The sequence below is a fragment of the Klebsiella sp. CN_Kp100 genome, from assembly GCF_040065315.1.
GTDB lineage: Bacteria > Pseudomonadota > Gammaproteobacteria > Enterobacterales > Enterobacteriaceae > Klebsiella > Klebsiella oxytoca.
Map to the genome: position 1 here is coordinate 1 of NZ_JBEAIJ010000046.1, position 56,267 is coordinate 56,267.

Sequence of the window (56,267 nt, forward strand, 5' to 3'; positions counted from 1 at the left end):
CGCTGCTGTATGAAACTCTCCCGGAGGCGGCGCTTGACGCGCCTGTCCGGGCTACCAAACCGAGGAAAAGTAGCCCGGATAAGACGTTTACGTCGCAATCCGGGAAAGGCCCCAATATGCATCCCACAGCATTACTAATCCGGAATTGATATTTCCCGCTCGCCGTCAACTGTGGTTGAAATAGACCCAGGCAAAAATGCTTCCTGACGGAGGAGAAAATGAAAGTGGCGCTGTGGCAACGCATAACGGGCTGGCTGGCTTCTTTATCTGACGGTGAAGCCGGGCAGCAGGATACCCAACGCATCATGGAGGCAATATTACCGGTCGCCAGTCTCTACGGAATTGAGCTCGGCAACGTTGAAACAAGGTGGTTTCGCCATGATAAAACATACTGAGCGGCGCAGGACGCGTGAAGCCTACTGGAACGAGGTGTGCTTTGTGTAGCGCGAGGCTGTTTGCGGTTGCGGCGACGCAGGAAGCGAAGCCGCAGCCCTGAACAGCTTTATCCCCCCAGATACATCCGCTTGATTTCCGGATTCGCCAGCACCTCCTGCGCAGGACCCGAGAGCATAATCTTCCCATTCTCCAGCACATACGCGCGATCGGCGATGGTCAACGCCGCCGTGGCGTTTTGCTCCACCAGCAGCACGGTAATATTCTCCTCCCGCAGCTGCCTAATCGTGGCGAACAGCTCCCCGACAATTTTCGGCGCCAGCCCGAGACTTGGCTCATCGAGCATCAGCAGTACCGGTTCGCTCATCAGCGCTCTGGCGATAGCCAGCATCTGCTGCTCGCCGCCGCTCATGGTGCCCGCCATCTGAGCACGCCGCTCCTTGAGGCGGGGAAACAGGCTGTACATGCGATCGCGCAGGCGGGTAAAGCCGGCGAGATTATTGTAGGCCCCCATGCGCAGATTTTCTTCGATGGTCAGGTTGGTGAAGATGCGCCGTCCTTCGGGTACCAGCGCCAGCCCCTTACGCACAATCTGATGCGTCTGGCTGCGGGAGATATCCTCGTTGAGAAAATTGACCCGCCCCGTGGAGCGCACCAGGTTGACGATGCCGTTGAGGGTTGAGGTTTTCCCCGCGCCGTTGCTGCCGATAAGGGTAACGATCTCCCGGTCGTAAATATCAATATCAACGCCTTTTAGTCCCTGAATCACGCCGTAAAACACGTTTAATTCGCGCGCGCTAAGCATAACGAACGTCCCCCAGGTAAGCGGAAATCACGCCCGGATCCTCAATGGCTTCCGACATCAGGCCGCTAAACAGCGGCTTGCCGTACTCCAGCACCATCACCCGCTCGCACAGCTTGTTGACGAACGGCATATCGTGCTCGATCAGCAGTACGCTGAGCTGATAGTCGTTACGCATGCGGAAGATCAGGTCTGCCAGATCTTCCGTCTCCTTCGGGTTCATCCCGGCGGCGGGTTCGTCGAGCAGCAGTAATTTTGGCGAGGTCGCCAGCGCGCGGGCGATCTCCACCTTGCGCTGGTTGCCGTAGCTAAGGTTGGTGGCCTGCACGTCGGCGAAATGGGCGATACCGATATCGTCCAGAATCGCCATCGCTTTGGCCTTTGCCGCCCGCTCGGCGGGATAGTAGCGGCCGATATGCAGCGCCGCTTCCAGCAGCGAATAGCGGCTGGCGCTGTCGAGGCCAACCATCACGTTTTCCAGTACCGTCATCGAGTTGAACAGGCGGATATTCTGAAAGGTGCGGGCGATCCCGGCGTTAACCACCCGGTTCGGCTTCAGCCCCTTCAGCGACTTTCCCGCGAGGGTCACGCTGCCGCTGGTCGGTTTATAGTTGGCGGTGATGACGTTGAACATCGTGGTTTTGCCCGCGCCGTTGGGGCCAATCAGGCCAAAAATTTCCGCCTCGTCGACGTGGAAACTGACGCTGTCGATAGCCCGCAGGCCACCGAACTGCATGGTCACGTCCTGCACCTGTAAAATGACCTTATTTTGCGCCATCGCCGCGTCTCCTTTTGCCCACCTGCCAAATCTCTTTTTTGCCCAGCAGACCTTCGCGGGCGAACAGCATGATGATCAGCAGCAGCAGCGAGAACACCACCATCCGCAGGCCCGGATACGCGCCGAGATCGTGACCGAAGAACTGGAGCGGCTGGTCGAGAAAGCGCAGCCACTCGCCGCTGCCGACCACCAGTATGGTGCCGAGCAGCGCGCCGGTGGTGCTGCCCAGGCCGCCGAGCACGATAATAATCAGCAGCTGGAAGGTAAGCATAAAGTCGAACAGTCCCGGCGAGATGGTGGTCAGCAGCGAGGCCAGCAGGCCGCCGCCGATCCCTTCGAAGAAGGCGCTGGTGGCGAAGGCGCAGGTTTTAATGCGAAACGTGTTCACGCCCATGGCGATAGCGGCGTCTTCGTCGTCGCGCACCGCTTTCATCATTCGCCCGTACTTCGACCACACCAGCTGCAGAATCATCCCGGTCGCCAGCAGGGCGAACAGCCCGCACCAGAACAGCAGATGCGGCTGCTGCGGAATATCGTTGAGGCCAATCGCGCCGTTGGTGATCTGCGGATTGTTGATAGCGAGGATTTTAATGATAAAGCCGAAGCCGAGGGTCACAATCGCCAGGTAGTCGCCGCGCACGCGGAAGACCGGCAGGGCAAGGCAAACCGCCAGCGCCGCCGCGCACAGGCCGCTAATGAGCAGTGCGGGCAGGAATCCGGCGTGCAGCACGAGGATCCACGGGCTGGGCGCGGCCATCTCAAACATATCCAGCTTGCTGTCGCTGGGGAGGATCAGCAGGGCGGTGACGTAAGCGCCGACCGCCACAAAGCCGTTGGGCTCCAGCGACAGCTGGCCGGTCACGCCGTTGATCAGGTTATAGCTGACTGCGAGGATCATAAAGACGAAAATGGTGCTGATGACGCGAATAATGTAGTCGTTGAAGACGACGTTGATCCCGGCCAGCAGCGCGACGCAGAGAGCAATAATGACCAGGTTGCGCAGCTGCGCCCCGGCGGTAGTCGTAGCGTTGAGCATCAGAAACGGCTCCTTTCCAGACGTTCATCGCCCATAATGCCAACCGGGCGGAATAAGAGGACCAGAATCAAGAACATAAAGGCAAAGGCGTCTTTGTAGCCGCCCAGCTCGGGAAACAGGGCGACCGCCACCACCTCGGTAAAGCCGAGAATAAAGCCGCCGAGCACCGCGCCGGTGACGCTGCCGATTCCGCCGAGCACCGCGGCGGCGAAGGCCTTCAGGCCGATCAGCACGCCCATCAGCGGGTCGATAGTCGGGTAGCTGATGGAGTAGAACACCCCGCCCAGCGCCGCGAGGCTGCTGCCGAGGGCGAACACCAGCGAGATAATGCGGTTGGCGTCGATGCCCATCAGGCGGACGGTATTAACGTCGAAGGCCACCGCGCGGATCGCCATCCCGTAGCGGGTGCGGTACAGCAGCCAGAGGATCGCCAGCAGCAGCAGGACGGTGATCAGCGGCACGATCCACGCCACGTTGGTGATAATCACGTCACCAAAGGCGCGAGTGTTGTTGAAAAATTCCGGTGCGGAAAAGAAGCGCGAGCTGCCGCCAAACAGCACGTTGAACAGGTTTTCGAGGAAGAAGCTGACGCCGATGGCGGTGATCAGCATCGAGATTTTTGATGCCTGACGCAGCGGGCGATAGGCCACCCGGTCGATCAGCATGCCGAACAGGCCGCACAGCGCGAGGGTCAGGAAAACGGCTACCCCGAAGGGTAGTCCAATGGAAGAAAACAAAAACAGGGTGGTAAACGCCCCGACCATCATCACGTCCGCATGGGCGAAGTTGATCAGGCGCAGCACCCCATAAACCATCGTATAACCGATGGCAATCAGGGCGTACATGCCCCCAAGGCTCATTCCATTGACCACTTGCTGGAGAAAAATGGCACCATCCATCTGATATCTCTCTTATTTTCCCTAAATAATTCGAGTTGCAGGACAAAACGGTTAACCGTTTTGAACAGCGCTTGCGCTGGCCCCGTAGGGGCGATGCTCATGGATGAGCCGAGTAACACAGCCAGCGCACATGCAACTTGAAGTATGACGGGGTTAAGGATTAACCACGGTACGAAACGCCAGCTTGCCATCCTTCACTTCGTTGATGACCGCGCTGCGGATAGCGTCGCCGTTTTGTAACGTCAGCGTACCGGTTACGCCCTGGAAGTCCTTAGTAGCGCGAATTTTTTCGTTAACGCAAACCCGGTCGCGCGGGTCGCTGCACTGGTTCATGGCGTTGATAATGACGTTATAGGCGTCCGCCGCCATCGCGCCCCAGGTATGGGTCGGCTGCTGGTATTTGGCTTCCCAGGCTTTGATAAACACCTCGCCCGCCGGCGTTTGCTCTTTGGCGTTCGGCGAGTAGTAGTCGGTGGTCATATAGCCGTTGACCGCGTCTTTGCCGACGTCAAAAAAGACCTGATCCGCCGCCAGCCCGTCGCCGCCGACCACCGGCTTGCTCAGCCCCAGCTGCTTCGCCTGTACGGCGATCAGCGCCCCTTCGGTGTAGTAGATAGGCATATAGATCATGTCGACGTTCTTCGCCTTCACGCTGGCCAGCTGGGCCTTAAAGTCTTTGCTGCCGCCGGGAGCCTGAACTTCGATAGGAATGGTGCCGCCGTTTTTCAGGAACTGCGTGCGGAAGGCTTTCGCCAGGCCAACGGAGTAGTCGTTGCTGCTGTCGAAGACGATGGCGGCGGTTTTAGCCTTCAGATCGCGCGAGGCGAGGTTAGCGCCGACCACGCCCTGGAAGCTGTCGGAGAAGCAGACCCGACTGACGTAAGGGTGGTTGCGTGTGACGCGGTCGTTGGTGGCGGTTGAGGAGACCAGCGGCGTTTTACTGTCGTCGGCGATTTTGGTCATCGCCAGGGTATTGGAGGAGGTGACTTCGCCGATCACCGCGTCGACTTTATCGCTGGAGACCAGGCGCTGCATGGCGTTAGCGGCTTCGACCTTGTCGCTTTTATCGTCAATCACGATAAGCTTCACGGTGTCGCCATTTTTTAACGTCGGCGTAATGCTCTGGATGATATCCAGCCCTTTTTGCGAAGGTTGTCCGTAGCCGCTCAGCGCGCCGCTCAGCGGCAAGACCACGCCAATTTTAATTTCAGCCGCCTGCGCGCTGCTGGCACCGACCCACGCGGCAACCAGCGTGGCCGTTAAAGACGCTTTCCCGGAAAACTTGTTCATTTTTACCTCACCGTCGGTCGATTATTTATCTTTAACCATCAATGACTGCATAACATTGAGAAATAATTCACCTGGATATCCGGCGAATTATTGGCTGTTATATTGAATAGATAACGAGATATATTTGGTATGCAGATTTACCTTACAACGTCCGTTTCGTTTTTACTCATGCAATATTCTTATTACCTGCAGGAAAGGGCATAAGGCTGATGACAACCCTGTTTTGGGTACGGTGAACGCATTATGCCGGGGGCGGCTGACGCCTTACCCGGCCTGCAAAATCCGCAATGCCAGCGCGCACCCGAAAATAATATCCAGGTGCGCCCGGTAATATTAAAAATCTATTCTGCTGTCCGCCTGGTTTATTATTTTAGCTGGCTCAACGGTTTTATTTTTCCATGCAGTACAGGATTATCGCTTTCGTCTTTCAGGCGCACTCCGGTAAGCCGCCGCAAAAAGGCCTGCTCCAGTAGCCAGGCCAGCTTAAAAGCGGCGGCATCAAAGCTCAGCCCTTCCGGACGGATATTAGAAATACAGTTGCGCTCCGACTCCAGCCGCTGACGATGCGGCTGCCAGGTTAAATACACTCCGAGGCTGTCCGGCGAAGAGAGCCCGGGCCGTTCGCCAATCAATATCGCCACCGCTCTGGCCTTCAGCGTTTCGCCTATATCATCGCCCAGCGCGACCCGCGACTGGTGCGCCAGCACCACCGGGGCCAGGCTCAGGCCGAGGGTTTTCAGATAGGGCAGCAGGGCGCGAATCAGCGGCACTGCCTGGCGCTGCACGGCGTACGACGACAGCCCGTCGCCAATCACCAGCAGCAGGTCGGCGGGGCGCGCGCCGCTGGCGGCGAGGTCGGCGCGGCTCTCTTTGTTCAGCTGTCGCCCCAGATCCGGGCGATTCAGATAGACATGGCGATCGCTGGCGGCGCTGCGGACGGTCAGCGTCGACAGCCCCAGCTCCGCCAGCGGCTGAACAAGCTGGTCGCTGGCGAAAGGTTGGTGGATAGCATCGCGCGCCCGGGCGTGGGCGAGGCCGAAATTCAGCACTTCACGGGTCGGCAGGCTGGCGCCGCTGCGCCCCAGCGCAATCCGCGCATCGGTAAACTCACGCAGCGGGTTCCAGGCGTCGGGAGGATTCATACCGGTTCTCCTTGCGGCAGGACGGAAAGCAGCGGATGGTGGGCATCGGTCAGACGCAGCGCGCCGTGGCGGTCAATAATCTGCATCTTCGTCAGCCAGTCGGCGAACTCAGGCGCATGCTGTAAACCCAGCAGTCGGCGGGCGTAAAGGGCATCGTGGAACGAGGTGCTTTGGTAGTTGAGCATAATATCGTCTGCCCCCGGTACGCCGATCAAAAAGGTCAGCCCGGCCGCGCAAAGCAGCGTCAGCAGGGTATCCATATCGTCCTGATCCGCTTCGGCGTGATTGGTGTAGCAAACGTCGCAGCCGATGGGCAGCCCCATCAGCTTGCCGCAGAAGTGATCTTCCAGCCCGGCGCGGATAATCTGCTTACCATCGTACAGATACTCCGGGCCGATAAAGCCCACCACCGTATTGACCAGCAGCGGCTCAAAATGACGGGCGACGGCATAGGCCCGGGCTTCGCAGGTCTGCTGATCAACGCCGTGGTGGGCGTTGGCGGAAAGAGCGCTGCCCTGGCCGGTTTCAAAATACATCACGTTGTTGCCCAGCGTGCCGCGGTTCAGGCTAAGCGCCGCTTCCCGCGCTTCCTGCAGCAGCGCCAGATTAATGCCAAAACCGCTGTTGGCGGCTTCGGTACCGGCCACCGACTGGAACACCAGATCCACCGGCGCGCCGCGCTCAATCAGCTGCAGGGTGTTGGTGACGTGGGTCAAAATGCACGACTGGGTCGGAATGGCGAAGCGCTGAATGATATCGTCAAGCATATGGTTCAGCTGCGCCAGCACCGGCAGGCTGTCGCTGGCCGGATTGATGCCGATCACCGCGTCTCCTGCGCCATACAGCAGGCCGTCGAGCATGCTGGCGGCGATGCCTTTGAGGTCATCGGTCGGGTGATTGGGCTGCAGGCGCACGCTCAGGCGCCCCGGCAGGCCGATAGTGTTGCGAAAACGGGTGACGACCCGGCATTTGCTGGCGGCGAGGATCAGATCCTGATTGCGCATCAGCTTGCTGACCGCGGCGGCCATCTCCGGGGTTATCGCGCGGGCGACCTGGCGCAGCGCCGCTTCATCGGTGGCGTCGTCGAGCAGCCAGTCGCGAAAATCGCCGACCGTAAGATGGCGAATCGCCGCGAAGCCCCGGGCGTCGTGGGTATCGAGGATCAGCCGGGTCACCTCATCCTGCTCGTAGGGAATCAGCGGATTATCGAGAATCTCGGTGAGCGGAACCTCCGCCAGCGCCATTTTTGCCGCCATCCGCTCTTCGGCGGAGCCGGCGATAACGCCCGCCAGCGCGTCGCCGGAACGCGCAGGGGAGGCCTTCGCCAGTAGGGTTTTCAGGCTCTCAAAGCGCCATACCTGGCCCGATAGCGTGGTTTTATACATGTGTCGCCTCCTCAGGAGACCGTACGCAGCTGCGGATCCACCGCCGCGCGCTGGCGAGCCGCTGCGGTCTTGCGAAACCACAGGTAGCCGCCGAGCATCATGGCGGCGAAAATCAGCGCCAGCAGCGTGTTGTACCAGACCATCGCCACCAGGCAGAGCACCGCCATGGCCAGCGCGAAGGCCGGCGCCCACGGATAGAGCGGCGCGCGGAACGGTCGAATCAGCTTCGGCTCGCTGCGGCGCAGCTTAAACAGCGCCGCCATCGAGGTGATATACATAACAATAGCGCCAAATACCGACATCGTGACGATACAGGCGGTCAGCGGCATCCCGCTAATGGTGATCAGCGAATCGGAGAAAATGGCGGCGATGCCGACCACGCCCCCGGCGAGGATCGCCAGATGCGGCGTGCGGGTGCGGCGGTTCAGCGTCGCCAGCCCGGCGGGGAGATAGCCCGCGCGCGCCAGAGAGTAAATCTGCCGCGAGTAGCCCATGATAATCCCGTGGAACGAGGCCACCAGGCCAAACAGCCCCAGCCACACCAGCATATGCAGCCAGCCGCTGCTGTTGCCGACCACCATTTTCATCGCCTGCGGTAGCGGGTCGTTGATATTGGCCAGGGTTCGCCAGTCGCCGACGCCGCCGGCAAAGACCATCACGCCTATCGCCAGTACGGTCAGGGTCAGAATGCCGCCGCCCAGCGCCCGGGGAATAGTGCGTTGCGGATCTTTAGCTTCTTCGGCGGCCATCGATGCGCCTTCAATCGCCAGAAAGAACCAGATCGCGAACGGGATGGCGGCAAACATGCCCGGCAGCGCCAGGCCGCTAAAGCTTTCTGCGCCCGCCCAGCCGTTAGCGGTAAAATGGCTCCAGGAGAAGCCCGGCGCGACCACGCCCATAAACACCAGCAGTTCGAAAATCGCTAATAACGTCACCACCAGCTCAAAGGTGGCGGCAATCCCCACGCCGAGAATATTCAGCGTCATAAAGATAATATAGGCGCCGCAGGCCACCCATTTGGGGTCGAGCGCCGGAAACTGCACGTTCAGATAGGCGCCGATGGCCATAGCGATGGCGGGCGGGGCGAAGACGAATTCAATCAGGGTCGCGAAGCCGGCGATAAACCCGCCGGTGGGGCCAAAGGCGCGGTAGGCGTAGGCAAAAGGTCCGCCCGCATGCGGAATGGCGGTGGTTAGCTCGGTGAAGCTAAAAATAAAGGCGCAGTACATCGCGGCGATGGCCAGCGCGACGATCAGAAAGCCCAGCGTCCCGGCCTGGGACCAGCCGTAGCTCCAGCCAAAATACTCCCCGGAAATAACCAGCCCAACGGCGATCCCCCATAAGCGGAAACTGCCGAGCGTTCTTTTAAGCGTTGTGGTTTGCTCTGTCATGTTCGTTGCCTCGCCAGATAAAGATATCGGGAGGGTTGCAAAGAGAATGCCAGGGCATACCACCGATAAACGCGGCGGTTTAAGAACCTATCCCATTAGGGCTATCTTATTTGCCAGTTTGGCCCTGGGCAGTGCTCAGACAATACTCACAGAGTGTTGTCTGAGCACTGCCCAGGGCGGCCCGCAGGGGGAGCGTAGCGAATCATCCTCACGTACTACGTGTACGCTCCGGTTCTTGCGCGCTGTCCGTGTGCAAACTGTCTGCAACGATTACGCCTGTTGGGCCAGGCTCTACGCCAACGAGGATCAAAAAAGGGGCAGACCGCGCCCGGCGGAAGAGTCGCCGTGGTGCAGCTGCCCGCAAATGTGGCGTTACTGGTGCACGATGGCGCCAGCGTCTTGTTGAATTACCGGACCTGCTTTCACCTGCAGGTTAAGTCCTTTACTCTCCAGCTCGGCATTGCGAATGCGCAGGCCGCGGTCGGCTTCAATATTGACGTTGCTAAAATGGAAACCGCTGAGCGGCGCTTCCGGGGTACCGATAATATAGGCCGCCGCTTTGCTGTCGCCGGTGGAGGTTAAATTCTCAACGGTGATGTTACTGAAGTGCGGAGTCTTGTATTTATCGAACGGCTGTTTCGGGTCGCTGTCCGGCGGATAGATCTGCTCGCCGAGGGTAAAGCCGCCTGCCTGCAACAGCTTATCGACCTCGGCCTGCACAATCGGCGCGGCTTTGTAATAGGCGGAGAACACCAGCGGCACCTCAACGTTATGCATTCTGGTATTGCTGTAGACGATATTTTTTACCTCGCCGCCTTTGCCGCGCGGGCTTTTAATCCGAATGCCGTACATCGAACCTTCGAAGGTATTGTTTTCCACCAGCACGTTATTCACGCCGCCTGCGCTCTCGCTGCCGATGGAGATCCCGCGCCCCTGCTTCAGAGTGTTGTTGGCGATATAGATGTTATCCACCACGCCGTCCGGGAAGCGCGGGTCGGCTTTCTCCGCCTTGATGGCAATATGGTCGTCGTTACAGTCGATATAGTTGTTGGTAATACGGATATTCTGGCTATCGATAGGATCGATGGCGTCGGTGTTCGGCGCATGCCACGGCGAAAGAATACGCGTGCCGTTGATATCGACATCGTGCGCGTAGCGGGTGACCACGTGGAAGCTGGGTGAATGGGTGAGGGTCACGCCGTCGATAAGCACGTTGCTGGCGCGGGTGATATAAATCAGCCGCGGCCGGTCGGTACCGCCTTTCTTGCCGGTGGCGCGGATATTTTCCCGCCAGCGTTCCCACCACACTGCGCCCTGGCCGTCGATAGTGCCTTCACCGACGATGGCCACGTTTTGCGCGTCGGCGATGCTAATAAACGGCAGCCAGCCGTTTTCCGCTTCGGCGTATCGCGTTTTATCATCGCCGCGATAGGCAGCCACTTCGGTTGAGGCCACCAGGGTGGCGTCTTTCTCCAGCTTAAGCTGAATATTATTCTTCAGAAACAGCGGGTTGGTGAGGAAATTACCTTTCGGCACCAGCACCGTTCCCCCTCCGGCGGCGGCGCAGTCATCAATCGCTTTTTGAATGGCATCGGTGTTGAGCGCGATTTGCAGCCGATGGCCTTCTGCGCCGTAGTGGGTGATATCACAGACTTTATCGGGAAACTTCACGGAACTCGCGGCCTGAGCGGCGTGCAGCGGTAGAAGGCCGACGGCGGCAGCGGCGGCCCACAGAGGCAAAGCGCGGGGTATCATGGCATTATCCTTTTTTGGTTTGTTGTTTTGTAAAATTAGCACCAATGTTTTGATTTAATGAGGGCGGCGATCACGGTTTCTCTTTTGTCGTTATTCTGCCCATAAGTGGCGATGATGATTTGGGCGAATGCATAGATGACAGGCCCGGCGGCTTTGCAATTTGGCGACAGGCGGGGTATAAGGAACCTCTTATCTGGATGTTTAGATGTCTATACGCCCATGGGGTCAAATGCAAACAACACAACAACAACAAGGTGGGCAGCTTAAGCGCACCATGAAGACTCGCCACCTGATCATGCTGTCGCTGGGTGGCGTTATTGGCACAGGGCTATTTTTTAATACCGGCTATATCATCTCCACCACCGGAGCGGCGGGCACGCTGCTGGCCTATCTGATTGGCGCGCTGGTGGTCTGGCTGGTGATGCAGTGTCTGGGCGAACTTTCGGTGGCGATGCCGGAAACCGGGGCGTTTCACGTCTACGCCGCGCGCTATCTCGGCCCGGCGACCGGGTATACCGTCGCCTGGCTCTACTGGCTGACCTGGACCGTCGCGCTTGGCTCAAGCTTCACCGCCGCCGGATTCTGCATGCAGTACTGGTTCCCGCAGGTGCCGGTATGGGTCTGGTGCGTGGTATTCTGCGCGGTGATTTTCGCGCTCAACGTTATCTCCACCCGCTTCTTTGCCGAAGGTGAATTCTGGTTCTCGCTGGTGAAGGTGGTCACCATTATCGCCTTTATTATTCTCGGCGGGGCGGCGATCTTTGGCATCATTCCGATGCAGGATGGCTCTCCGGCGCCGGGGCTGCGCAATATCACCGCCGAAGGCTGGTTCCCGCACGGCGGTCTGCCGATCCTGATGACCATGGTGGCGGTTAACTTCGCTTTCTCCGGCACCGAGCTTATCGGCATCGCGGCGGGGGAAACGGAGAATCCGCATAAAGTCATTCCGGTGGCCATTCGTACCACCATCGCCCGGCTGATTATCTTTTTCATCGGCACCGTCTTCGTGCTGGCGGCGCTGATCCCGATGCAGCAGGCGGGAGTCGAGAAAAGCCCGTTTGTGCTGGTGTTCGAAAAGGTCGGTATTCCCTACGCGGCGGATATCTTTAACTTTGTGATCCTGACGGCGATTCTGTCGGCGGCCAACTCTGGCCTTTACGCCTCCGGGCGGATGCTGTGGTCGCTCTCCAATGAAAAAACGCTGCCGTCCTGTTTTACCAAATTGACCAGGAACGGGGTGCCGCTGACGGCGATTTCGGTCAGCATGCTCGGCGGCGTGCTGGCGCTCTTCTCCAGCGTCGTGGCCCCGGATACGGTGTTTGTCGCGCTGTCGGCGATTTCCGGTTTTGCGGTGGTGGCGGTATGGCTGAGCATCTGCGCCTCGCACTTTATGTTCCGCCGTCGCCATCTGCAGCAGGGGAAGGCGCTAAGCGAACTGCACTATCGCGCGCCGTGGTATCCGCTGGTGCCGGTGCTGGGATTTGTGCTTTGCCTGGTAGCCTGCGTGGGTCTGGCGTTTGACCCGAGTCAGAGGATTGCGCTGTGGTGCGGGATCCCGTTCGTGGCACTGTGTTATGGTGCGTATTATCTGACTCGTTCACGGAAACTCACCCAGGAGCCTCAACATGTCGCAGAATAATCCGTTAACCGCCCTCATTGACGCAAAGCCCTTTATCCTGCTGGACGGCGCGATGGCGACGGAGCTGGAAGCGCGCGGCTGCAATCTTGCCGACAGCCTGTGGTCGGCGAAAGTGCTGGTCGACAACCCGGAGCTTATCCGCGAAGTTCACCTCGACTATTTCCGCGCCGGCGCGCAGGTGGCGATCACCGCCAGCTATCAGGCCACTCCGGCAGGTTTTGCTGCCCTCGGCCTTGATGAAGCGCAGTCGAAAGCGCTGATCGGCAAAAGCGTTGAGCTGGCCCGCAAGGCGCGGGAAGCGTATCTGGCGGAAAACCCGCAGGCGGGCGCGTTGCTGGTTGCCGGTTCGGTCGGGCCGTACGGCGCCTTCCTGGCGGACGGCTCGGAGTATCGCGGCGATTATGTCCGCAGCGATGAGGAATTTCAGGCATTTCATCGTCCGCGCGTGGAAGCGCTGCTCGACGCCGGGGCCGATCTGCTGGCCTGTGAAACGATGCCGAATTTCGCCGAGATGAAGGCGCTGGCGGAGCTGCTGACTGCCTATCCGCGCGCGCGGGCATGGTTCTCGTTTACCCTGCGCGATGCGCAGCATCTCAGCGACGGCACGCCGCTGCGGGAAGTGGTTGCCGTGCTGGCAAACTATCCGCAGGTGGTGGCGCTGGGCATTAACTGTATCGCGCTGGAAAACACCACCGCCGCGCTGGCGCATCTGCATAGCCTGACGGCGCTGCCGCTGGTGGTTTATCCTAACTCCGGGGAGCACTATGACGCGGTATCCAAGACCTGGCATCGCCACGGCGAAGCCTGTGCAACGCTGGCGGAATATTTACCCCAGTGGCTGGCGGCGGGGGCGAAGCTGATTGGCGGCTGCTGCCGCACGACGCCGAAGGATATTGCCGAACTGAACGCGCGGCGTTGAGTTTGCGCCGGGTGGCGGCTGATGCCTTACCCGGCCTACAACGTGCACGAATCGTAGGCCGGGTAAGCGTAAGCGCTACCCGGCATCAATCACTTGGCATCCGCTAACACAAACATCCCGTACGGGTGGATTTCGAGATAATAGTGCTCGCCGACATCCGGCTGCAGCCGCGTCGCGTTCACCTGCAGCAAAATTTCCTGCTCGTGCCACTCTACCGTCACCTCGTACTGCGGTCCCATATAGGCCACGTGGCGAATCGTGCAGCGCTGGCTCTCCTCGCCGCGATCGCTCAGGGTGATCGCCTCCGGGCGCACGCCGACGCTGCCCTCGCCCTGGGCGGCAAAATGCGGCGGCCTCGGCAGCCGATAGCCATAAATATCGACAAAATCCTCGCTAAAGGCGGCCGGGAACAGGTTGGCATCGCCCATAAAGCTCGCCATAAAGCGCGATGCGGGCTGGCGGTAAAGATCCTGCGGCGAGCCGATCTGCATGATATGTCCCTTATTCATCACCAGCACGGTATCGGAAACCGCAAAGGCTTCGCTCTGATCGTGGGTCACATACAGCGAGGTGATATCAAACTGCTTCTGTAACTCGCGGATCTTATCGCGCATGCTGCGCCGCAGGTTGGCGTCGAGGTTGCTTAAGGGCTCATCAAACAGCAGCACCTTTGGCTTGAGGATCAGGGCGCGCGCCAGCGCCACGCGCTGCTGCTGACCGCCGGAGATCTGATCGACATAGCGATCTTCGAATCCTTCCAGATCCACCATCGCCAGCGCCTCCTTCACCCGCGCTTTCACGTCGCTGCGCGACACGCCGAGCATCTTCAGACCGTAGCCGACGTTGTCCCCCAGCGACATATGCGGAAACAGGGCGTAAGACTGAAATACCATACAGATGTCGCGCTGCTGAATGGAGCGATGAGTAACGTCTTCGCCATCGATGAAAATCTGTCCTTCGCTCGGTTTTTCCAGCCCGGCGACCAGGCGCAGAATGGTGGTCTTGCCGCAGCCGGACGGGCCGAGCAGGGTCACCATTTGTCCCTGGGGGATGGTGAGATTGATATTGTCGATAACCGTGTTGCTGCCGAATCGCTTGGTGACGTTGCGCAGCTCAACAAAATTTTTCTGACTCATAGTGCGCTCCATTACGCCTGGTTTTTGGCTTTTGACCGGGAGATACGCGCTTCCCCGATCAGCCAGTCAAAGATAAAAATAATCGCCAGCATCACGACGATCAGAATCGATCCGTAGGCGATCGCCACGCCGTATTCGCCGTCTTCCACCCGGTTGAGGATATAGGCGGTAGCGACGCGGGTGTCCGGCGTCACGAGGAACACAATGGCGCTGACGGTGGTAATGGCGCGCACAAAGCTGTAGATCAGCGCCGAGAGGATCGCCGGGCGCAGCAGCGGCAGCAGGATATGCGTAATGGTGCGCAGGGAACCCGCGCGCAGGCTGAGCGACGCTTCGTCCAGCGATTTGTCGATCTGGCCTAAACCGGCAATACCTGCCCGAATGCCCACCGGCACGTTACGCATGACCATCGAGATAATCACAATCGCCGCCGTTCCGGTGAGGTACACCGGCGCGCTGTTAAAGGCGAGAATATAGGAGACGCCCGCCACGGTGCCCGGCACCGCGAAGCACAGCATGGTGGTGAACTCGATGGTCTTTTTGCCTTTAAACTGCTGTCGCACTACGATCCAGGCGATCAGCAGGCCGAAAGCGGCGGTGATGGGCGCGGCGATCCCGGCGTAAAGCAGAGTATCGAGCAGCGAAGGCCAGGCGCCGTCGCTCATCCCCTGGCCGAACAGCTTGATAAAGTTATCCAGCGTCAGGGTGTAGTCCACGCCCCAGTTAACGGTAAAGCTGCCGTAGAAAATACTGCCGTAGAGCAGGGCGTTGAAGGCGATCCACACCGCCAGAATGGCGATCACGCTCCACACCAGGGTCACCGGCAGCGGCTGCACGTCGCCACGGTAGGACTTGCCGGAAACCGTGACGTAAGAGCGCTTGCCGATCCACATATACTGAATGCAGAACACCAGCAGCGAGAACAGCAGCAGGAATGCGCCGAGAGTACTGGCGGCCTGATAATCGAGCTGCGAACCGGTGATATAGAAGTAGATTTGCGTCGCCAGTACGTCGAAGTTGCCGCCGAGCACCAGCGGGTTGCTGAAGTCGGCCAGCGACTGAACGATGACGATTAAAAACGCGTTCGCCAGCGCCGGTTTCAGCAGCGGGACGAAGACGCCGTTGAAGGTCTGCCAGCGGCTGGCGCGCAGGGTGTACGACGCCTCCTCCAGCGACGGATGAATGGTCTTAATCGCGCCGTCGAGGATCATAAACGCCATCGGGGTGAACGCCAGCACCTGCGCCAGCCAGATGCCGGTAAATCCGTACAGCCAGTTGGTGTTGGTTAAGCCAAACCAGTCGACCATCAGTTCGGTGACGTAGCCGGAACGGCCCATCATCAGGGTAACGCCGAGACCGACGACAAACGGCGGGGTGACGATCGGCAGAATCGAGAAAATGCGGCCAATAATCGCGCTGCGCTGGGCGATACGGGTGGTGTAAATCGCCAGCACCAGACCAAAGAAAGTGCAGCCGATGCCTACCGCAATCGACAGGGCGATGGAGTTGAGGATCACCTGGACAATATGCGCCTGCGACAGCACGGCCATAAACGCCAGCGGGGCAAACTCGCCGGCGTCGTTAGTGAACATCGGGATGAAAATAGCGATGCTCGGCCAGACGATAAAGACGCCGATTAACGCCACGATGGTGACCAGCGAACCAATGACAAAGCGGTCGCCCCCCAGCCATTCCAGGCGGGTGAGCGCCAGGGTCATGATGGCCCCCAGCGCGACAAACAGCACGATGGTGGCGTAGCCTAATCCGCGGCCTTCCACGGTGGCGCTGACGACGATAAACGCCATACAGCAGAACGCCCAGCCAGCATCGAGATAGTGGCGGCTGCGCTGCTCCCGCCTGGCTTCCTGAAAGGGACGAATCAGCAGCAGGCTCGGTAACAGATACCACAGCCAGCTGATATTGAACTGTGACCAGCCGTAGGCCGCGAGAATTTCATCGCTCGTGGACTCCAGCAGACCGTAATCCAGGCTCCAGCTCGGCAGCAGGGCAAACGCCAGCCAGCCGAATAAAACCCAAAGGAATATCGCATCCCGCTTTTTCACGGGATGGAGTGCAAGTGTGTGTGACATAAGTTTTCCGGTGTCGTAGGCCGGGTAGGGCAGTGATGCCGCCACCCGGCAAATGAACGCAATGCGGGCTTATTTACCCATCTTCACTTCGCTAACCCATTTATTGATTAGCGCTTTACGCACGTCCGTTGAGCCGTATTTATCCATGTCATAGTTGATGAGCTTCAGGTCGTCGAGCTTCAGCGAGTTCGGCGAGGTGTCGGCGGTAGTGTTGGTCAGGATCTGATAAGACTTGCCTTTCTTCCACGCCAGCTCCTGGGCATCTTTCGACAGCACCCAGTCGACAAACAGTTTGGCGTTGTCGAGGTTGCGCGCGCCCTTCAGGATACTGACGCCGCCAATTTCATAGCCGGTGCCTTCGCACGGCGAGATCAGCTCCAGCGGCGCGCCCTGTTCTTTTTCCAGCGAATAGTCGTGCAGGAAGCCGATGCCGATGGCCGTTTCACCGCGGGCGGCGTTGCGGGCCGGGGCGATACCGGACTTCGTGTACTGGGAGACGTTAGCGTTAAGCTGTTTGAGATAATCGAAAGCCTGATCGTCCCCCCACAGCTGGGCGAAGGTCGCCAGCGCGGTGTAGGCGGTGCCGGAACTCTGCGGGTCGGCAATCTGAATTTCGCCTTTATATTCCGGTTTAGTCAGATCTTTCCAGCATTTCGGCACCGGCAGATTTTTCTCTTTCAGGCGCTGGGTGTTCACGCCGAAGCCGAGTATGCCAACGTACACCGCCGAGGAGTAGTTGCCTTTCAGCTTCGCCGGATCGCGGAACTGCTCCATCACCTGCGCAAGATTGGGCGATTTATAGGGCTGCAGCAGGCCCATTTCACCGGCCTGGGACTGCGGGTCGAGGGTGCCGCCGTACCAGACATCCGCCTGCGGGTTTTTCTTCTCGGCATCGACCTTCGCCAGCGTGCTGCCGGAACCGTTGCGAATAAATGAGGTTTTTACGTCATATTTTTCGCCGAAGGCTTTGGTTTCCGCCTCACACATTTCGTTGGTGGCGCTGCAATAGACCACCAGACGACCTTTGGCGTGCGCCGCGCCGCTTAACGTCGCCAGCGCAATGCCGGAAGCAATCAGGGTAGTGACCAGCGTTTTTTTCATTATTTTATCCTTTGAGCAGCAGAGGTAGTAATGCTCGCCATCAGCAGCGGCATCAGCAATAAACCCATCAGAACTGCGGCGACCGAGAGTAAACTGAACATGCCCGACCAGCCGTAGCGTTCAATGACCAGCGACAGAGGCCAGCCCGCCAGCGCTGCCCCCAGATAGGCGAACAGGCCGAGAAATCCGGTAATTGAACCCGCCGCCGCTTTGTGTCCGCACTCCACCGCCGCGAGGCCAATCAGCATTTGTGGGCCAAAAACGAAGAAGCCCACCGTAAAGAAACACACCGCCAGCAGCGCGTAGTGATGGACCGGCGCCAGCCAAAGCGCGGCGACGGAGACCATCAACCCCAGCGTGAACAGTAAAATCATCGGCGCCCGCTGGCCGCTGAACAGCAGATCCGAGCCCCATCCGGCGAACAACGCCCCGAGCAGACCACCCGCTTCAAACAGCATCACCGTGGCGTTGGCGCTGAGCAGATTGACGCCGTGGCTCTCCGTCAGCCAGATGTTGCCCCAGTCGTTGAGCGCGATGCGGATCAGATAGACCAGCACGTAAGAGACGCCCAGCAGCCAGATCATTGGATTCTTCAGCATCGTGGTGCGCAGCATCTGCCATAGCCCCATCGGCGGGCTTTGCTGCTCCTGGCGCAGCTCCAGCGGGTCGTTACGCCAGCGGCCTACTGACGGCAATCCCTCTTCGCGGGGCGTTCCTTTCAGGTGCAGCGTTAACCAGATGCCTGATGCCATGCTGATCGTTCCCGGTGCCAGCATCGCCGCCTGCCAGCCCCACCAGTGGGCGGCAAAGGCGCTAATCAGCGGGATAATCGCTCCGCCGATATTGATCGACATATTCCAGCAGCCCCACCAGAAGCCGCGTTCGTTGCGCGAGTACCAGTGGGTCAGCAGGCGGGCGCAGGGAGGCCAGCCCCAGCCCTGAAAAAATCCGTTCAGCGTCCAGACCGCCAGCAGCAGCGTCAGCGATTCGCCGAAGGCGAACACCACGTTCAGCAGACCGGTGGCGAACAGGCCCACGCCCATAAACCAGCGCTGCCCGTGGCTGTCGTGCCACAGTCCGGCGGTAAACTTCGACAGACCGTAGGTCAGGTAAAACAGCGATCCCAGCAGGCCGATATCGCCTTTATCCAGACCCAGATCCGTTTGCAGCGCCGGCAATACGTAGTTGACGCTTTTGCGCGTCAGGTAAAACGCCGCATATCCGATGACCATGTACATCAGCAGCTGCGGACGCAGCGTCCGGTAATGTTGATTAATGTCGGTTGCTGAGCGCATCGCCGTCTCCGTTTTGCTGACTATATGAAAGTGAAATCGAAAGGGGATGAGAGAAAGTCCGGAGTGACTAAGACTTTTTCCTGGTTAGCCGGCTGTTTGTTGCAAATTTGTGGGCAAGTTAACAATTACCCGCGTCCCATGCTGCGACTCCAGGGTCAGCTCTCCGCCCAGGGCGCTGACCCGTTCACGCATGCCCTGAATGCCGAAGCCGGCCATTTTGTCGGGGCTGATACCGATACCGTTGTCCTTGACCTCCAGGCGCAGCAGCGTCCCCTGCTGATACAGAGCAATGGCAACCTCGCTGGCGTCGGCGTGTTTACAGACGTTGTTAAGCAGCTCCTGTAGCAGCCGATAGAGGGTAAAACGTACCGTTTCGCTCTCCGGCGTGGCGGTGAGCCGGTAGTCAAAGCGGCAGCGGATACCGCGCTCGGCAAAGGCAAACTCATTGAGCAAATGGTGCAGCGCCTCTTTAAACGACAGTTCATCAAGGGCCGGGGGGCGTAGCTGGCGCAGCAGCTGGCGGGTAGAGTGGTGAATACGCCGGGCGAGATCGTTAATCTGGCTGGCGGCGGCCTGGGTTTGCGCCGGATCGCGCGCTCGCTTCACCAGCTGCGACTGGATCTGAATGGCGGTAATATTCTGGCCGATTTCGTCGTGCAGCTCGCGCGCCAGGCTTTTGCGCGTATCCTCTTCGGTATGGATCAGCTTTTCGGTTAGCGCCCGCCGCGCCGCCAGCTCCGCCTCCAGCCGCTGGCGATAGTGGTGCAGGTTTTGCGCCAGGTGCTGCTGGCGACTGATGGCAATCCCCAGCCCGATACCGAGCAGCGCCTGGGTCGCCAGAAAAATCTCCAGCTCCACCAGGTTGCTGAATCCGACGCCAACCTGACGGGCGATGGTGATCATCATGCTGCCCAGCAGACCGGAGAGAACGCCGCCCTGCCAGCCGAACTTCCACGCCATCACCACGTTGGGCAGAAACACCACAATTAACAGCAGACGCTCGATTTCCGGCGACAGAACCATTTGGGTGCCGATGCCAATAATAAAGAACAGGCTGCACCAGATGATCAATGAGGTGCGCAGCGGCGGATTATTGGTATCCAGCCCCAGCAGGTGGTAGCGGTGCTGCTGGCGCAGGAATTCAAAAATCAGATAGACAAACGGCGTCAGCAGCACCCCGCCGGTAAACGAGGCCAGACCGAGCATCATCGCCGGACTTTTCACAAACGGCGAGAGCAGGGCGGTGTTGAGTAATGCGCTGGCGGTGACCGTGGCCAGCAGCAGCGTCAGCCGCTGCCAGTAAAGGGGGAAGCGGTGCCAGAACTGTTGGGCGATGCCGGCGGGAAGCAGGCCGATCAACGGCGCGGCCAGCAGAATATAGCCGTTCAGCAGCTGTTCGCCGTGCAGCCAGAACAGCATCAGCACGGGAGGCAGCACCAGCGCGGGCCAGTAGCGGCGCGAAAGCAGGATCAGCAGCGCCAGATAGACGCCGTGAGGCAGGAACAGCGCCGCCTGCTGGCCGTTATGGGTCAGGTAAAACCCGAGCGTCCACAGCATCAGCCAGCCGCTTCCCCAGGCCAGCACGATGAACAGCGAGATGACGCTGTGGCGAAGGCTGCGCGACATTAATGACCCGCCAGCAGCTGGTGGTCGAGGGCGAAATGGACGAGATCAATGGTGCTGTGGCACTGCAGTTTGCCCAGCACGTTGGCGCGATGAACGTGCACCGTCTTGTGGCTGAGATCGAGCTTGAAGGCGATTTCCTTGACGCTGTCGCCTTTAACGAGCAAATCAAACACTTCGCGTTCACGCGGGGTGAGCACCTCGAGCACCTGCGCCGGTTGCTCTACGCCGCGCAGCGCCCGCAGGGCATCGGCGCACAGGTAGTGTCCACCCATACCGACGGAACGCACCGCCTGCACGAGCTCTTCCGGGCCGCAGCGTTTGGTCAGATAGCCGCTGGCGCCGGCATCAAGGGCGCTCTGCACGAAGGCCGGGGTGTCGTAAATGCTGAGAATAATGGCGCGAAACTGCGGCTTTTGCGCGCGCAGGCGCTTTAGCAGGCTCATGCCGTTCTCATCCGGCATGGCGATATCCATGACCGCCACGTTGACGTCGTCGCGCAATAATGCCGGCCACGCTTCCGCCGCGCTGCTGAACTGGCCAACCACCTCGAGATCCTCTTCGAGGCTGAGTAACTGCGCAAAGCCTGAACGCACCACCACATGGTCATCGACCAGCACCACTCGAATCATGTTTCTTCTCTCTTAGCGCATCATGGTTCTATGATGCCTGCCGCCGCTGCGCTGGCAATCAATCAGGCGCAGTTATGCAATGAATGTAACAAAATCGCAATACACTTCATCCTTCAAGCTGCCTCTTTGTTGGCTTCGTTTGCCCGCCCCGATCACTGACTTATGTCAGCTCCCGGGGACGAACAACCTTGCCGCCTCGATGCAGCATGAATGATTTTGTGTATAAGCATTGCCGATTTTTTTCTAAAAACGCTTTGTTCTTAGCAAGAATTTTTAATTACTTCATCAAACGCATCGCGCCGGAAATACTGCACCCATAACAACTATGGGAAGCAGACACTATGGCACTATCATCGCGTATCACACTCATTGCCGCGCTGGCGCTGGCGGCATTCCAGGCCCAGGCGGTGAACGTCACCGTGGCGTATCAGACCTCCGCCGAACCGGCGAAAGTCGCCCAGGCGGACAACACCTTCGCCAAAGCGAGCGGGGCGACCGTCGACTGGCGCAAGTTTGACAGCGGCGCGAGCATCGTGCGGGCGCTGGCTTCCGGCGACGTGCAGATCGGTAACCTTGGCTCCAGCCCGCTGGCGGTCGCCGCCACCCAGCAGGTGCCGATTGAAGTCTTTCTGCTGGCCTCAAAGCTCGGTAACTCCGAAGCGCTGGTAGTGAAGAAGAGCATCACCAAACCGCAGGACCTGATCGGCAAACGCATCGCCGTGCCATTTATTTCTACGACTCACTACAGCCTGCTGTCGGCGCTGAAGCACTGGGGGATTAAACCGGGGCAGGTGCAGATCCTCAACCTGCAGCCGCCGGCGATTATTGCCGCCTGGCAGCGCGGCGACATTGACGGCGCCTACGTCTGGGCGCCGGCGGTCAACGCGCTGGAAAAAGACGGCACGGTTCTCACCGACTCGTCGCAGGTGGGGGAGTGGGGCGCGCCGACGCTGGACGTGTGGGTGGTACGCAAAGACTTTGCCGAAAAGCATCCTGATATTGTCAAAGCCTTCGCCAAAAGCGCCATTGACGCGCAGCAGCCCTATATCGCCAACCCGGATGAGTGGCTGAAGCAGCCGGAAAACATCAGCAAGCTGGCGCGCCTGAGCGGCGTACCGGAAGCCGACGTGCCGGGGCTGGTGAAAGGCAATACCTATCTGACCGCTGCCCAACAGGCGCAGGAGCTGAACGGGCCGGTGAATAAAGCCATCATCGACACCGCTAAATTCCTGAAAGAGCAGGGTAAAGTCCCCGCAGCGGGAAGCGACTACAGCCAGTACGTTACCGACCGTTTTGTGAAGTAAAGGAGGTCATGATGCTGCAAATCTCGCATCTTTCCGCCGACTACGGCGGTAAACCAGCGCTGGCGGATATCAACCTGACGCTGGACAGCGGTGAACTGCTGGTGGTCCTCGGGCCTTCCGGCTGCGGTAAAACCACGCTGCTGAACCTGATTGCCGGATTCGTGCCTTATCAGCACGGCAGCATCACTCTTGAAGGCAGGCGGGTTGAAGGGCCGGGAGCCGATCGCGGCGTGGTCTTTCAGAATGAAGGGCTGCTGCCGTGGCGCAACGTGCAGGATAACGTCGCGCTCGGGCTACAGCTGGCGGGCGTCGACAAAACGCAGCGCCGGGCAACCGCCGCGCGGATGCTGAAAAAAGTCGGCCTCGAAGGGGCGGAAAAGCGCTTTATCTGGCAGCTTTCCGGCGGCCAGCGTCAGCGGGTGGGCATTGCCCGCGCGCTGGCGGCCAATCCGCAGCTGCTGCTTCTCGACGAGCCGTTTGGTGCGCTGGATGCCTTTACCCGCGAGCAGATGCAAACCCTGCTGCTCAGCCTGTGGCATGAGACCGGCAAGAAGGTACTGCTGATCACCCACGATATCGAAGAGGCGGTGTTTATGGCCACCGAGCTGATACTGCTTTCGCCGGGGCCGGGCCGGGTGCTCGAACGGCTGCCGCTCGATTTTGGCCGCCGCTTTGTGGCCGGCGAATCCTGCCGCAGCATTAAATCGGACCCGCGGTTTATCGAACAGCGCGAGTACGTCCTCAGCCGGGTATTTGAACAACGGGAGGCTTTCTCATGAGCGTGGTCATCAATGATAAACCGCGTCAGCGTAGGCTGAAGTGGCGCTGGCCGTTCTCGCGTCAGCTCACTCTCAGCGCGGCGACCCTGGCGGTACTGCTGGCTATCTGGTGGGCCGTTGCCGCCCTGCAGCTGATTAGCCCGCTGTTTCTACCGCCGCCGGGGCAGGTATTGCAGAAACTTATCACTATTGCCGGTCCGCAGGGTTTTATGGACGCCACCCTCTGGCAGCACCTGGCGGCGAGCCTGACGCGTATCGTTATCGCGCTGCTGGCGGCGGTACTGCTCGGCGTGCCGGTCGGAATCGCCATGGGGCTGAGCCCCACGGTACGCGGGATCCTCGACCCGCTGATCGAGCTATATCGCCCGGTGCCGCCGCTGGCCTATTTACCGCTGATGGTGATCTGGTTCGGCATCGGCGAGACCTCGAAGATCCTGTTGATCTACCTGGCGATATTCGCGCCGGTGGCGATGTCGGCGCTGGCGGGCGTAAAGAGCGCCCAGCAGGTGCGCATTCGCGCCGCGCAATCTTTAGGGGCCAGCCGGGCGCAGGTGCTGTGGCTGGTGATCCTGCCCGGCGCGCTGCCGGAGATCCTCACCGGCCTGCGCATTGGGCTCGGCGTGGGTTGGTCGACGCTAGTGGCCGCGGAGCTGATTGCCGCCACCCGCGGGTTAGGTTTTATGGTGCAGTCCGCCGGTGAGTTCCTCGCCACCGACGTGGTGCTGGCCGGGATCGCGGTGATTGCCATCATCGCCTTTTTACTGGAACTGGGGCTGCGCGCGCTGCAGCGTCGACTGACGCCCTGGCATGGAGAAGTACAATGAGCGAACGTTTAAGCATTACCCCGCTGGGGCCGTATATTGGCGCGCAGGTATCCGGCGTCGATATTACCCGCCCGCTGAGCGACAACCAGTTTGAGCAGCTGTATCACGCGGTGCTGCGTCACCAGGTGGTGTTCCTGCGCGAGCAGAATATCACTCCCGAACAGCAGCGGGATCTCGCCCTGCGCTTTGGCGACCTGCATATTCATCCGGTCTATCCGCACGCGCCCGGCGTCGATGAGATTATCGTGCTTGATACCCACGACGATAACCCGCCGGATAACGATAACTGGCACACCGATGTCACCTTCATTGAGACGCCGCCCGCCGGGGCGATCCTCGCGGCAAAAGAGCTGCCGTCAACCGGCGGCGACACCCTGTGGACCAGCGGCATTGCGGCCTATGAGGCGCTCTCCGGGCCTTTACGCCAGCTGTTAAGCGGCCTGCACGCGGAGCATGATTTTCGCAAATCGTTTCAGGAGTATAAATATCGTAAAAGCGAAGAGGAGCATCAGCGCTGGCTGGAGGCGGTCGCGAAAAATCCGCCGCTGCTACATCCGGTAGTGCGCACCCATCCGGTGACCGGTAAACAGGCGCTGTTTGTCAATGAGGGCTTTACCACCCGCATCGTTGACGTCACGGAGAAAGAGAGCGAGGCGCTGCTCGGCTTCCTGTTTGCTCACGTCACTAAACCGGACTTTCAGGTGCGCTGGCGCTGGCAGCCGAACGACGTGGCGATTTGGGATAACCGCGTCACCCAGCACTACGCCAACGCCGATTACCTGCCGCAGCGGCGCATTATGCACCGGGCGACGATTCTCGGGGACAAGCCGTATTACCGGGCTGGTTAATTTCTATAGCCCGGCTAAGGCGCAATGTGCCATAAGCCGGGAAACAACCTACGATAAACGCACCGCAGCATAGTACGCGTGTAGCGCGTGTAGCCCGGACAGGCGCAACGCGCCGCCTCCGGGAAAAGGCTTTTATGCCGATTTTTGCGCGTCCAGATGTACCCCAATATAGCGCTGATAGCGGTTGGCCTTCAGATAGGTCAAATCTACCAGCACCAGCCCATCCACGCAGTTGTTGAAATCCGGGTCGCTGCCGAAATCGATAAACTGCACGCCGCCTGGCTCGCAGACTTCCGAGTACTGCTTATACAGCGGCGGGATCGCGCAACCGAGGTTGCCGAGCAGGGACTTTAGCTGCGCCAGGTCGTCGTTGTAATCTTCTCCGCCAAACTGGGCCAGAACATCGGGCAGCGAGGCCGGATAAGGACGCCGCGACTCTGCCAGCGGATGCGTCGCCGGGAACCACAGCCGATAAAAAGCCACCAGCAGATCGCGCGCCGACGGCGGCAACCCGCCGGAAATCGACACCGGGCCGAACAGATAGCGATAGTGCGGATAGCGCGCCAGATACGCGCCAATGCCGGACCACAGGTAGTCCAGCCCGCGGCGGCCCCAGTAACGCGGCTGGATAAAACTGCGACCCAGTTCAATGCCGTGTTGCAGAATATCGTCCATGCGCGCGTCGTAATGAAACAGGCTGTAGCTGTAGATGCCGTTCAGGCCGCGCTTTTCCAGCTGTATTGCGGTTGGCATAAAACGGTAAGCGCCGACGATCTCAAGATCTTCCTCATCCCACAGAATCAGCTGCAGATAGTCGTCGTCATAAACGTCAACGTCGCGACGTTTGCCGCTGCCTTCCCCCACCGCGCGAAAGGCGATTTCCCGCAGACGGCCCAGCTCGCGCAGTATCGGCGCATCTTCCTGGCCGCGGCGCTGCCAGAGATAGATGACTTTACCATCCGCCGTGCGTCCCAGCGTTTCAGCCTTCCCCAGCTCGCGCTTGAGCAGGGCGCGGTCTTCGGGACGGGCGATAGCGCTTTCGGTTTTGAATATACCCGGCAGCCCTTTGCCGAGTAGCTCCAGGTGGCGATAGCAGCGCTCGGTCAGTTCCCGAGAAGAGCTTTGCGGATTGAACCAGTTTGACCAGGCTATCTGTTGACCAATATTCACCGGCAGGCTGCTGTTGCGGCGACGGAACATTTGCTGCATCAGCAGCAGTAACGGCAGATTATCGGACATCAGGGTACTGGCGTAAAACAGTGCGCTGTTGCGCGCGCGGATCCACGCAGGCAGCAGCGGGGCGCGGTATTTCGCCGCCAGCTTAATAAATCCGGAGTGCCATTTTTTATCACGAATACCGCGCCGGGTGAGGCGTGAAACTTCGCCGGCCGGGAAGAAAATCAGCACGCCGCCGTTTTGCAACTGCTGGTCCATCTGCTGCAACGCCGCTTTGGCGGTGCGGCCATTGATATTATCGACCGGAATAAACAGCGAGCTCAGCGGTTCAAGGTGAGTCAGCATGCGGTTGGTGACCACTTTGACGTCGCGGCGCACGCGGGACACCGCGTAGAGCAGGGCCAGGCCGTCAAGCGTACCGGTGGGGTGGTTGGCGATGATGACCAGCGGACCATGTTCGGGGATTTGTTCGAGATCGTGCGCCGGGATAGCGCAGCGGATATTAAGATGTTCGAGCACCTGTTCGACCGTATCCAGTCCTTTCAGGTGATGATGACGCGCGGCAAACTGCTGAAACTCTTCCTCATGCAGGAGCTTTTTCAGCACCTTTTTCTGCCAGAGCGCTGGCTTTGCCTGAGGCCACAGGTCATCGATGACATTGTCGAGACTAAACATAGCGGCACCTCCTCCGTCCTGCCCAGACAGTAGAAGGCGCAGATGTCGCTCAGATTACAGTTGAGTGAAGATTTGGGATTGGCGGGAGCGGGTAGCCCGGACAGGCGCGCAGCGCCGCCTCCGGGAAGGCCACAGGTGAAAAGTTGCGAGCGCTTTTCCAGATTGATCTCCGGTTTCTTGCCTTTCGGTCTCCCCCTCTTTTAACCTGGGGAACAGGCAAATATCTTCAGCAGGGAGCATCCGATGGTCGATTATCGTCGTTATTACCTCAAGGGTGGGAGCTGGTTTTTCACCGTCAATTTACGCGACAGAGAGAGTCGATTTCTGGTTCAGCATATTGATGCGTTACGACAGGCGGTGGCAATAGTCCACAAACAGAAACCTTTTCATATTGATGCCTGGGTGGTGCTCCCCGAACACCTTCATTGCATCTGGACCTTACCTGACAACGACAGCGATTTTCCATCGCGCTGGAGAGCAATTAAAAAGCATTTTTCAGGTTTAACAGGCGCGCATAACGTGTGGCAACCGAGATATTGGGAACACGCCATTCGCAACCAGAAGGATTACCGAAGCCATGTTGATTATATTTATATCAATCCGATTAAGCACGGGTGGGTAAGGCAGGTACGGGATTGGCCCTATTCAACCTTTCATCGCGATGTAAGCCGTAGTTTGTATCCTGTTGATTGGGGTGGGGAAGTGAAGGAATTATTGTGCGGCGAGCGTTATTAAAATGACTTCCCGGAGGCGGCGCGCTGCGCCTGTCCGGGCTACCAACCCACAGATAGCTGTGAGCCTGTAGCCCGGTCGTACAGCCGCCACTGGGGAGGCAGTAATAGCCGAATTAACGCAGGATTTTCTTTTCGGCCAGATCGAGGGCGAAATAGCTGAAGATCAGATCTGCGCCGGCGCGCTTGATTGCGCCGAGACTTTCCAGCACCACTTTCTCTTCATCGATAGCGCCAGCCTGGGCGGCGAACTTAATCATCGCGTATTCACCGCTCACCTGGTACGCGCCGATCGGCAGGTTGGTGCGCTCGCGCAGATCGCGCAGGATATCAAGATAGGGACCCGCCGGTTTGACCATCAGGCAGTCGGCGCCCTGGGCTTCGTCCAGCAGCGATTCACGAATCGCTTCGCGGCGGTTCATCGGGCTCATCTGATAGGTTTTACGATCGCCTTTCAGCGCGGTACCTGCGGCTTCGCGGAACGGGCCATAGAACGATGAAGCGAATTTGGTGGAGTAGGACATAATCGCCGTATCGGTAAATCCGGCGGCGTCCAGCGCCTGGCGAATAGCCTGCACCTGGCCATCCATCGCGGCGGAAGGCGCGATAAAATCCGCGCCTGCGGCAGCGGCGACCACCGCCTGCTTGCCGAGATTCTCAAGAGTTTTGTCGTTATCCACGCCGTGATCGCACAGCACGCCGCAGTGGCCGTGGGAGGTGTATTCGCAGAAACAGGTGTCGGACATGACGATCATCTCCGGCACCGCCTCTTTACAGATGCGGGACATGCGCGCCACCAGGCCGTTTTCGTTCCAGGTATCGCTGCCAACGGCATCGGTGTGATGGGAAATGCCGAAGGTCATCACCGAACGGATGCCGGCGTTGGCAATGCGCTCGATTTCGCGCGCCAGGTGTTTTTCCGGAATACGCATCACGCCGGGCATGGCTTCAATGGCCGTGTAATCATCGATTTCTTCTTCAACAAAGATCGGCAACACCAGGTCGTTCAAACTCAGTGTTGTCTCTTCAAACATGGCACGTAGCGAAGCGGACTTGCGCAGGCGGCGTGGGCGAGTGATTAAATCTGTCATGGTTTGCCTGATTTTGTGAAATGAAAAAAGTGAGTTTACCTCAATTGGCGGCGGGATGTTTCGCCAAAACGATCCTTATCAATCGTCGGCAAAACATCCCCACAGGTTACTGGCTGGCGGTCTCAATCCCGGTGCGGACGCCGCTTAATTCACTGACCAGCTCGTTGATCCCGTCGCTCATGTTGTTGAAACGCGTCAATGAAGAACGGGTGACCACCACGAAGGCGCCGACGTTGGCCTGCGGGTTCATCGCCATGTAGGTAATAAAGCCGCCGCCGCCGCCGGTCTTCTGAATAATGCCCGGCTGGCCGTTTTTCGGCTTCATGTAGACCCAGCCGAGGCCCAGCGCATCGGCTTTACCCGGCACGTCCATACCGATCACCTTCGTCAGCTGGCTGCGTTGATAAATCAGCGTTTGCATCCGGTCCGCCTGCTGCCCACGGGCGAAGAAATCGGAAGAGAGGAACTGCTGCATCCAGCGCATCATATCGCCCGGCGTGGAATAGACGCCGCCGCTGCCGATAGCCGCCAGCGTATTGTTGCACGGGCTGGCTCCTTTCTCGGGAATCATCAGGCGCCGGCACTGATCCGGCGAAGGCGTAAAGGTGGTGTCTTTCATCCCCAGCGGACGGGTGATCTGCTCTTCAAACAGCTGCGGATAAGGCTTGCCCGCAGCGGTAGAGAGCGCATCGGCGAGTAAATCGAATGCCAGATTGGAGTAGGCGGCCTGGGTGCCGGGAGCGGTTTTCAGCGTTGCGGTGGATAACCAGTTCCAGCGCTGCTGGCGAGTTGGCCAGACAAATACCGGCCGGTGCGCCGCGCCGCCGGGCTGCTCGCGCGGCAGGGCGCTGGTATGGGTCGCCAGATTCACCAGCGTGATAGGCGCCCCCTGGTAAGTCGGCACCCGCGCACCCGGCGGAGCATATTTGCTTAGCGGATCGTTGAGCTTAACCACGCCCTGATCGAGAAGTTTGACCAGCATTTCGCTGGTCATCAATTTGCTGATAGAGGCAATGCGGATCACCGAATCGAGCTGCGGGTGCTCATTATTGCCCGGGCGCGTCTCGCCGAAGCTGCGGAATACGCGCTGGTTTCCGTCGATAACCACCAGCGCCATACCGACTGCGCCGCTGCCGTAGTAGATATGGTTAGCGTAACGATCGACCACATCAGCGGCGAATTCCGGGTCGACGCTCGGCTGTGCGGCCTGGACCGATGTCAACGACGCCGCGCACAGCGCAGCAAAAATGAGCAGACTACGTTTCAACGGGAGCATCCATCATGATGAAGAAAAAAGATAGAGCGTATTTATACTACGAAGCGCCGCCGTGCAAAGCGCTAATAGCACGATTCTGTGCGGAAAAACGTAACCTGGCGTAAAAAATCCTTTTTTTGCTTTCGGATAGCGGCATTCACCTGCGGGCGCGTATGATGATCGTTTTGGCTAAAGAGGGGGGGCAAGAGAAGATGGCGGCGAAACGGGTAGTGATGGTAGTGGATATGCAAAACGGCGTTTTCGCGACGCCGCGAGTTGAGCGCGAGCGCTGCGCGGCGCAAATTAACCGCCTGATTAACGCTGCGGACACCGTAATTTTCATTCAGCACTGCGAAGCGGGCGGCCTCGAAGAGGGGAGCGAAGGTTTTTCTTTGCTCCCCGAGCTGATCCAACCCGCAGGCTCGCTGTACGTGACTAAGACCGCCTGCGACGCCTTTTACCGTACCCGTCTGGAAGAGGTGCTGCGCGAACATCACATCACGCAGTTTGTGATTTGCGGCTGCGCCACCGACTACTGCGTGGATACCACCATCAAAAACGGCGCCAGCCGGGGCTACGCGATTACCGTCGCGGAAGATGCCCACACTACCGCCAACCGTCCAGCGGCGCCGGCCGTCACGCTGATCGCCCACTACAACGATGTGTGGCGTTCACTGACCGTTCCCGGCAATCCTTTACAGGTGAAACCGACAGAAACAATTCTTAGCGGATGGCAGGCGAACTAAGCTGCTGATATCCGGTCTCATCATCCGCCCACTTTGCTTCGCTGCGACGGCTTTGCGGCGGGCGCTTTTGTGGTACACAGCACAGCAAAACGAAAAAGAAGTTAGCAGGAGAGCAAGATGTTTAAATCCTTTTTCCCCAAACCGGGGCCGTTTTTTATTTCTGCCTTTATCTGGTCGCTGCTGGCGGTGATCTTTTGGCAGGCGGGCGGCGGCGACTGGCTGCTGCGGGTCACCGGCGCATCGCAGGATGTGGCGATTAGCGCGGCGCGCTTCTGGTCCCTCAACTACCTGGTGTTCTACGCCTTCTACGTATTCTGCGTGGGCGTTTTCGCCCTTTTCTGGTTTATTTACAGCCCGCACCGCTGGCAGTACTGGTCGATCCTCGGTACCTCGCTGATTATTTTCGTTACCTGGTTTCTGGTCGAGGTTGGGGTGGCCATTAACGCCTGGTATGCTCCGTTCTACGATCTCATCCAGGCCGCGCTGGCAACGCCGCACAAGGTCAGCATTAACCAGTTCTATCATGAAATTGGCATCTTCCTCGGCATTGCGCTAATCGCGGTGGTGATCGGCGTGATGAACAACTTCTTCGTCAGCCACTACGTCTTCCGCTGGCGTACCGCGATGAACGAACACTATATGGCGCACTGGCAGCATTTGCGCCATATCGAAGGCGCCGCGCAGCGCGTGCAGGAAGATACCATGCGCTTTGCTTCCACGCTGGAGAGCATGGGCGTCAGCTTCCTTAACGCGGTGATGACCCTTATCGCCTTCCTGCCGGTGCTGGTAACGCTCTCCGCGCACGTCCCGGATTTACCGATTGTCGGTCATCTGCCTTACGGCCTGGTGATTGCCGCCATCGTCTGGTCGTTAATGGGTACCGGCCTGCTGGCGGTCGTTGGGATCAAGCTGCCCGGCCTGGAGTTCAAAAACCAGCGCGTTGAGGCCGCCTATCGTAAAGAGCTGGTTTACGGCGAAGATGACGCTAACCGCGCGACGCCGCCGACGGTGCGTGAACTCTTTGGCGCCGTGCGCCGCAACTATTTCCGCCTCTATTTCCACTATATGTATTTCAATATCGCCCGTATTCTTTATCTGCAGGTGGATAACGTTTTCGGTTTGTTCCTGCTGTTTCCGTCGATTGTTGCCGGTACGATTACGCTGGGCCTGATGACTCAGATAACCAACGTCTTTGGCCAGGTTCGCGGTTCGTTCCAGTACCTGATCAGCTCATGGACTACACTGGTTGAGCTGATGTCTATCTACAAACGTCTGCGCAGCTTCGAGCGCGAGCTGGATGGCAAAGAGCTGCAGACCGTGACGCAAACATTAAGTTAATCAACGCAAGGATGAACCATGCCGGTAGCGCAATCCAGAATCACTTCTCTCACCCTGACGCTACTGGCAGGGATTGTCCTCAGCGCCTGCTCCAGCAAACCGGAGCCGGAGCTGAAAAAGGGCGAAAAGGCGATTGATGTCGCCGCGGTAGTGCGGCAGAAAATGCCCGCCAGCGTGAAGGATCGCGAAGCCTGGGCGCAGGCCATCGCCAAAACCTTTGCCAGTCAGAAGCTGGCGCCGACGGAAGAGAACGTCTGTTCGGTGCTGGCGGTGGCGCAGCAGGAATCCAACTATCAATCTGACCCGGCGGTGCCGGGGCTGAATAAAATCGCCTGGCAGGAGATAGACCGCCGGGCGGAAAAAATGCACATCCCGGTTTTTCTGGTACATACCGCGCTGAAAATCAAATCACCCAACGGCAAAAGCTATAGCGAACGTCTGGATAGCGTGAAAACCGAAAAGCAGCTGAGCGCGATTTTCGATGATTTTATCGGCATGGTGCCGATGGGACAGAAGCTGTTCGGCTCGTTGAACCCGGTACATACCGGCGGCCCGATGCAGGTCAGCATTGCTTTCGCCGAGCAGCACACCGACGGCTATCCGTGGAAAATCGACGGTACCGTGCGCCAGGAGGTGTTCAGCCTGCGCGGCGGTCTGTGGTTTGGCACCTATCATCTGCTGAACTATCCGGCGAACTACAGCGTACCGCTGTACCGTTTTGCTGATTTTAACGCCGGATGGTACGCCAGCCGCAATGCCGCCTTCCAGAATGCCGTCTCTAAAGCAACGGGCGTGAAGCTGGCGCTGGATGGCGACTTAATTCGCTACGACAGCGACGAGGCGGGAACCACCGAACTGGCGGTGCGCCGCTTATCCTCCCAGCTGGCGATGAGCGACGACGAGATCCATCGTCAGTTAAAGAAAGGCGACACGCTGGCGTTTGAAGAGAGCGATCTTTATAAACAGGTATTTCGCATCGCCGATAAGAAAGCCGGTAAAACGCTTCCGCGGGAAGTCCTGCCGGGTATACAGCTTGAGAGCCCCAAAATCACCCGTAATCTGACCACCGCCTGGTTTGCCAAACGCGTTGACGACCGACGGGCCAGCTGTATGGCGCGCCGCTAACGGCGGCTGCGCCAGCGAAAAATCAGCCCTGATATGCCAATTAACAGGCTGGCCGCCACGAAGGGAATCAGGCCAAACAGGGTGCCGACCAGCAGGCCAATTTCGACCCGGGGGCGGCTACTGTCCTGCATCTGAATCAAGTGCTCAAGAACGCCCGGCGCGTGGATTAGCATGCTCAGCATTTGCGCGCCGGCCCAGAAGCAAAACAGCACAAACAGAGCATAGGCGATGTTGCTGCTGGTAATAGCGCTCCTCTTTTTGCCGCCGTTGACGGTCTTTGCAAAGGTGAACTCAGCCATATTGACCTCCGGACTTCGCTTTCTTGCCGATTTTTACTCCGGCTACATACGAGACATTCTGGCAACCCCGGGGGGATTCCAGTATCAGATTGCTGGTAATTTCCGCCCAGGAATATTCCTGATTTCATCGGCTTGTGAGTTTGCTACAAATTTGTGAAATTTAGACCGCTATCGCAATGTGCGACAATTCTCCACGCGGCTGCAGACCGGCGGTGATGGCTATGCGAAGATGCTTTTTTTGTTGTCGGAGTGGTTATGAAACTCACTGAAAAAATCCGCCGCGACTGGCACTACTATGCGGTTGCCCTGGGGTTAATTTTTATTATGAATGGCGTAGTCGGGCTGCTGGGGTATGAAACCGAAGGCTGGCGTTCATATGCTGTTGGGCTGGTGACGTGGGTGATTAGCTTCTGGATCGCCGGTTTTATTATTCGCCGCCGTCCGCCAGAGGAAGCGTAAAGCGGAGGTGGTGAACCCGTAGCCCGGGCAGGCGCTTGCGCCGCCCCCGGGGAGATAACCTGAAGCCGTGTTGGATGTGGTTTCCCGGAGGCGATGCTGCGCATCTGTCCGGGCTACCGGCCCGGTAAGGCACCAGCCGCCACCGGGCGATACCTTGATTAATTCATCGATGTTTTCAGCGCCCGATCGGCGGCGTGACGCTCCAGCGCCAGTTCAATCAGGCGGCTAATCAGGCTGGTGTAATCCAGGCCGCTGGCCTGCCACAGCTTCGGATACATGCTGATGTTGGTGAAGCCCGGCAGGGTGTTGATTTCGTTAATCACCACGTCGTTATCAGCGGTCAGGAACACATCGACGCGCGCCATGCCGCTGCAGCCGAGGGTCTGGTAGGCGCGAACGGCGATATCGCGAATTTTATCGTTTACATCGCTGTCGATGGCCGCCGGAACCACCACCTTCGCCCCTTGATCGTCAATGTACTTGGTGTCATAGGCGTAGAATTCGCTATTAAGAACGATTTCGCCGCAGGTACTGGCCTGCGGATTATCGTTGCCGAGCACCGCGCACTCGATCTCACGCCCTTTAATCCCCTGTTCAACCACCACTTTATGGTCAAATTCGAAGGCCAGGGCGACGGCCTGCTGATACTGCTCTTCGCTGTTGACCTTGCTGACGCCCACCGAGGAGCCCTGGTTCGCCGGTTTGACGAACAGCGGCAGGCCCAGCTTCGCCTGCACCTCGGCAAAGCTTACCTGATTCCTGTTAGCGCGGGTCAGGGTAATAAAAGGGGCAATCGACAGCCCGGCATCGCGCAGCAGACGCTTGGTCACGTCTTTGTCCATGCAGGCGGCGGAGCCGAGGACGTCGGAGCCGACGAAGGGCAGGTTAGCCATCCGCAGCATACCCTGCAGAGAACCATCTTCGCCAAGAGTGCCGTGAACGATCGGGAAGATGACGTCGATGGCCGCCAGCGGCTGGCCGCTATCGGCGTTAATCAGCTGCTGCGCCTCGCGTCCGGGAATCTGCGCCAGCGTAATATCGGACGGGCGCAGGGCAATATGGGCAGGATCCTGCGGATTGAGCAGATAGTTACTGGCGTCGTTAATATGCCATTGCCCCTGCTTATCAATCCCCAGCAAAACTACGTCGAAGCGCGTTTTATCGATCGCTTCCACGATATTTTTCGCTGACTGAAGCGACACTTCATGTTCTGCCGACTTACCGCCGAAAACGATCCCAACCCTCATCTTAGCCATTTCAACTTCCATCATGATTACATCAAAGGGCATAACATAGCATGTGAAAGAGCCCCCTGGCTGCCATAATATTCACCGGGTAAAGCATTGGGAGGCGGCGCGTGAAAGGAAAAGGTCTTATCGTTCTGTTGGCGCTGCTGGCGGCCGGATATTACGGCTATCGTTATCTTCCCGCACAGTACAATCCATTCGCGCCGCTGCGCCTGGAAGACCCCCCGGGACTCCTCAGCCACTATAAACTGCGGCGATTAACGCCCGCCGAGTGCGCTGGCCTGCTTGAGGAGGCCAACCGGCGGAAGCTCATTTCCAGCCAGCCGGTGGCCGATAGCGGAGGAGCGTGTCCTCTGCAGAATGTGGTTCGGGTGCGTGATTTTGGCACGGTGAAGCTCAGCAGCAGCTTTCTTGCCAGTTGTCCGCTGGCGTTGAGCAGCGCGCTATATCTGCAACAGCAGGCGAAACCGTTGACTCGCCGGATGCTGGGGCAAGAGCTCCGCCAGATTGACCATTTTGGCAGCTATGCCTGCCGTAATATTTACCATCGCCAGAACGCGCGGCGTAGTGAGCATGCTACCGCGGAGGCGCTGGATGTCAGCGGCTTTCGTCTGTCCGATGGCCGACGCGTCAGCGTGCTGAAAGGGTGGCCCGATGCGCAGTATCACCCCTGGCTGCAGGCGTTACTGGCCGGCGGTTGCCGCTATTACGGCAACGCTTTAGGGCCGGACTATAACGCGGCCCATGCCAACCATTTTCACTTCGGGATGCGCGGCCAGGGTTTCTGTTTCTAAGCATAACTCACTGTACACCACGATTTTCACCACGAAATCATTCACAACAGGGCTATATGGTGTCATAAAACACTAAACTCACCTCTGGCGCATCTCTGGTAGTACGGCGGATCGGGGAAATTGCTAAGCTAGGTAATAATTGCCAAAAAATTAATGAATACGCGTAGTTATGGAATCCTGGAAGGTTAATCTTATCTCCGTCTGGTTTGGCTGTTTTTTTACCGGACTGGCTATCAGCCAAATTCTCCCCTTTTTGCCGCTGTACGTTTCTCAACTCGGCGTAACCTCGCACGAAGCGTTATCCATGTGGTCTGGGCTGACCTTCAGCGTCACCTTTCTGGTGTCAGCGATCGTCTCGCCTATGTGGGGCAGCCTGGCCGACCGCAAAGGGCGCAAGCTAATGCTGCTGCGCGCCTCGCTGGGGATGGCCATCGCCATTTTACTCCAGGCCTTTGCCACCAACGTCTGGCAACTGTTTATCCTGCGTGCGGTGATGGGGCTGACCTCCGGCTATATTCCTAACGCTATGGCGCTGGTGGCGTCTCAGGTTCCGCGCGAGCGTAGCGGCTGGGCGCTGAGTACGCTTTCAACGGCGCAAATCAGCGGCGTGATCGGTGGGCCGCTGCTCGGCGGTTTCCTGGCTGACCATGTCGGTTTGCGCGCGGTCTTTATCATCACTGCTGTTTTACTGACCGTGAGTTTCCTGGTGACGCTGTTTCTGATCAAAGAGGGCGTCCGCCCGCAGATGAGTAAGGCGGAGCGGCTGAGCGGTAAGGCGGTGTTTGCCTCGCTGCCTTATCCGGGTCTGGTAATCAGCCTGTTTTTCACCACCCTGGTGATCCAACTGTGCAATGGTTCAATTGGCCCGATTCTGGCGCTCTTTATTAAGTCGATGGCGCCGGATAGCAATAACATCGCCTTTCTTGCCGGCATGATCGCCGCCGTACCGGGCGTGTCGGCGCTGATTTCGGCTCCCCGTCTGGGGAAACTGGGCGACAGGATCGGCACCTCGCGGATCCTGCTGGCGACGCTATGCTGCGCGGTGGTGATGTTCTTTGCCATGTCGTTCGTCACAACCCCATTCCAGCTTGGTGTGCTGCGTTTTCTGCTCGGTTTTGCCGATGGGGCAATGCTGCCGGCGGTGCAAACGCTTCTGCTGAAATACTGCAGCGACAGCGTGACCGGGCGGATTTTTGGTTATAACCAGTCGTTTATGTATCTTGGCAACGTGGCCGGTCCGTTAATCGGCGCATCGGTCTCGGCCATGGCCGGCTTCCGCTGGGTGTTTATCGCGACGGCGGTTATTGTCCTGATCAATATCTGGCAGCTGGCCATCATGCTGCGTCGCAGCCGTCGTACAACGGCTTAATCCCTTCTGTTCTCCTTCGCCGGTATTGACATCACAGCGTCAATGCCGGTCGCCGACCGCCTTCAGCTTCAAATGTATCACCGATCACAAAACGATCATTTTCCCCTCTCATCCTCTTCTATTATTAACTGTTACGCGTATACAGTTACGCGTAACAGTTATCTTAAAAAGAGGTTTTATGCGAAATTTATTCGATTTGACAGGGAAGCGCGCGCTGATCACCGGGTCTGCTCAGGGGATAGGCAATTTGCTGGCCGGCGGCCTTGCGGAGTATGGGGCAGAAATCATCATCAACGATCGGACTCAGGCTCGTGCGGACCAGGCGGCGCAGGCGCTGGTGGCGCAGGGCTTCCGCGCGGTAGGGTACGCATTTGATGTCACTCAGGCGACGCAGGTCGAGCAGGCGATAGCCCGCATCGAAGCGGAGGTCGGCGCCATTGATATTTTAATTAATAACGCCGGGATTCAACGACGTTTCCCTTTTACCGAGTTTCCGGAGGAGGAGTGGGATAACGTTATTGAGGTCAACCAGAAGGGCGTTTTCCTGGTTTCGCAGCAGGTGGCGAAATATATGATCGGCCGCCGCGCCGGGAAGATAATTAATATTTGCTCAATGCAGAGCGAGCTGGGGCGTAAAACCATTACGCCTTATGCGGCCTCGAAAGGGGCAGTTAAAATGCTGACCCGCGGCATGTGCGTTGAGCTGGCGGAATACAATATTCAGGTTAACGGTATCGCACCGGGATATTTTGCCACCGAGATGACCACCGCCCTGGTCAACGATGAGGCGTTTTCCGCCTGGCTGTATCAGCGCACCCCGGCGGCACGCTGGGGCAAACCGGAAGAACTGATTGGCGCCGCGGTGTATCTGGCTTCTTCAGCGGCAAACTTTGTTAACGGTCATTTGTTATTCGTGGATGGCGGGATGCTTGCCGCCGTCTGAATCACTTCACGTCCTTCGAACCGCATGCGCGCACGCACTGCCTGAAGGACGGATTATTAAACCCGTGTGATGGTATTCAACACCTGAGGATGGCTTATGCAAATGCTCGCGAAATTACCCGTGCGTCGCTGGTGGTATTTAATGCCGATTATATTTATTACCTATAGTCTGGCCTACCTTGACCGCGCAAATTATGGTTTTGCCGCTGCGGCGGGAATTGAAAGTGATTTAGGGATTACGAAAGGAACGGCATCGCTTATTGGCGCACTATTTTTTCTCGGCTATTTCTTTTTCCAGGTGCCCGGTGCGATATATGCGGTAAAACGCAGCGTGCGAAAAATGATTTTCTTCAGTCTTATTTTATGGGGATTTTGCGCGGCGGCGACCGGGTTCGTCAGCAATATTCCGATGCTGATGGCGATTCGCTTTACGCTGGGGGTGGTCGAGGCGGCGGTGATGCCGGCAATGCTGATTTATATCAGTAACTGGTTTACCAAAACCGAACGTTCACGCGCCAATACTTTCCTGATCCTCGGAAATCCGGTGACGGTGCTGTGGATGTCGATCGTTTCGGGCTACCTCATTCAGGCGTGGGGCTGGCGCGAGATGTTTATTATCGAAGGCATTCCGGCGGTGCTGTGGGCGGTATGCTGGTGGATTCTGGTGCGCGATAAACCGTCCGAGGTTTCCTGGCTGAATGAGCAGGAAAAAGAGACCCTGCAGAAGGTGATGGACAGCGAGCAGAGTCATATCAAGCCAGTGCGCAACTACGGTGAAGCGCTGCGCTCGCGCAATGTCATTATGCTCTGCGCGGTCCATGCGCTGTGGAGCATCGGCGTGTACGGCTTCATGATGTGGATGCCGTCAATTCTGAAAAACGCCGCGCAGATGGATATCGTGGCGGTGGGCTGGCTGGCGGCGGTGCCGTACCTGGCGGCAATCATCCTGATGCTGACGGTTTCCTGGCTGTCGGATAAGTTTCAGAATCGAAAGCTGTTTATTTGGCCATTATTACTGATTGCCGCTATCGCTTTCTTTGGTTCGTGGATGGTGGGCAACCAGGCGTTCTGGCTCTCTTACCTGCTGCTGGTGATTGCCGCGGCGTGCATGTACGCGCCCTATGGCCCGTTCTTCGCGCTCATTCCTGAACTGTTGCCGCGTAACGTCTCCGGGGTATCGATGGGCCTGATCAACAGCTTCGGCGCGCTCGGCGCTTTCCTCGGCGCGTGGCTGGTGGGGTATCTGAACGGTATTACCGGCGGACCGGGGGTATCCTATACCTTTATGGCTATCGCGCTGTTGTCCTCCGTCGTGCTGATGTACAACGTGCGCGCTAACCCACAACCCGCCACCTCCTCGGTGACGGCAAAAAAGGTCGCCGGTTAACATAAACCGCCGCTGCTGTGGTAAGGTTCTCTGCAAGGACATAAGTCGTTTGTCGTAGAGAACCTGATGAAAAACAACCGGATGACATTGCAGGATATCGCCAACCTGGCGGGGTTGAATAAAATGACGGTCAGTCGTTATTTACGCGACCCCGGTCAGGTTTCCCAGCGCAGCCGTGAGCTGATTTCGAAGGTCATGGAAGAGAACAACTATATTCCTAATCGGGCGCCGGAAATCCTGCTTAATGCCCGCAGCAAAACGATTGGCGTGCTCATTCCCTCTTTTCGCAATCAGATTTTTGCCGATGTGCTGGCCGGAATCGAATCCGTCACTTCCGCTCACCAGTACCAGACCCTGATTGCCAACTACGAATACGATCCGCAGCGTGAAGAGCGCGAGGTGCTTAACCTGCTCTCTTATAACATTGACGGGCTGATTTTGACCGGAAAACAGCATAGCGATCGCATGGTGCAATACGTCCGCGCCAGCGGTATTCCTGTTGCTGAACTGATGGATTTTGGCGGTCAGCAACTGGATATCCAGGTAGGTTTCGATAACGAAAAGGCGGCGTGGGACATGACGAACGCCTTTCTTGAGAGCGGTAAACGGGCGATCGCCTTTTTTGGTTCAATGGACGATCCCCGCGATTTAAGCCGCTTTCACGGAACCGAACTGGCGCTGGCGGCCCACGGTTTGAAGCCCTATCATATGGCGCCGCGCACCATCTCCTCGGTTGCGCTTGGCCGGCAGATGTTTCTGCAAATGCAGCAGGTGCGGCCGGATATCGATGCAATCTTTTGTACCAACGACGATCTGGCGGTAGGCGTGCTGCTGGAGTGCCAGGCTCAGGGAAAAACCGTCCCGCAGGAGATGGCGATTGCCGGTTTTCACGGGCTGGAAATTGGCCGCGCCCGGCTGCAAAAAATCGCCAGCGTCATTACCCCACGTTATGAAATCGGTAAAACTGCGAGCGAAATACTTATTGCACGTCTGGCCGGAAAAGACGCGCCGGACAGCGTTAATCTGGCCTACCAGATATATTATGGCGATACGTTATAGTTATCGATAGAATAGCGATATTCCATTTTATTCTTATTTGTTAAATTTGGTTATGTCGCTTATTAATCCGTCATTGAGTCATTTCCTGGATGGCGGGGTGTAAAGAGCAAAACGTTTCGCTTGTTATTCATGGGTGAGCCGATTCATTTTAAAAAAATAATTGTGGCAACCGACGGCTAATGTATGACATAAATAGCAGACTACGGACCTCGCATAAGGATAAAGCGCTGTGAAGAATCTCATTGCTGAGCTACTGGTAAAACTCGCCCAAAAGGAAGAAGAATCGAAGGAACTGACGGCCCAGGTCGAGGCGCTGGAAGTGGTGGTCACTGCTCTGTTGCGCCATATGGCGCAGGACGCCCAGCAGGCGCTCATCAGCGATATCGAGCAGGCGATCGACGAGGCCAGCCCCGGCCCGCTGGTCGATGACCGCGATACCCAGCTACTGCAGCAATATATAAAAAAGCTGTTACGGCATCCTCGTAGTTAGTTTCGTGACAAGGTATGGATGCTGTCATTTTACTGTCACATCGCTTTTATACAGTCTCCCTCGTTTTGTTTTTTAAAGTATTTTTTACATGGAGACGATAAAAGTGAAATTAAGCGCCCTGTTTATTGCCCTGCTACCTCTGCTGGGCTCCCCGATTATTCACGCAGAAACAACAACCGCACCGGTTCTGGAAAATCGCGCCGCCCAGGGCGATATCACCACGCCGGGCGGCGCGCGTCGTTTAAGCGGCGATCGGACCGAGGCGCTGCGCGCTTCGTTAATCAATAAACCGGCTAAAAATATTATTTTGCTGATTGGCGACGGGATGGGGGATTCTGAAATTACCGCCGCGCGAAATTATGCAGAAGGGGCGGGCGGATTTTTTAAAGGGATTGACGCGCTGCCGCTGACTGGCCAGTACACCCACTATTCGCTGGATAAGAAAACCGGCAAGCCGAATTATGTGACCGACTCCGCCGCTTCCGCTACCGCATGGACCACCGGCGTAAAAAGCTATAACGGCGCGCTGGGCGTCGATATCCATGAAAAAGATCATCAGACTATCCTTGAGCTGGCGAAAGCGGCGGGTTTAGCCACCGGTAACGTCTCAACGGCGGAACTGCAGGACGCGACGCCGGCTGCGCTGGTGGCGCACGTCACTTCGCGTAAATGCTACGGCCCGAGCGTGACCAGCGAAAAATGTGCCAGCAATGCGCTGGAAAAGGGCGGGAAAGGTTCCATTACCGAACAACTGCTGAACGCGCGTCCCGATGTGACGCTGGGCGGCGGAGCGAAAACCTTCGCTGAAAGCGCGACGGCCGGCGAATGGCAGGGCAAAACGCTGCACGAGCAGGCGGTGGCCCGCGGCTACCAGATCGTTACCGATGCCAGCTCATTGGCCGCCATTAGCCAGGCAAATCAGGATAAACCGCTGCTCGGTCTCTTCGCGGAAGGCAATATGCCGGTGCGTTGGGAAGGCCCAAAGGCGTCTTATCACGGCAATATCGATAAGGCGGCAGTAACCTGTACTCCGAACCCGAAACGCGATGCATCGGTGCCGACGCTGGCGCAGATGACTGAAAAAGCCATCGATCTGCTGAGCAGCAATGAGAAAGGCTTCTTCCTGCAGGTGGAAGGCGCTTCCATCGATAAACAGGATCATGCGGCGAATCCGTGCGGCCAGATTGGCGAGACCGTCGATCTGGATGAAGCGGTACAGAAGGCGCTGGAATTTGCCAAAAAAGAGGGCAACACCCTGGTTATCGTCACCGCCGACCACGCTCACGCCAGCCAGATTATCCCCGCCGATACCAAAGCGCCGGGCCTGACGCAGGCGCTGAACACCAAAGATGGCTCGGTGATGGTGATGAGCTACGGCAACTCTGAAGAAGAGTCGATGGAGCATACCGGTACTCAGCTGCGTATCGCCGCCTATGGCCCGCATGCGGCTAACGTGGTGGGCTTAACCGATCAGACCGACCTGTTTTACACCATGAAAGCCGCACTTAATCTGAAATAACCGGACGCCGGTGATGAATTTTCGTTACCGGCTGGTTTTTTCTCCATCAGCGACCAGACTTACAGTGTTCCACTCATAGAGGATGGTGCGATGAAAATAACATTACTTGTGACCCTACTTTTTGGCCTGGTATTTATGACAGCGGTGAGTGCCGCGGAAAAAGAGTTGACCCCCCAGCAGCAAAAGATGAGCGTCTGCAATAAAGAAGCATCAGCGAAGTCGCTAAAAGGGGATGAGCGTAAAACGTTTATGAGCAGCTGCCTGAAGAAAGAGGGCGCGGCCCAGAACGGTAAGGGGTTAACGCCTCAGCAGCTAAAAATGCGCGAGTGCAACGGTCAGGCGACCCAGCAGTCGCTGAAAGGTGACGATCGCAGCAAATTTATGAGCGCGTGCCTGAAAAAACAGGTGTAGAAAATGAGCGGGTGAGGGATACCCCACCCGCTGTCCGATGTGGATATCAGGAACGGCTCAGCTGCTCTGATTTTTCCATGCATTTCGCCATGGCTTCGATAACGGCGGAACGGAAACCCTTCTCTTCCAGCACGCGCACGGCCTCGATCGTCGTGCCGCCCGGCGAGCACACCATATCCTTCAGCGCGCCCGGATGTTCCCCGCTTTCGAGCACCATTTTGGCCGAGCCCATCACCGCCTGGGCTGCGAATTTATATGCCTGAGCGCGCGGCATTCCGCCGAGTACGGCGGCATCAGCCATTGCTTCGATAAACATAAAGACGTAAGCCGGCGCGGAGCCGCTGACGCCTACCACCGGGTGGATCATCGGCTCAGCAATAATTTCCGCCTGGCCAAAGCAACGGAAGATGGTCAGGATATCCGCGGTCTCTTCGGCGCTAACCAGCGCGTTTGGCGTAACCGACGTCATGCCCGCATTAACCAGCGAAGGCGTATTGGGCATCGCGCGGACTATTTTACGATCGTGGCCCAGAGCGCGCGCCAGCTGGTCGAGGGTGACGCCAGCGGCAATGGAAACCACCAGAGAGTCTTTATTCAGGCTGGAGGCAACGTCGCTGAGAACTTTCACCATCACGCCCGGCTTAACGGCGCCAAAGATAATATCCGCTACCTGAGCCACTTCCTGCGCGCTTTGCGCCGCATTTATGCCGTACTGGTCGTGCAGGGCCGCCACTTTATCCGGCGACGGGGTGTAGACCCAGATTTGTCCCGGCTGAACCTGTCCGCTGGCGATCAGGCCGCCGAGAATGGCCTTGCCCATGTTGCCGCAGCCGATAAAGCCGATTTTCTTCTCCATCACCAATCCCCTTGTTTGTTTTATCGTTAGCGACATAGCTTATCATCTTGTTGCTTTCGCGGAAGGCCAAAGCAGGCGACAATACGTTATCTCTTTTTCATCGACAGGAGCCGCAATGGCTATTTGGGTTGATGCGGACGCGTGTCCGAACGTCATTAAAGATATTTTGTTCCGCGCCGCCGAGCGTACGCAAATCTCGCTGACGCTGGTCGCTAACCAGCCGCTGCGCGTCCCGCCGTCGCGCTTTATTCGCACGCTGCGCGTGGCGCAGGGTTTTGACGTGGCGGATAACGAAATCGTACGTTTATGTGAACCGGGGGATCTGGTGATTACCGCCGATATCCCGCTGGCGGCGGAAGTGCTGGCGAAGGGTGGGGCGGCGCTGAACCCGCGCGGCGAACGCTACAGTGAGGCGACGATACGCGAACGCCTCACGATGCGCGATTTTATGGAAACGATGCGGGCCAGCGGCGTGCAGACCGGCGGCCCGGATAGCTTATCCCAGCGCGATCGACAGCAGTTTGCCGCCGCGCTGGAGAAATGGCTGCTGGACGTCAAGCGCCAGCAGGGTTAAACCCAGCTGTCGTCGTCGCTGCCGAAATCATCGTTGCCAAAACCGGCGTCGAAGTCGGCATCATAGTCGTTGTTGTCGGCAAGGAACTGACTGTCATCCTGGCGGAAGGTATCGTCAGCGACGCTATTGTCCTGCGCCTGGCTGAGATCCGGCTGCGGTTTCTCTTCGATGATATTAACGATCTCCTGCGGATGCGAGCCGCTAAACATATTGGTGAGCATGTTTCCCAGCACCACCCCGCCCGCAACGCCCGCCGCCGTTTGCAGCGCACCGGCCATAAAACCGCCGCCGCTGCGGGCGCCCTGAGGCGCATAGCTCTGCTGTTGCGTCTGCGGAGCATACTGAGGCTGGACGCTGGCCTGAGGGCGACCATACTGCTCGGCCCCAGGAATGGGATCGGAACCGCGAGACTGACCGCCGCCAAACAGACCAGAGAGAAAGCCACCGCTGCTCGGCTTCGCGGCCTGCAGCTGGCTGACCTGACTTTCCAGCGCCTGGATCCGCTCGTTGAGCTGCTTGATTGCCGCTTCCTGAATCAGAATCGTTTGCGCCATATAGTAAGGGGCGAACGGTTGTTCTTTAATGTGCCCGGCAATCCGCTCCTCGGCGCTGGAATCGCGCGATGCGCTGCGGCTCTCGGCCTCTTTTAACCGGGAAAACAGTCCATCGATAAGGCGTTGCTCTTCAGATTGCATACTACATACCTCTGTCATACTGATTGATTAGCCTCAGATTCGCTCCGAAGCACGGATGTTGTAAATATGTGGCTGCGTAAAGCTGTGCAGAAATGTGTTACTGTTTACGCCAGACTGCGAACAAAAAATAACTTTTGTACAAAAGTAAAGCTGGCATAACACCACGTGCAATGATAAGTTTACATTTAAAGTCCTTTCTATTACTAAGGTGAAAGGGTTTGCAGATGGTGTGTAACGTTTATTTTACGGTTATCGTCGGGTAAGTTTGCGGTACCATTGTTTCTCTTTTCGCTTTCATTTATCCGCAAAACGCGGAACCAAGGGGTCTTCGGTAATGACACAGCTAATTTTTCTTGTCGGGCCTCGCGGCTGCGGTAAAACGACGATCGGTCATGCGCTGGCGGAAGCTCGCGGTTTCCAGTTCGCCGATACGGATCATGAGCTTCAGGAGCATGAACAACGCAGCGTGGCGACTATCGTTCAGCAGGAAGGCTGGGAACGCTTTCGCGCTCTGGAAACGCAGGCGCTGGAACGCGTCGCTCAACCCGCAACGATCATCGCTACCGGCGGCGGCATTATTCTCAGCGAATACAATCGTCAGTTTATGCGGGAAAATGGCGTCGTGATCTATCTTGAGGCCACGGTTTCTGCCCTGATTGGTCGTCTTGAAGCCTATCCGAAGGCGGAACAGCGCCCTACGCTGACCGGAAAGCCGATCCGCGATGAAGTGGGGGAGGTGCTGGCACAGAGGGAAGCGCTGTATCGGGCCGCCGCGCATCATATTATCAACGCGACCGTCCCGCCGGATGAAGTCGTTGAACAGATTATGACGACCGTCTGCGGTGAGACCTATACCAGTTAAGACTTTACCTGGGGTAAACGGATCGGCAGCGCCTATACTTTAAATCTCTTAAGGTAAAAAAAGGAAATGCTATGCCGACCAGACCTCCATATCCAAGGGAAGCGCGCGTTGTCGCCGTTGAGAAAGGCCCCGAGGGGCAAACGGTGACCTGGTACGAACTGCGCGCTGACCATCCGACGCCTGACTCGCTTATCAGTGAGCACCCTACAGAACAGGAAGCGCTGGACGCTAAACGGCGTTACGAAGATCCTGATAAGTCATAATTCCCCAATAAATGTCCGGGATTCGCTCTGAAAAAGTCGTAACCGGGCATATATCACATTTTTAATTAATTAACAGTACTAATGATTAACTAAGATACGGATTTTCAGGAGCGTTTTAAGCGCTTCTGGAATCTTTACATTCCATATTAGCCGTAACCTGCTACGCTTCACGACGGTTGATTTTGGTCACCAGGGGGCAGAAGTCGTAAATAGAAGCCTGTTTTGAAACAGCGGTTGTGACAAAGGTAAATGATATGAGTAGTGCATCGATGGCAATTTTGACCATTGGGGTGGTACCGGTGGCGGAGATGTTGCCGCTTTTAACTGAACATATCAGGGAAGAACAGATCAATCACATTAGCCTGTTAGGCAAAATGGCGCGCGAAGAGGTTATGCGCGATTACTGCGTGGGACCCGGCGATGAAGCGCTGTTAACCTTGCTCAATGATAATCAAATCGCGCAAGTCTCGCGGCAGAAAGTTGAACGTGATTTACATAGCGTCATTGCGATGCTCGATAAACAAAATTACGACCTTATTTTACTGATGAGTACCCATCCTTTTAGCGGATTTAAAGCAAATAATGCAATCCTGCTCGAGCCGCAAAGGATCATTCCGCCGCTGGTCGCGTCGATTGTTGACGGCCATCAGGTGGGAGTAATTGTTCCGGTGGAAGAGATGCTGCCGCTGCAGCGGGATAAATGGCAGGTGTTAACGCATACTCCTTTTTATGCTATCTGCAGTCCGGTTAACGGTAGTAAAGAACAGCTGCTGGCCGCGGGCAGGGAGTTAATTGAACAAGGCGCTGACGTATTAATGCTGGATTGTCTTTGTTACCACCAGCAGCATCGCGATATATTACAAAAAGCGCTGGATATTCCGGTTTTATTGTCAAATATACTGATTTCACGGCTGGCGGCAGAACTATTAGTTTAACCTGTTGTAACACGTTAATTTTACGTGACAGGGGCAAGGAGCGCCCCCTATATTGTGCCTTCAACACAAGATCATAAGGGCGAGTTTATGCTTCAAAGCAATGAATACTTTGACGGAAAAGTAAAATCCATTGGCTTCACCAGCAGCAGCACCGGTCGTGCGAGCGTGGGCGTTATGGCGGAAGGGGAATACACCTTCGGGACCGCGCAGCCGGAAGAGATGACCGTAGTCAGCGGCGCGCTGAACGTTCTTCTGCCGGGAGAAACCGAGTGGAAAGTCTATGCCGCCGGGGAAGTATTCAACGTTCCGGGGAATAGCGAGTTTAATCTGCAGGTGGCTGAGCCGACCTCTTATCTGTGCCGCTATCTGTAACGTTCGTTTCCTTCCTGCGCAGGCAGGAAGGAATTTACCCGATTAGCGCTGCGCTTCGCCGCCTAACCCTTCTACCAGATTCTGAATCAGCGCGGCCAGTTCGCCGGTCATCAGAATAAAGTCCGCGTCAAAGCGCTGAGCGAAATCTTCCCGGTCGATATCTTCATTCTGGTCCCGCAGCTCGTCGCAGAACTTCAGACGTTTAATCGAACCATCATCGCACATTAAGAACTGAATGCGCTGTTGCCAGTCGAGCGCCAGCTTGGTCACCACCTTACCAGCCTCAATGTGCACAGCGATCTCATCGCTGACCAGATCCTGTTTTTTCGCGCGGATCACGCCGCCATCTTCCAGCATCGCTTTCAGCTCGGCTTCATCCAGCAGCTGGAAACCCTGAGCCACGGTACCGGAACGCACCCACTCGGTCAGCGTGAGTTCGATCGGGGTTTCCAGCGCCAGCGGAACAACCGGCAGCGAGCCCAGGGTTTTACGCAGCAGCGCCAGCGTATCTTCCGCTTTTTTGGCGCTGGCGCAGTCCACCATGATCAACCCGTTGACGGTATCGATCCACATCATGGTCTGGCTGAAGCGGCTAAAGGCGCGCGGCAGCAGGGAATGAAGCACTTCATCCTTCAGCGAATCTTTTTCCGTTTTTTTCAGCTTACGGCCCTGTTCGGCTTCCAGCTTGAAGATCTTTGCTTCCAGCGCCTGTTTGATCACCGGAGACGGCAGGATCTTCTCTTCTTTACGTGCGCAGATAACTATCTGGCCATTTGCCGTATGGGTCAGCGCATCACTGTGTGAGCCCATCGGCGGAACCCAACCGGTTTTGGCCATATCCTGGCTGCCGCAAGGGGTAAATGTCAGCTCGGCCAGCTGTTTTTCCATCTCCTCGGCGCGCAGGGAAATGTCGCGGCTGAGACGATAAACCATTAAATTTTTGAACCACAGCATGATAATTTCCACGGCTTTGTCGTTAAATCCAGCGGGCATGATAGCGAATTGTCGCTATGCTTGCATTGTTAATCGGGAGAGGAATTCACAGTGCGCATTGGGATTGATTTAGGCGGGACCAAAACGGAAGTCATCGCGCTGAGCGACCAGGGAGAGCAGCTATTTCGCCACCGCCTGCCTACGCCAGGGGGGGATTATCGCCAGACGATAGAGACGATAGCCTCGCTGGTCGAGATGGCCGAGCAGGCTACCGGGCAGAGCGGCACGGTCGGCATCGGCATCCCCGGTTCGATTTCGCCTTATACCGGCGTAGTTAAAAATGCCAACTCAACGTGGCTCAACGGCCAGCCGTTTGATAAAGACCTTTGCCAGCGCCTGCAACGTGAAGTGCGTCTGGCCAACGATGCCAACTGCCTCGCGGTGTCGGAAGCGGTCGACGGCGCGGCGGCCGGGGTGCAAACGGTATTTGCAGTCATCATTGGCACCGGCTGCGGTTCAGGCGTGGCGCTTAACGGACGCGCCCATATTGGCGGCAACGGCACGGCGGGCGAGTGGGGACACAATCCGCTGCCGTGGATGGATGAGGATGAACTGCGCTATCGCGCTGAAGTACCGTGCTACTGCGGTAAACAGGGCTGTATCGAAACCTTTATTTCCGGCACCGGCTTTGCTATCGATTACAAGCGGTTAAGCGGCCACCAGCTAAAGGGCAGCGAGATTATGCAGCGCGTCAGCGAGCAGGATCCGGTGGCGGAACTGGCGCTGAGCCGCTACGAGATGCGGCTGGCGAAGTCGTTGGCTCACGTGGTCAACATTCTCGATCCGGACGTCATTGTGCTTGGCGGGGGAATGAGCAACGTTGATCGTCTCTATCAAACGGTGCCGAATCTGCTAAAACCATGGGTATTCGGCGGTGAATGCGAGACGCCGATTCGCCGGGCGGTGCACGGGGACTCCAGCGGCGTGCGCGGCGCGGCCTGGCTGTGGCCGCTGTAATCTTCAACCCGCTGCGCGGCCTGAACGGTGCAGCGGGTACCCTGCGGATTATCGGTCCGGGATCTCCTCCAGGCTGTAATAAATCGACAGCCCCATTTTTTTGCCTTCCTCAATATCCAGATCCGCGCCGCGAGATTCGCCCGGCAGGCGTAAAATAGCGTCACAGCGGCTAATTAAGCGGTGAGCGACGGGGTAGAGATATTCCTCGCTAATCGCATCGCCAATTTCCGTGGAGCCCGCGGCTTTGGCAATGGGGAGAGCCAGCCATTCGCCGACCACGGGGATATGTCCTTTCTGATAAACGCGTAGCGCAACCTGGGCCATATTGTTCAGGTTAGCGTCGATTAGTTCCGCGCGATTGTGAGTGCCGCTGCGTACCGGGCCGGCAATCAAAATTAGTAAATTTTTCATGGTTAAGACCTTCTTAATGGGCCAGAGGGGATGGGACGATGCTGCCGGAGGCCGCAGTTCGCCCGTCAGAAAAGTTATCGATGCACGTTTTTGCACGAAATGATGCGATGACGATAATGAACGCGTTTTCATGCATGAATTAGCCTGATTTTCATCATTAAAGCAATTTAATTGAACTTATCATGCGTGTTCGTGCGATATCAAGATGTATCGTGAATTTCTGACCCGGACAACGGAGCGACCTCTCCCGTGGGAGAGGTCTTGAAGGCAGGTGCGGAGGGAGAACATTACTCGACGGCGAAGGTTTTATCCAGGCGGCTATAGCCCAGCCCGTTGATCTTTTTAACTTTAATTTGCACCGGAATGCGCTCTTTCATCGCCTCGACGTGGCTGATGACGCCGATAACCTTGCCGCTGGCGTTGAGCGCGTCCAGCGCATCCAGCGCGGTATCGAGGGTTTCGCTATCCAGCGTGCCGAAGCCCTCATCAAGAAACAACGAGTCTATTCGCGTCTTATGGCTCACCAGGTCGGAGAGCGCCAGCGCCAGCGCGAGGCTTACGAGGAAACTCTCGCCGCCGGAGAGGGTCCGGGTGTCGCGCACCGCGTCCGCTTGCCAGGTGTCGACCACTTCAAGCTCCAGGGCATCGCTGGCTTTACGTTGCAGCAGATAGCGACCGTGCAGGCGATTAAGCTGATGGTTGGCCAGCCACACCAGATTATCCAGCGTCAGGCCCTGGGCAAATTTACGGAATTTATCGCCCTCCCTGGAGCCGATAAGCGAGTTCAGCCATCCCCAGTCTTCCACTTCCTGCGCGGTGCGCTCCATCTGCTGGCGTAAAGCGTGCTGACGCTGCTGGTTTTCTGCATTCTGTTTCAGCTGCTGGCGAATCTCTCCCTGACGGGCGCTGTTTTCCCGCAGCAGCGTCGTTAGCTGCTGAAGCTGTTCCTGCACCTGCTCAAGAGACTGACTGAAGTCCATTTCCGCCGGCGGCTGCCGGCTGTGGTTATCGAGCGCTTCGCGAGCCCGTAGCGCCAGCGCCTGATTCTGCTGTAGCCTGCTCTCCAGCGTCTGTTTCAGGTTTTCGAGACGCTGGCGCGTTTCCTCATCAAGCAGCGCGGCGAGAAATGCCTGCCGGTCCGCGAAGGGGCTGGCGGCCAGCGCTGCGCTGAACTGCGCTTCGCTCTCTTTCAACTGAACCTGCTGCTGGCTCTCCTGCTGCCCCAGAGTTTGCCACTGGCTCTGGAGCGCGAGGCAGTCATCGTGCACCTGACGCCAGCCGTCGAGCGGCGCGGGTTCTGCCGCTAAGTCCGTTTCCGGTAAGGCCTCCAGCAGCGGGGTCAGCTGCTGGAGCTGTTCCTGCAGGGCGAGCAGTTCATTCTGTTTGGCCTGCCAGCTGCGGGTCTCTTCTTCCCGCAGCGCCAGCCAGCTCGCGGTCTGCTCTGCAGCCGGTAGGCTCAGGCTAAAGGCGCTCAGTTCGGCCGCCAGCGCGGCGCTGCGCTGCTCTTGTTCCTGCTGTAGCTGCTGAAGCTGCTGCTGGCACTCCTGCTGCTGAGCCTGCCAGGCCAGACGCTGCTGATGCTGATAGAGCCGCTGTTCATGCTCCTGCTGCGCATTTATCCAGCCCGGAATATCATCCTTTGGCGTCAGGTCGATATTTAATCCGCCGATCGTCTCCTGCCAGCGTGATGTAAGCGCTTGCTCCTGCTGCAGAAGCGATGCTTTCTCAGCCGCCTCTTTTTGCTGGTGCTTAATCAGGGCGTCCAGCTCGCCGCGCACCAGGGCGCCAGCCTCCGCCAGCTGTTTAACTTCGCGCTCCAGCGCATCGCGCCGCGCCTGATTAACGCCGGGAACCAGCGCCTGATATTCGGCGACGGCCGGATGCTGCGCGGAACCGCAGAGCGGACATGGGGTACCGGGCTGCAGGCGAGCACGCTCGGCCTCAAGACCGGCAATGCGCGCTTCCATTTCGCACAGGGCTTTCACATCGCTCAGCTGCTGATTCTTCTCTTTATAAGCCTGACGGCGCTGAGCCAGCATCGCTTCCAGTTTTTCCTGCTCCTGCCTGGTGGCCTGCCCGGCGGCGTTGAGCTGCATCAGGCGCTGGCCCAGAGGCTGAAGTTGACTATGTAGCGCTGAGAGCTGCTGGCGCAGAGCGCGAGCCGCGGCGTGCTGCGCCAGCCCGGCGCTGACCTGTTCGGCATCCAGCGTCAGCCCGGCGGGCGGCAGGTCTGCCAGTCTGCGACGGGTTTCCGCCAGACGTTGCTGCAGGGCGGCTTGCTGCTGGGTATCGCGAGTCTGCTGCTGGAAAGCCGCCCGCCAGCCCGCCAGCGCATTGCCCCACCGCTGAAAACGGTCATGCTCTTTTAGCCATGCGGAGAGCGTTTGCTGGTGGCTCTGCAGGCGTTCAGACTGCTGGCGGGCGGCGAGGCGAATCCCCGCTCGCCGTCGCAGCCTTTCATGTAAGCGAGTATTTACTTCTTCTCTCAGGCGACGGGTTTGCGCCAGCGCGGTGGTTTGTTCCTGCTGACGCGTCCACTGTGGACGTAAGTGCTCTGCAGGCTGGGCATTCAGCAGCACGGTCAGCTGCGGCTGCGCCTGCTCCAGCGCAGATTGGGCTTCGCGTAGCGCGCTCTGCGCCTGCAGATCTTCTGCTGTCAGCTCTGCGCGGCGTACCAGCCACTGACGGGCATTTTGCAGACGGCTTTGTTCGCTAACCTTCTGTTTTTCTTCATCAGTAAGCGCTTGCAAACTTTGCTGTAGCGCCTGCTGCTGGTCGTCGCTTAGCAGCAGGACGCCGGAAGCCTGAGCCTGGATTTTCTCCAGCTCGACGCGGGCCTGCTTATGCTTTTCAAAGACCTGCGCGGAAATCTGGCCGTAAATTTCGGTACCGGTCAGCTCTTCCAGCAGCTCGGCGCGCTCTTTCGGTTTAGCATTCAGGAAGGCGGCGAACTGCCCCTGCGATAGCAGCATCGAGCGGGTGAAGCGGCCATAGTCCAGGCCGGTGAGCGAGGCGGTCATTTCCAGCTTGTCTTTGATCTTATCGGCGAGGATTTTGCCATCCTCGCAGCGCGCCAGCTCGACGCGCGGCACCTGCAGGTTGCCGTCCGGCTGGTTTCGCGCCCGGTTCTGACTCCAGAAGGCGCGATAGGCGATGCCTTTGACTTCGAACTCCACTTCCGCCAGACATTCGGCGGTGTCGCGAGTCATCAGATCGTTTTGTGATTGCGACACGCTGCTCAGGCGCGGGGTTTCGTGATAGAGCGCGAGGCAGATAGCATCCAGCAGCGTGGTTTTTCCGGCGCCGGTCGGCCCGGTAATCGCGAACAGACCGTTGCTGGCGAACGGCTCAGCGGTGAAATCAATTTTCCATTCACCTTTCAGTGAATTGAGGTTTTTCAGGCGTAAGCTGAGTATTTTCACAGGCGATCCTCACCGTTCAGGCTATGCAGCGTTTCATTAAAAAGCTGTTCCAGGCGCTGCTGCTGCGCGGCTTCCAGCGTTTCCAGCGCCAGACGGCGGGCGAAGACATCCTCCACCTGCAGTTCGCTGAGGGTCTCTCGCTGAGCGCCGGCCAGAATGCGGTTGCGCTGGGCGCGACTGCGGCGCACCAGCAGGACTTCCACCGGCAGCGTTTCGGTCTGCGCCTGAATTTTACGCTGGATATCATGCATATATTCGTCGCTGGTGATTTCGATATCCAGCCACACTGCGGGCTGCAGGGCGCTATCCTGCCATTGGTTTAGCTGCTCGCTAATGCTGGCGAAATCGCCCTTTAGCACCGCCAGCGGCTGGGTGACGGGAACGATAAGCGGCGTGACATCCGCCAGACGCCCGTGGGTAAAAGTGACCAGATTGACGCTTTTATTTTTCCCTGTTTCATCAAAGCTCAGCGGGATGGGGGAGCCGCTGTAGCGGATATGCTCGCAGCCGCCCACCACCTGCGCACGGTGAATATGGCCGAGCGCAATATAGTCGGCAGGCGGAAAACGGCTCGCCGGAAAGGCGTCCAGCGTACCGATATAGATTTCGCGCACCGCGTCGCTTTTGCTGGCGCCGACGGTGGTTAAATGGCCGCTGGCGATAATCGGTAGCGCCCGGTCGCCGCGCAGTTCGCAGGCCTGCTGGTACTGCTGCTGGTAATAGTCGCTGATGGCGCTCAGGAGCTGCTGCTGCTTTTCGCCGCTGGAGTGCCCGGCCTGGCTGGTTACCAGTTCACGCGGGCGCAGGAACGGCACCGGGCAAAAAATCGCCCCCGGCGAACCGTCGCGCAGCGGCAGAATAAAGGGGGCGTGGCCGGCATTGGCCACGACCGTGGTTTTAAGGAACGCAAGAATGTCTCGCGACTCGTTGAGGGTGGCGACCGAATCATGGTTGCCCGCCAGCACCACCAGCCGACAGCCGGTTTGCTGCAGCTGAACGACAAACCGGTTATACAGCTCGCGCGCGTAGCTCGGCGGGGAGCCGGTATCAAAAATATCGCCCGCGACAATAATGGCATCGACGTCATGTTCCTGCGCGCTGGCCAGCAGCCAGTCGAGAAACGCCTGATGTTCGGCGGCGCGACTTTTGCTGTAAAAATTTTGCCCAAGATGCCAGTCAGAGGTATGAAGGATGCGCATAGTTGTTCCATAGCGTAAAAGCGAAAGCGGCATTATATACCCGTCATCCTTCAAGTTGCTTATGCGTTGGCTACCCGCGCCCACCCAGTCGCATCGTTATCTCTTTTTTGGGACTTACGCCCTTGCTGCCTTTAAGCAAGCCGAATTATTACGGGGATAAGACTGCTCTCAGGCGCGATAAGTCCGTGTCACAATTCGAAATCCGCGTTCATCCGGCGGTCATTTTTTTCATAAATCTGTCATAAATCTGACGCATAATGGCCGCGCACTTCTATACTGATGGCTAAAAAATACAGGGTAAATAATGGCGAGAAGAATTCTGGTCGTTGAAGATGAAGCTCCAATCCGCGAGATGGTTTGCTTTGTTCTGGAGCAAAACGGCTTTCAGCCCGTCGAGGCGGAAGATTTTGACAGCGCGGTTAATCAGCTCAATGAACCCTGGCCGGATTTGATCCTCCTCGACTGGATGCTGCCGGGTGGGTCGGGTCTGCAGTTTATTAAACAGCTCAAGCGTGAAGCGATGACCCGCGATATTCCCGTGGTGATGCTCACCGCCCGCGGCGAAGAGGAAGATCGCGTCCGCGGTCTGGAGACCGGTGCCGATGACTACATCACTAAGCCGTTTTCCCCGAAAGAGCTGGTGGCGCGAATTAAAGCCGTGATGCGGCGCATTTCGCCGATGGCGGTGGAAGAGGTGATTGAAATGCAGGGGCTGAGCCTCGACCCCTCTTCGCATCGGGTCATGACCGGTGAAAATCCGCTGGATATGGGGCCGACGGAGTTTAAACTATTACACTTCTTTATGACCCACCCGGAACGGGTTTATAGCCGCGAACAGCTGCTGAATCACGTCTGGGGAACCAACGTTTATGTCGAAGACAGAACGGTAGACGTGCATATTCGCCGTCTGCGCAAAGCGCTGGAACATAGCGGCCATGACCGGATGGTACAAACGGTTCGCGGTACGGGATATCGTTTCTCCGCCCGATTCTGAATGTTGACAGGAGTGTGAACCGTGCTGGAACGGCTGTCATGGAAAAGGCTGGCGCTTGAGCTTTTCTTGTGTTGTATCCCGGCCCTGATCCTTGGGGCGTTTTTAGGTCATCTGCCGTGGTTTTTATTGGCGGCAGTGACCGGTCTTCTTATCTGGCATTTCTGGAATCTGATGCGCCTGTCATGGTGGCTGTGGGTTGACCGCAGCATGACGCCTCCGCCGGGTAGTGGCAGCTGGGAGCCGCTGCTGTACGGACTGCATCAAATGCAGATGCGTAATAAAAAGCGTCGCCGTGAGCTGGGCAACCTGATTAAGCGCTTTCGCAGCGGGGCGGAGTCTCTGCCGGATGCGGTAGTGCTGACCACCGAAGAAGGCGCGATGTTCTGGTGTAACGGCCTGGCGCAGCAGATCCTGAATCTGCGCTGGCCTGACGATAACGGGCAGAACATCCTTAACCTCTTGCGCTATCCTGAATTTGCCAATTACCTGAAATACAGGGATTTTTCTAAACCGCTCAACCTGGTATTGAATAACGGTCGCCATCTGGAGATTCGCGTGAT

At 57.7% G+C, this 56,267-nt stretch carries 55 protein-coding genes (1 of these 55 running past the window's edge); 29 read left to right on the forward strand and 26 right to left on the reverse strand.

Going from position 1 to position 56,267, the window contains the following annotated elements:
- Positions 1-218 precede the first annotated feature (218 nt).
- On the forward strand, positions 219-395 hold the full coding sequence (locus ABLV12_RS20935) for a hypothetical protein (protein ID WP_004099329.1): 177 nt from the start codon (positions 219-221) through the stop codon (positions 393-395).
- Positions 396-502: 107 nt separating this feature from the next.
- Here ABLV12_RS20935 and ABLV12_RS20940 read toward each other — a convergent pair whose 3' ends face one another.
- The 5 genes from ABLV12_RS20940 to ABLV12_RS20960 all read right to left on the reverse strand — a co-directional run bounded on the left by ABLV12_RS20940 (position 503) and on the right by ABLV12_RS20960 (position 5,198).
- Positions 503-1,198 carry an ABC transporter ATP-binding protein gene (locus tag ABLV12_RS20940; RefSeq protein ID WP_004099330.1) on the reverse strand — a complete coding sequence of 232 codons (696 nt, stop codon included), beginning with the start codon at positions 1,196-1,198 and terminating at the stop codon, positions 503-505.
- Complete coding sequence (locus ABLV12_RS20945; protein ID WP_004099331.1) at positions 1,191-1,973, reverse strand: ABC transporter ATP-binding protein; 783 nt, start codon at positions 1,971-1,973, stop codon at positions 1,191-1,193. The genes ABLV12_RS20940 and ABLV12_RS20945 overlap by 8 nt, the downstream gene beginning before the upstream one ends.
- Positions 1,960-3,009, reverse strand: coding sequence for a branched-chain amino acid ABC transporter permease (locus ABLV12_RS20950; RefSeq protein ID WP_017146540.1), 1,050 nt, complete (start codon positions 3,007-3,009; stop codon positions 1,960-1,962). The genes ABLV12_RS20945 and ABLV12_RS20950 overlap by 14 nt, the downstream gene beginning before the upstream one ends.
- On the reverse strand, positions 3,009-3,908 hold the full coding sequence (locus ABLV12_RS20955) for a branched-chain amino acid ABC transporter permease (protein ID WP_004099333.1): 900 nt from the start codon (positions 3,906-3,908) through the stop codon (positions 3,009-3,011). Before ABLV12_RS20955 ends, ABLV12_RS20950 begins: the two co-directional genes overlap by 1 nt.
- 153 nt (positions 3,909-4,061) lie before the next feature.
- Positions 4,062-5,198 carry an ABC transporter substrate-binding protein gene (locus ABLV12_RS20960; protein ID WP_348867304.1) on the reverse strand — a complete coding sequence of 379 codons (1,137 nt, stop codon included), beginning with the start codon at positions 5,196-5,198 and terminating at the stop codon, positions 4,062-4,064.
- Here ABLV12_RS20960 and ABLV12_RS20965 point away from each other — a divergent pair.
- Positions 5,161-5,304: a hypothetical protein gene (locus ABLV12_RS20965; protein ID WP_348867305.1), complete on the forward strand. Its 144-nt coding sequence runs from the start codon at positions 5,161-5,163 to the stop codon at positions 5,302-5,304. The two genes, ABLV12_RS20960 and ABLV12_RS20965, sit on opposite strands and share 38 nt — an antisense overlap.
- 259 nt (positions 5,305-5,563) lie before the next feature.
- Here the strand turns inward: ABLV12_RS20965 and eutC are convergent, their stop codons facing one another.
- The 4 genes from eutC to ABLV12_RS20985 form a co-directional block, all read right to left on the reverse strand.
- A complete protein-coding gene (eutC, locus tag ABLV12_RS20970; RefSeq protein ID WP_160885660.1) occupies positions 5,564-6,340 on the reverse strand; it encodes an ethanolamine ammonia-lyase subunit EutC in 777 nt (258 codons plus the stop codon).
- Positions 6,337-7,725, reverse strand: a complete 1,389-nt coding sequence (locus ABLV12_RS20975) for an ethanolamine ammonia-lyase subunit EutB (RefSeq protein WP_064398689.1) — start codon at positions 7,723-7,725, stop codon at positions 6,337-6,339. The genes eutC and ABLV12_RS20975 overlap by 4 nt, the downstream gene beginning before the upstream one ends.
- Before the next feature lie 11 nt (positions 7,726-7,736).
- Complete coding sequence (eat, locus tag ABLV12_RS20980; protein WP_004099338.1) at positions 7,737-9,116, reverse strand: ethanolamine permease; 1,380 nt, start codon at positions 9,114-9,116, stop codon at positions 7,737-7,739.
- 372 nt (positions 9,117-9,488) lie between these two features.
- Positions 9,489-10,871: a glycosyl hydrolase family 28 protein gene (locus ABLV12_RS20985; protein WP_004099339.1), complete on the reverse strand. Its 1,383-nt coding sequence runs from the start codon at positions 10,869-10,871 to the stop codon at positions 9,489-9,491.
- A gap of 229 nt (positions 10,872-11,100) precedes the next feature.
- On the opposite strand from ABLV12_RS20985, the gene mmuP reads away from it, so the two are divergent.
- Positions 11,101-12,510, forward strand: a complete 1,410-nt coding sequence (mmuP, locus tag ABLV12_RS20990; RefSeq protein WP_032704611.1) for an S-methylmethionine permease — start codon at positions 11,101-11,103, stop codon at positions 12,508-12,510.
- Positions 12,497-13,429 (forward strand): homocysteine S-methyltransferase, encoded by a 933-nt coding sequence (mmuM, locus tag ABLV12_RS20995; RefSeq protein WP_004110935.1) that lies wholly within the window; start codon positions 12,497-12,499, stop codon positions 13,427-13,429. The genes mmuP and mmuM overlap by 14 nt, the downstream gene beginning before the upstream one ends.
- An 89-nt stretch (positions 13,430-13,518) precedes the next feature.
- Here mmuM and fbpC read toward each other — a convergent pair whose 3' ends face one another.
- The 6 genes from fbpC to ABLV12_RS21025 all read right to left on the reverse strand — a co-directional run bounded on the left by fbpC (position 13,519) and on the right by ABLV12_RS21025 (position 21,306).
- Positions 13,519-14,565, reverse strand: coding sequence for a ferric ABC transporter ATP-binding protein (gene fbpC / locus ABLV12_RS21000; protein WP_004110936.1), 1,047 nt, complete (start codon positions 14,563-14,565; stop codon positions 13,519-13,521).
- 11 nt (positions 14,566-14,576) lie between these two features.
- On the reverse strand, positions 14,577-16,655 hold the full coding sequence (locus ABLV12_RS21005; RefSeq protein ID WP_004099344.1) for an iron ABC transporter permease: 2,079 nt from the start codon (positions 16,653-16,655) through the stop codon (positions 14,577-14,579).
- Between the two features lie 69 nt (positions 16,656-16,724).
- Positions 16,725-17,756 (reverse strand): ABC transporter substrate-binding protein, encoded by a 1,032-nt coding sequence (locus ABLV12_RS21010; protein WP_004099345.1) that lies wholly within the window; start codon positions 17,754-17,756, stop codon positions 16,725-16,727.
- Positions 17,756-19,075 (reverse strand): MFS transporter family glucose-6-phosphate receptor UhpC, encoded by a 1,320-nt coding sequence (uhpC, locus tag ABLV12_RS21015; RefSeq protein WP_224226429.1) that lies wholly within the window; start codon positions 19,073-19,075, stop codon positions 17,756-17,758. The genes ABLV12_RS21010 and uhpC overlap by 1 nt, the downstream gene beginning before the upstream one ends.
- 60 nt (positions 19,076-19,135) lie before the next feature.
- Positions 19,136-20,677 carry an MASE1 domain-containing protein gene (locus tag ABLV12_RS21020; protein ID WP_004099347.1) on the reverse strand — a complete coding sequence of 514 codons (1,542 nt, stop codon included), beginning with the start codon at positions 20,675-20,677 and terminating at the stop codon, positions 19,136-19,138.
- On the reverse strand, positions 20,677-21,306 hold the full coding sequence (locus ABLV12_RS21025; protein ID WP_335269496.1) for a response regulator transcription factor: 630 nt from the start codon (positions 21,304-21,306) through the stop codon (positions 20,677-20,679). The genes ABLV12_RS21020 and ABLV12_RS21025 overlap by 1 nt, the downstream gene beginning before the upstream one ends.
- 341 nt (positions 21,307-21,647) lie before the next feature.
- On the opposite strand from ABLV12_RS21025, the gene tauA reads away from it, so the two are divergent.
- Genes tauA through tauD form a run of 4 tightly spaced genes read left to right on the forward strand, consistent with a single transcriptional unit; the run spans position 21,648 to position 25,061 of the window.
- Positions 21,648-22,610: a taurine ABC transporter substrate-binding protein gene (gene tauA, locus ABLV12_RS21030; protein ID WP_004099349.1), complete on the forward strand. Its 963-nt coding sequence runs from the start codon at positions 21,648-21,650 to the stop codon at positions 22,608-22,610.
- An 11-nt stretch (positions 22,611-22,621) separates the two neighbouring features.
- Complete coding sequence (gene tauB, locus ABLV12_RS21035; protein WP_016808629.1) at positions 22,622-23,389, forward strand: taurine ABC transporter ATP-binding subunit; 768 nt, start codon at positions 22,622-22,624, stop codon at positions 23,387-23,389.
- The gene (tauC, locus tag ABLV12_RS21040) at positions 23,386-24,213 is read left to right on the forward strand and encodes a taurine ABC transporter permease TauC (RefSeq protein WP_004099351.1); all 828 of its coding nucleotides are present in this window, start codon (positions 23,386-23,388) and stop codon (positions 24,211-24,213) included. The genes tauB and tauC overlap by 4 nt, the downstream gene beginning before the upstream one ends.
- Positions 24,210-25,061 (forward strand): taurine dioxygenase, encoded by an 852-nt coding sequence (gene tauD, locus ABLV12_RS21045; RefSeq protein ID WP_004099353.1) that lies wholly within the window; start codon positions 24,210-24,212, stop codon positions 25,059-25,061. Before tauC ends, tauD begins: the two co-directional genes overlap by 4 nt.
- Before the next feature lie 132 nt (positions 25,062-25,193).
- On the opposite strand, the gene ABLV12_RS21050 is transcribed toward tauD, so the two are convergent.
- Positions 25,194-26,912 carry a lysophospholipid acyltransferase family protein gene (locus tag ABLV12_RS21050; RefSeq protein ID WP_324176405.1) on the reverse strand — a complete coding sequence of 573 codons (1,719 nt, stop codon included), beginning with the start codon at positions 26,910-26,912 and terminating at the stop codon, positions 25,194-25,196.
- Between the two features lie 243 nt (positions 26,913-27,155).
- On the opposite strand from ABLV12_RS21050, the gene ABLV12_RS21055 reads away from it, so the two are divergent.
- Positions 27,156-27,647, forward strand: a complete 492-nt coding sequence (locus ABLV12_RS21055; RefSeq protein WP_004099357.1) for a transposase — start codon at positions 27,156-27,158, stop codon at positions 27,645-27,647.
- 112 nt (positions 27,648-27,759) lie between these two features.
- Here the strand turns inward: ABLV12_RS21055 and hemB are convergent, their stop codons facing one another.
- Positions 27,760-28,734: a porphobilinogen synthase gene (hemB, locus tag ABLV12_RS21060; protein ID WP_004099358.1), complete on the reverse strand. Its 975-nt coding sequence runs from the start codon at positions 28,732-28,734 to the stop codon at positions 27,760-27,762.
- A gap of 106 nt (positions 28,735-28,840) precedes the next feature.
- A complete protein-coding gene (ampH, locus tag ABLV12_RS21065; RefSeq protein ID WP_016808633.1) occupies positions 28,841-30,001 on the reverse strand; it encodes a D-alanyl-D-alanine-carboxypeptidase/endopeptidase AmpH in 1,161 nt (386 codons plus the stop codon).
- A 221-nt stretch (positions 30,002-30,222) separates the two neighbouring features.
- Here ampH and ABLV12_RS21070 point away from each other — a divergent pair, with 221 nt between their 5' ends.
- From ABLV12_RS21070 to ABLV12_RS21080, 3 genes are all read left to right on the forward strand, one after another.
- Positions 30,223-30,735 carry an isochorismatase family protein gene (locus tag ABLV12_RS21070; protein WP_187416180.1) on the forward strand — a complete coding sequence of 171 codons (513 nt, stop codon included), beginning with the start codon at positions 30,223-30,225 and terminating at the stop codon, positions 30,733-30,735.
- Between the two features lie 117 nt (positions 30,736-30,852).
- On the forward strand, positions 30,853-32,073 hold the full coding sequence (gene sbmA, locus ABLV12_RS21075; RefSeq protein ID WP_032727867.1) for a peptide antibiotic transporter SbmA: 1,221 nt from the start codon (positions 30,853-30,855) through the stop codon (positions 32,071-32,073).
- An 18-nt stretch (positions 32,074-32,091) separates the two neighbouring features.
- A complete protein-coding gene (locus ABLV12_RS21080; protein ID WP_004099373.1) occupies positions 32,092-33,198 on the forward strand; it encodes a DUF1615 domain-containing protein in 1,107 nt (368 codons plus the stop codon).
- On the opposite strand, the gene ABLV12_RS21085 is transcribed toward ABLV12_RS21080, so the two are convergent.
- A complete protein-coding gene (locus ABLV12_RS21085; RefSeq protein ID WP_004099375.1) occupies positions 33,195-33,497 on the reverse strand; it encodes a DUF2755 family protein in 303 nt (100 codons plus the stop codon). The two genes, ABLV12_RS21080 and ABLV12_RS21085, sit on opposite strands and share 4 nt — an antisense overlap.
- Before the next feature lie 255 nt (positions 33,498-33,752).
- Between ABLV12_RS21085 and ABLV12_RS21090 the strand changes: the two genes are divergently transcribed.
- Positions 33,753-33,956 (forward strand): DUF2754 family protein, encoded by a 204-nt coding sequence (locus ABLV12_RS21090; protein ID WP_004099377.1) that lies wholly within the window; start codon positions 33,753-33,755, stop codon positions 33,954-33,956.
- Between the two features lie 158 nt (positions 33,957-34,114).
- On the opposite strand, the gene ddlA is transcribed toward ABLV12_RS21090, so the two are convergent.
- Complete coding sequence (gene ddlA / locus ABLV12_RS21095; RefSeq protein WP_049128219.1) at positions 34,115-35,212, reverse strand: D-alanine--D-alanine ligase; 1,098 nt, start codon at positions 35,210-35,212, stop codon at positions 34,115-34,117.
- 101 nt (positions 35,213-35,313) lie between these two features.
- Here ddlA and ABLV12_RS21100 point away from each other — a divergent pair, with 101 nt between their 5' ends.
- The 8 genes from ABLV12_RS21100 to psiF all read left to right on the forward strand — a co-directional run bounded on the left by ABLV12_RS21100 (position 35,314) and on the right by psiF (position 43,174).
- Positions 35,314-35,997 (forward strand): extensin family protein, encoded by a 684-nt coding sequence (locus tag ABLV12_RS21100; RefSeq protein ID WP_004099380.1) that lies wholly within the window; start codon positions 35,314-35,316, stop codon positions 35,995-35,997.
- 169 nt (positions 35,998-36,166) lie between these two features.
- Positions 36,167-37,366: a multidrug efflux MFS transporter gene (locus tag ABLV12_RS21105; RefSeq protein ID WP_004099381.1), complete on the forward strand. Its 1,200-nt coding sequence runs from the start codon at positions 36,167-36,169 to the stop codon at positions 37,364-37,366.
- A 178-nt stretch (positions 37,367-37,544) separates the two neighbouring features.
- Positions 37,545-38,309: a gluconate 5-dehydrogenase gene (gene idnO, locus ABLV12_RS21110; protein ID WP_004099382.1), complete on the forward strand. Its 765-nt coding sequence runs from the start codon at positions 37,545-37,547 to the stop codon at positions 38,307-38,309.
- 96 nt (positions 38,310-38,405) lie between these two features.
- On the forward strand, positions 38,406-39,695 hold the full coding sequence (locus ABLV12_RS21115) for an MFS transporter (RefSeq protein WP_004110963.1): 1,290 nt from the start codon (positions 38,406-38,408) through the stop codon (positions 39,693-39,695).
- A 66-nt stretch (positions 39,696-39,761) separates the two neighbouring features.
- Positions 39,762-40,754 carry a substrate-binding domain-containing protein gene (locus tag ABLV12_RS21120; protein WP_004099384.1) on the forward strand — a complete coding sequence of 331 codons (993 nt, stop codon included), beginning with the start codon at positions 39,762-39,764 and terminating at the stop codon, positions 40,752-40,754.
- A gap of 229 nt (positions 40,755-40,983) precedes the next feature.
- On the forward strand, positions 40,984-41,244 hold the full coding sequence (gene iraP, locus ABLV12_RS21125; protein ID WP_004099385.1) for an anti-adapter protein IraP: 261 nt from the start codon (positions 40,984-40,986) through the stop codon (positions 41,242-41,244).
- An 88-nt stretch (positions 41,245-41,332) separates the two neighbouring features.
- Positions 41,333-42,763 (forward strand): alkaline phosphatase, encoded by a 1,431-nt coding sequence (gene phoA, locus ABLV12_RS21130; RefSeq protein ID WP_024273826.1) that lies wholly within the window; start codon positions 41,333-41,335, stop codon positions 42,761-42,763.
- A 90-nt stretch (positions 42,764-42,853) separates the two neighbouring features.
- Positions 42,854-43,174: a phosphate starvation-inducible protein PsiF gene (gene psiF / locus ABLV12_RS21135; protein ID WP_023329349.1), complete on the forward strand. Its 321-nt coding sequence runs from the start codon at positions 42,854-42,856 to the stop codon at positions 43,172-43,174.
- A gap of 46 nt (positions 43,175-43,220) precedes the next feature.
- On the opposite strand, the gene proC is transcribed toward psiF, so the two are convergent.
- Complete coding sequence (proC, locus tag ABLV12_RS21140; RefSeq protein WP_004099389.1) at positions 43,221-44,030, reverse strand: pyrroline-5-carboxylate reductase; 810 nt, start codon at positions 44,028-44,030, stop codon at positions 43,221-43,223.
- Between the two features lie 115 nt (positions 44,031-44,145).
- Here proC and ABLV12_RS21145 point away from each other — a divergent pair, with 115 nt between their 5' ends.
- The gene (locus ABLV12_RS21145) at positions 44,146-44,604 is read left to right on the forward strand and encodes a YaiI/YqxD family protein (protein ID WP_004099390.1); all 459 of its coding nucleotides are present in this window, start codon (positions 44,146-44,148) and stop codon (positions 44,602-44,604) included.
- Here ABLV12_RS21145 and ABLV12_RS21150 read toward each other — a convergent pair.
- Positions 44,601-45,299 (reverse strand): DUF2076 domain-containing protein, encoded by a 699-nt coding sequence (locus ABLV12_RS21150; RefSeq protein ID WP_004099391.1) that lies wholly within the window; start codon positions 45,297-45,299, stop codon positions 44,601-44,603. The two genes, ABLV12_RS21145 and ABLV12_RS21150, sit on opposite strands and share 4 nt — an antisense overlap.
- Positions 45,300-45,633: 334 nt before the next feature.
- On the opposite strand from ABLV12_RS21150, the gene aroL reads away from it, so the two are divergent.
- The 4 genes from aroL (at position 45,634) to ppnP (ending at position 47,731) form a co-directional block, all read left to right on the forward strand.
- Positions 45,634-46,161, forward strand: coding sequence for a shikimate kinase AroL (gene aroL, locus ABLV12_RS21155; RefSeq protein WP_004099392.1), 528 nt, complete (start codon positions 45,634-45,636; stop codon positions 46,159-46,161).
- Between the two features lie 71 nt (positions 46,162-46,232).
- The gene (gene yaiA, locus ABLV12_RS21160; protein WP_004099393.1) at positions 46,233-46,424 is read left to right on the forward strand and encodes a protein YaiA; all 192 of its coding nucleotides are present in this window, start codon (positions 46,233-46,235) and stop codon (positions 46,422-46,424) included.
- A gap of 254 nt (positions 46,425-46,678) precedes the next feature.
- The gene (locus ABLV12_RS21165; protein WP_187416190.1) at positions 46,679-47,359 is read left to right on the forward strand and encodes an AroM family protein; all 681 of its coding nucleotides are present in this window, start codon (positions 46,679-46,681) and stop codon (positions 47,357-47,359) included.
- 87 nt (positions 47,360-47,446) lie between these two features.
- Positions 47,447-47,731, forward strand: a complete 285-nt coding sequence (gene ppnP / locus ABLV12_RS21170; protein ID WP_004099395.1) for a pyrimidine/purine nucleoside phosphorylase — start codon at positions 47,447-47,449, stop codon at positions 47,729-47,731.
- A gap of 42 nt (positions 47,732-47,773) precedes the next feature.
- On the opposite strand, the gene rdgC is transcribed toward ppnP, so the two are convergent.
- Positions 47,774-48,685, reverse strand: coding sequence for a recombination-associated protein RdgC (gene rdgC, locus ABLV12_RS21175; protein ID WP_004099396.1), 912 nt, complete (start codon positions 48,683-48,685; stop codon positions 47,774-47,776).
- A gap of 90 nt (positions 48,686-48,775) precedes the next feature.
- On the opposite strand from rdgC, the gene mak reads away from it, so the two are divergent.
- On the forward strand, positions 48,776-49,681 hold the full coding sequence (gene mak / locus ABLV12_RS21180; protein WP_348867306.1) for a fructokinase: 906 nt from the start codon (positions 48,776-48,778) through the stop codon (positions 49,679-49,681).
- 48 nt (positions 49,682-49,729) lie between these two features.
- Here mak and ABLV12_RS21185 read toward each other — a convergent pair whose 3' ends face one another.
- The 3 genes from ABLV12_RS21185 to sbcD form a co-directional block, all read right to left on the reverse strand.
- Positions 49,730-50,092 carry a hypothetical protein gene (locus ABLV12_RS21185; protein WP_004110968.1) on the reverse strand — a complete coding sequence of 121 codons (363 nt, stop codon included), beginning with the start codon at positions 50,090-50,092 and terminating at the stop codon, positions 49,730-49,732.
- Between the two features lie 287 nt (positions 50,093-50,379).
- On the reverse strand, positions 50,380-53,514 hold the full coding sequence (gene sbcC, locus ABLV12_RS21190; protein WP_064399062.1) for an exonuclease subunit SbcC: 3,135 nt from the start codon (positions 53,512-53,514) through the stop codon (positions 50,380-50,382).
- The gene (gene sbcD / locus ABLV12_RS21195) at positions 53,511-54,713 is read right to left on the reverse strand and encodes an exonuclease subunit SbcD (protein ID WP_017146527.1); all 1,203 of its coding nucleotides are present in this window, start codon (positions 54,711-54,713) and stop codon (positions 53,511-53,513) included. Before sbcD ends, sbcC begins: the two co-directional genes overlap by 4 nt.
- Positions 54,714-55,017: 304 nt before the next feature.
- On the opposite strand from sbcD, the gene phoB reads away from it, so the two are divergent.
- Both phoB and phoR read left to right on the forward strand, forming a co-directional pair.
- On the forward strand, positions 55,018-55,707 hold the full coding sequence (gene phoB / locus ABLV12_RS21200; RefSeq protein ID WP_004099401.1) for a phosphate response regulator transcription factor PhoB: 690 nt from the start codon (positions 55,018-55,020) through the stop codon (positions 55,705-55,707).
- Positions 55,708-55,728: 21 nt separating this feature from the next.
- Positions 55,729-56,267: the start of a phosphate regulon sensor histidine kinase PhoR gene (gene phoR / locus ABLV12_RS21205; protein ID WP_023329353.1), read on the forward strand. Its footprint extends 751 nt past the window's final position; only the first 539 of its 1,290 coding nucleotides appear in the window; the start codon lies at positions 55,729-55,731; its stop codon lies off the right edge, out of view.

Bases quoted from the DNA above. Each gene is read 5' to 3' on its own strand.
- ABLV12_RS21120 (WP_004099384.1), top strand. From the start codon at position 39,762: ATGAAAAACAACCGGATGACATTGCAGGATATCGCCAACCTGGCGGGG.
- ABLV12_RS20975 (WP_064398689.1), bottom strand. From the start codon at position 7,725: ATGTATAAAACCACGCTATCGGGCCAGGTATGGCGCTTTGAGAGCCTG.
- ABLV12_RS21105 (WP_004099381.1), top strand. From the start codon at position 36,167: ATGGAATCCTGGAAGGTTAATCTTATCTCCGTCTGGTTTGGCTGTTTT.
- hemB (WP_004099358.1), bottom strand. From the start codon at position 28,734: ATGACAGATTTAATCACTCGCCCACGCCGCCTGCGCAAGTCCGCTTCG.
- ABLV12_RS21080 (WP_004099373.1), top strand. From the start codon at position 32,092: ATGCCGGTAGCGCAATCCAGAATCACTTCTCTCACCCTGACGCTACTG.
- ABLV12_RS21020 (WP_004099347.1), bottom strand. From the start codon at position 20,677: ATGTCGCGCAGCCTTCGCCACAGCGTCATCTCGCTGTTCATCGTGCTG.
- ddlA (WP_049128219.1), bottom strand. From the start codon at position 35,212: ATGGCTAAGATGAGGGTTGGGATCGTTTTCGGCGGTAAGTCGGCAGAA.
- ABLV12_RS21010 (WP_004099345.1), bottom strand. From the start codon at position 17,756: ATGAAAAAAACGCTGGTCACTACCCTGATTGCTTCCGGCATTGCGCTG.
- ABLV12_RS21070 (WP_187416180.1), top strand. From the start codon at position 30,223: ATGGTAGTGGATATGCAAAACGGCGTTTTCGCGACGCCGCGAGTTGAG.
- ABLV12_RS21165 (WP_187416190.1), top strand. From the start codon at position 46,679: ATGAGTAGTGCATCGATGGCAATTTTGACCATTGGGGTGGTACCGGTG.
- tauB (WP_016808629.1), top strand. From the start codon at position 22,622: ATGCTGCAAATCTCGCATCTTTCCGCCGACTACGGCGGTAAACCAGCG.
- fbpC (WP_004110936.1), bottom strand. From the start codon at position 14,565: ATGAGTCAGAAAAATTTTGTTGAGCTGCGCAACGTCACCAAGCGATTC.
- mmuP (WP_032704611.1), top strand. From the start codon at position 11,101: ATGCAAACAACACAACAACAACAAGGTGGGCAGCTTAAGCGCACCATG.
- eat (WP_004099338.1), bottom strand. From the start codon at position 9,116: ATGACAGAGCAAACCACAACGCTTAAAAGAACGCTCGGCAGTTTCCGC.
- ABLV12_RS21050 (WP_324176405.1), bottom strand. From the start codon at position 26,912: ATGTTTAGTCTCGACAATGTCATCGATGACCTGTGGCCTCAGGCAAAG.
- ABLV12_RS20940 (WP_004099330.1), bottom strand. From the start codon at position 1,198: ATGCTTAGCGCGCGCGAATTAAACGTGTTTTACGGCGTGATTCAGGGA.
- phoB (WP_004099401.1), top strand. From the start codon at position 55,018: ATGGCGAGAAGAATTCTGGTCGTTGAAGATGAAGCTCCAATCCGCGAG.
- tauA (WP_004099349.1), top strand. From the start codon at position 21,648: ATGGCACTATCATCGCGTATCACACTCATTGCCGCGCTGGCGCTGGCG.
- rdgC (WP_004099396.1), bottom strand. From the start codon at position 48,685: ATGCTGTGGTTCAAAAATTTAATGGTTTATCGTCTCAGCCGCGACATT.
- ABLV12_RS21145 (WP_004099390.1), top strand. From the start codon at position 44,146: ATGGCTATTTGGGTTGATGCGGACGCGTGTCCGAACGTCATTAAAGAT.
- ppnP (WP_004099395.1), top strand. From the start codon at position 47,447: ATGCTTCAAAGCAATGAATACTTTGACGGAAAAGTAAAATCCATTGGC.
- eutC (WP_160885660.1), bottom strand. From the start codon at position 6,340: ATGAATCCTCCCGACGCCTGGAACCCGCTGCGTGAGTTTACCGATGCG.
- ABLV12_RS20950 (WP_017146540.1), bottom strand. From the start codon at position 3,009: ATGCTCAACGCTACGACTACCGCCGGGGCGCAGCTGCGCAACCTGGTC.
- ABLV12_RS21185 (WP_004110968.1), bottom strand. From the start codon at position 50,092: ATGAAAAATTTACTAATTTTGATTGCCGGCCCGGTACGCAGCGGCACT.
- idnO (WP_004099382.1), top strand. From the start codon at position 37,545: ATGCGAAATTTATTCGATTTGACAGGGAAGCGCGCGCTGATCACCGGG.
- proC (WP_004099389.1), bottom strand. From the start codon at position 44,030: ATGGAGAAGAAAATCGGCTTTATCGGCTGCGGCAACATGGGCAAGGCC.
- ABLV12_RS20960 (WP_348867304.1), bottom strand. From the start codon at position 5,198: ATGAACAAGTTTTCCGGGAAAGCGTCTTTAACGGCCACGCTGGTTGCC.
- ABLV12_RS20985 (WP_004099339.1), bottom strand. From the start codon at position 10,871: ATGATACCCCGCGCTTTGCCTCTGTGGGCCGCCGCTGCCGCCGTCGGC.
- ABLV12_RS21025 (WP_335269496.1), bottom strand. From the start codon at position 21,306: ATGATTCGAGTGGTGCTGGTCGATGACCATGTGGTGGTGCGTTCAGGC.
- tauC (WP_004099351.1), top strand. From the start codon at position 23,386: ATGAGCGTGGTCATCAATGATAAACCGCGTCAGCGTAGGCTGAAGTGG.
- ABLV12_RS21085 (WP_004099375.1), bottom strand. From the start codon at position 33,497: ATGGCTGAGTTCACCTTTGCAAAGACCGTCAACGGCGGCAAAAAGAGG.
- sbmA (WP_032727867.1), top strand. From the start codon at position 30,853: ATGTTTAAATCCTTTTTCCCCAAACCGGGGCCGTTTTTTATTTCTGCC.
- ABLV12_RS21055 (WP_004099357.1), top strand. From the start codon at position 27,156: ATGGTCGATTATCGTCGTTATTACCTCAAGGGTGGGAGCTGGTTTTTC.
- ABLV12_RS21150 (WP_004099391.1), bottom strand. From the start codon at position 45,299: ATGCAATCTGAAGAGCAACGCCTTATCGATGGACTGTTTTCCCGGTTA.
- ABLV12_RS20955 (WP_004099333.1), bottom strand. From the start codon at position 3,908: ATGGATGGTGCCATTTTTCTCCAGCAAGTGGTCAATGGAATGAGCCTT.
- ABLV12_RS21005 (WP_004099344.1), bottom strand. From the start codon at position 16,655: ATGTCACACACACTTGCACTCCATCCCGTGAAAAAGCGGGATGCGATA.
- ABLV12_RS20945 (WP_004099331.1), bottom strand. From the start codon at position 1,973: ATGGCGCAAAATAAGGTCATTTTACAGGTGCAGGACGTGACCATGCAG.
- mmuM (WP_004110935.1), top strand. From the start codon at position 12,497: ATGTCGCAGAATAATCCGTTAACCGCCCTCATTGACGCAAAGCCCTTT.
- ABLV12_RS20935 (WP_004099329.1), top strand. From the start codon at position 219: ATGAAAGTGGCGCTGTGGCAACGCATAACGGGCTGGCTGGCTTCTTTA.
- yaiA (WP_004099393.1), top strand. From the start codon at position 46,233: ATGCCGACCAGACCTCCATATCCAAGGGAAGCGCGCGTTGTCGCCGTT.
- psiF (WP_023329349.1), top strand. From the start codon at position 42,854: ATGAAAATAACATTACTTGTGACCCTACTTTTTGGCCTGGTATTTATG.
- sbcD (WP_017146527.1), bottom strand. From the start codon at position 54,713: ATGCGCATCCTTCATACCTCTGACTGGCATCTTGGGCAAAATTTTTAC.
- tauD (WP_004099353.1), top strand. From the start codon at position 24,210: ATGAGCGAACGTTTAAGCATTACCCCGCTGGGGCCGTATATTGGCGCG.
- ABLV12_RS21090 (WP_004099377.1), top strand. From the start codon at position 33,753: ATGAAACTCACTGAAAAAATCCGCCGCGACTGGCACTACTATGCGGTT.
- phoA (WP_024273826.1), top strand. From the start codon at position 41,333: ATGGAGACGATAAAAGTGAAATTAAGCGCCCTGTTTATTGCCCTGCTA.
- ABLV12_RS21115 (WP_004110963.1), top strand. From the start codon at position 38,406: ATGCAAATGCTCGCGAAATTACCCGTGCGTCGCTGGTGGTATTTAATG.
- aroL (WP_004099392.1), top strand. From the start codon at position 45,634: ATGACACAGCTAATTTTTCTTGTCGGGCCTCGCGGCTGCGGTAAAACG.